The organism is Vibrio sp. DNB22_10_4 (assembly GCF_052879755.1).
Genome location: NZ_JBNNXW010000001.1, coordinates 807,403 through 865,073, shown reverse-complemented (window position 1 = coordinate 865,073; position 57,671 = coordinate 807,403). Strand labels below are relative to the sequence as shown.

Here is a 57,671-nt window from a genome sequence, read left to right as displayed (position 1 = left end):
TATTTCTATAAGAAGAATTTCCGCTTGGTATGATACTCTTAATAACCTCAAAAGATGATAACAATGCACTCAATGGGTTTCTCATTTCATGCGCAATGCCAGCACCAAAAGACCTTGCGACGGTAAACTTGGCTTCATGTTCAGTCTGGTTTCTAAAATAGAACAAATTGCCAAACAAATAAGTAAAGCCAAAAATCGGAAAATAGACTAAATGCTCAAAAACTTCGATCCCGTTTGGTAAGTTAAAATGTGCTAGAAGAGCTGCAAAAAGTACACATAAAAGCGCTTGCAACATCATAACACGAGTGTCATACACCAAAAGAATATGAAGGAAAATAGATGACATAAAGGATAATACCCAGACATCATTCCATCCGTTCATAAACATCATGTAAGAAAAGAAAAACGGCAAGCAAAAACCGATTGATATTAGATAGTAATAAGGAACCAACTTTTTAAGCCGACTGCTCATCACACCACGGAAAGCCAACACGAAGACCAACAGTGAGCAAACTAACCTCAACCACAAGTTTTCATACGGCTGCGGGTATAGCGTATCCCATACCCAGAAGTAAAAGGGGTAACCAAGCCCACCCATAACAACTACCAAAGTCGTATTCGGCTCAGCATAACTATAGATTTTTTGAATTCTGTTCATTTTAACCTAGCCCAACTATAAGAACAGTTTGCCACGACGTTTTATTCTAGCTTTGTGGTGCGCCTGAGGCCTAACTAGCTAATTTATTAGCAAATCCTTTAGATAATCAATAGTATGAACGAAAAGCAGTGACAAATACAATAACGCCCTCTTAATTTAGAGGGCGTTATTAGCATTTTATTTACATTCGAGAGATTTAGCGCAAACCATGCAAAAATTCATGGCGCGTTGCAGGGTTAGACTTGAAAATTCCACCCAAAGCGGTTGTTGTTGTCTCACTGGTCGCATCCATCACACCGCGTGACTTCACGCAGTAGTGAACGGCGTCCATAGTCACTGCGACATCGTCTGTTTCGAGCAGTGTCTGCAGAGCAACTAAAATTTGTTGTGTCATGCGCTCTTGCACTTGTGGGCGCTGAGCGAAAAATCTGACAATGCGGTTGATCTTCGATAGGCCGATGATTTTACCACGTGGAATATACGCCACTGCTGCTTTACCATCGATGGTCACTAAGTGATGTTCACAAGTGCTGGTCACCGTGATGTCTTTAACACGCACCATTTCACTGACATCCATTTTGTTTTCGATGACGGTGATTTTTGGGAAGTTCTGGTAATCAAGGCCAGAGAAGATTTCGTCCACATACATCTTTGCGATGCGGTGCGGCGTTTCCATCAAGCTGTCATCGGCGAGATCCAACTGAAGGAGAGTTAAGATCTCACGCATATGGTGTTCAATACGTTCTTTCTTTTCTTCTCTCGACACTTCATTTGGCAACATTGGTGTTTCCAAACCGCGCTCTGATAACGCTGCTTTCACCAATTTTGCTGATTCACTTAAACCTGACATCTTACATCCTCGCACTAACTCCCGTAAGGGCAGACAAGGATACTCGGATTTAATATTAATTACACCCACAAATTCCGTATTGCTTTGTAACTGCAATGATTTGTGGTTCAAATAGTCGCTTTTATCCAAAGGGATAAGCCATTCGCTGGCAAAAATGTGTTACAGTCGATAGGTTTTAAAGATTCAATTAGGATGACTTATCTTATGGGTTGCTGCGACGCACCGGGCTTGATGCCTATAGAAGAAGCATTGAATAAAATGCTCACACCAATCACGCCAATTATCGATACCATTACATTGCCACTCGCTGAAGCGCTAGGGTACGTATTGGCAGAAGACATTCTCTCTCCAATTAATGTTCCACCATTTGATAACTCAGCGATGGATGGTTATGCCATTCGCCTTAGTGATTTCGAGCAATCGACCAACATGAAAATGGTAGGAAAATCATTTGCTGGCGCGCCTTTTGAAGGCGAATGGCCAGCACAAACCACCATTCGTATTATGACTGGCGCTCAGATCCCATCAGGCTGTGACGCGGTGATTATGCAAGAAAATACCACCACTGACGGTGACCTCATCACCTTTGATCAGCCAAACATCAAAACCAACATGAACATCCGCCCTACTGGTGATGATATTCGTGCTAATGATGTGGTTTTGAACAAAGGTGCTCGCCTAACTGCGCGTGATATCCCAATGATTGCGACACTTGGCATCAGTCACATCAGCGTTTATCGTAAACCGAAGGTAGCATTTTTCTCCACGGGTGATGAACTCAAACCACTCGGTAGCGAGCTAGAGCCTGGTCAAATCTATGACAGCAACCGCTATGGTATTAAACCACTGATTGAAAACTTTGGCTGCGAAGCCATTGATCTAGGCATTATCCCTGACTGCCAAGAGACATTAAAAGCAACCTTTGAAAACGCACAACAAATGGCTGATGTGGTGATCACCTCAGGCGGCGTAAGCGTTGGTGAAGCAGACTACACCAAAGATATTCTCGAAGAGCTTGGACAAATAGGTTTTTGGAAGCTTGCGATAAAGCCAGGCAAACCTTTTGCGTTTGGCGAACTTGATACTGCATGGTTCTGTGGCCTTCCTGGTAATCCTGTATCAGCTGTACTTACCATGTATGTTTTGGTTCAGCCTCTGCTGGCTAAGTTGGGTGGTAACAGCGAATGGAAAGCGCCGGAATCTATCCCAGCTATCACTCGTAGCGCATTCAAGAAAGCGCCGGGGCGCACCGATTATCAGCGTGGTATCTATCGTATTGAAAATGGTCAGTTTGTTGTGGAAACGACCGGTAATCAAAGCTCTGGTGCATTCCGCTCAATGAGCTTAGCCAACTGCTTTGTCGTACTGGAACGTGAGCGCGGCTCAGTAGAAATTGGTGAGACTGTACAAATCCAATTATTCAATCCAACACTGTTCTAAGAGGTGATTTTGGATATTCTTTCTGATGAAGAGATGCTTCGCTACAACCGTCAAATCATTCTGAAAAACTTTGATTTTGACGGCCAAGAAGCGCTCAAGCAATCTTCTATCCTTATCATCGGTGCTGGCGGCCTCGGCTGTGCTGCCAGTCAATATCTTGCTGCTGCGGGCGTTGGCGCTTTGACCTTGGTAGATGATGATGTGGTCGAGCTATCAAACTTGCAGCGCCAAGTACTGCATCATGACGCAGGCATTGGACTGAAGAAAGTGGACTCAGCAAGGCAAGCATTGGAGCAGCTCAACCCTCATCTCATCGTTCACACCTTTGATAAGCGTTTGAGGGATGACGAGCTTGAAGCGCAAATCATCAAACATACGCTTGTGCTAGACGCGACGGACAACGTGGAAACACGCAACCAACTTAATCGTCTGTGTTATCGACATAAAATTCCTTTGGTGTGCGGCGCGGCAATTCGTATGGAAGGACAAATTTCTGTCTTTACCTATCAAGACAGCACTCAACCGTGCTATTGCTGCTTGAGCGCGTTGTTTGGAGAAACCAGCCTAAGCTGTGTTGAAGCAGGTGTGATGTCGCCTATTGTCGGGATCATTGGTGCAACCCAAGCACTGGAAGCCATCAAGGTCATTGCCAACTATGGGACACCGAAAGTCGCTAAGTTGATGCTATTTGATGGGCTCACATTAAGCTGGCGCGAAATGGGACTACCTAAATCTAAACAATGCCCTGTTTGTAGCTGATTCTATTCGACACCAACAAAGGAGTACATCGCATGAAACCATTCGCCATCGCGTTTATCCTTCTTCTTGCTGGCGTGAGCCTCTTGTTGGTGTTACTTAAGGTAACCAGCCCTGCTATCGACGGCACAGTCACTGCAACTGTACAAAACCATGTTCTTACTCAATCTCTTGATGGCAATCGTCACTATATGGTGGTCAAGCTCGCCGATGGCTCAACAACAAGATTGGTTACCAATCAAAACTCCTTATGCCCTATCGGCTCACAAGTCGAGCTCAACGTTACCTCTTCTTCTTTGGGTAAGACCAACACCTACCAACTTGAGCAGTGCTTGCCACGCTGACCATGTTCACACTTCAGTTTGTACCAAGAAAGCGGGTATAGACATCGCCGCGATTAGCCTGCATCCTAAAAACAAGGATTAAAACAATAATAAGGAAGTGGCTTATGACCAACACTCTCGTCTCTCCCCAATGGCTTCACTCACAACTTGTCGCCAACCCTAACACCATCATTCTTGATGCTAGTATTGAATTTCAAATTCCTCTAGAGCAGCAAAAAGACAAAAGCGGCGTGATACCAGGGGCACAGCGCTTTGACTATGATACGGTATTTTGCGACCCAGACGCCACGCTCCCACACATGATGCCAACGGCTGAGCGTTTTAATGCTCTTGCGTCTGATCTAGGCATACAGTCCTCTAGCACCATCGTCGTGTATGACAACTCTGGGACGTTTGCATCACCACGTGCTTGGTGGATGTTAAAGTCATTAGGTATTGAGAAGGTGTACGTTCTTTCTGGCGGCCTTCCGGCATGGAAAGAGTCTGGGTACGAAGTGGATAGTGACTATTCAAAACCACAGCCTGCTGAGCTGTATCAATCACTCGACAGCCACTATTTTTTATCGGCAGAGCAAGTATTAGACCACGCGCAAAAGCGCAATGCTCGCATCGTCGATGCTCGCTCTTTGGCTCGTTTTAAGGGAGAAACCCCCGAACCTAGAGAGGGCGTGCGCAGCGGCCACATTCCTAGTGCCGTCTGTTTGCCATTTGCCGAGCTTATGGAAGGCGGTACACTAAAGCCTCAGGAAGAGCTAGCACCTCTGTTTGCATCCATCAGTGGCAGCAAACGCGAGCATTTAGTGTTCAGTTGTGGCTCAGGCGTAACAGCATGCATTCTAGCTCTTGGGGCTTATGTTTGTGGCTACACCAACTTGTCCGTCTATGATGGTTCATGGACTGAATGGGGACAAAGAACCGACTTACCGTTGGAAGTATAATTGCCGTTCTTAGGAGCAATGATTGCTGCAGCGCCGCCCTTCATAGGCGGCGCTTTCCTTTACTACATACATCAAATGTTGATGCTCAATCAGCCAGTGTACGCACCACTAGAATAATGCAACTCATAACTGTGCGAATAGATTTCGAGGATATTGCCAAACGGGTCTTCCATATAGATCATTCGATAAGGCTTCTCTCCTGGATAGTAATAACGCGGCTCTTTCATTCTTCGTTTGCCTCCAGCTGCTACGATTTTGTCTGCTAGCCCTTCTACATCGGGATCCTGTACGCAGAAGTGGAAAACGCCTGTCTTCCAGTATTCAAAGTTATCCTCTGGATTTTCTTGATTATCAAATTGGAACAGTTCGACCCCAATGCGATCGCCCGTCGACATGTGTGCGATGCGAAAATGGTTCCACCCTTCGCCAAATACGTCGGTACACATAACGCCTATGGCGGAGTCGTCTTCGGTGACATCGGTTGGGGGCATAATTAAGTACCAGCCCAAAACTTCGGTATAAAACTTCACGGCAGCTTCCAAATCGGGAACCGATATTCCAATGTGACTAAAAGTACGTGGATAAGTGTGGTTGGTATTGGGTGACGTCATGATTGGTGTCCCTCTCTCGCTGAGAATAAGATACTTCTGATGGATTCGTCGTTATTTATCATATACTCTTCAAGTAATAAGGATTTGTTATCAAATGTAGAGTGTATGATTAACACAACTTGGCTTAACACATTTAAAACTCTAGTAGAGATTGGTCACTTTACCCAAACGGCTGAAAAGCTGTTTATGACTCAACCTGGTGTTAGCCAGCACATCAAAAAGCTTGAAACTAGCCTAAAAGCTGAGTTGATCACTCGGGAAGGAAAAACTTTTGAGCTGACCGAGCAAGGTAGGCTGGTGTACGACTATGCGTGTGAACTGGCCAAGCGAGAAGTTTCATTACTGGAAAAGCTCAAATACGATGATCCTGAATCTGGCAGCCTCAGTTTTTCGGCATCTGGCGCGATAAGCACGGCGCTTTATCCAAAACTTCTTCACCTTCAGACTCAATACCCAGGCTTAAGAGTGAACATCGAAGCCGCTCCTAATCGACGCGTCATAGAAAGTGTCGCCAATGGCAGCATAGACTCTGGCATTGTTACTGCTGTACCACAGCACCCGGATCTATCCGCAGAGCACTTAGGAAAACTGGAATTGTGTCTGATTGGCTCAAAGTCTTCAGTCTCGAAGTTCAGCCCACGAGAGGCATTAGAGCAGCTGGGTGTTATCGACCACCCAGATGCTCAGTACTATTTGCAAAAGTTAATTGATCAAAGTGGACTTGCAGAATTAGAAGGTGCCGAATGGCAAGATTATCGAAAAGTTAGCTATATCAATCAGCACAGTCAGATCTTGCAACCTGTCGCAATGGGAATTGGCGTCACCGTATTGCCCAAGGTCGCTATCGAGTATTCAGAGTATAACGATAAGGTGGATGTCTGGCAGACAGTGGAGCTCGTGAGTGAGCCCCTATACTTTGTGCAGAAGAAACGTAAACGGCTAGCCGCGCGATATTCATTTCTGCTTGATGTCATTAAAGAGACGGAGTTTTCCTAATCCTGTTGCGGGCTGTCTGGCAGGCTTAGCATCTGTTCATCAAGGTTAAGTACTGTCAGTGCGTTGCTTACGCTTGTTGCAACAACATCGACGACACCTGTGCGCAGCGCACCAAGCAGTGCCATTGGCTTACTGTTTTCAGACGCAATCGCAATCACTTCTGAAATCCGGCGAAACTCTTCAAGCCCTAATCCGATTACGCGGTCACTCATTACAGTGTTGGCCGCTCTTCCTTGAATATCGAAAAAATCATAGCCAGCGAAATCACCAACAACGCCCTGATTCAAACGAGACTGAACCACTTCGTCAGTCGTGAACCAACCTAAATCCACCATGTAACTATTTTCGCTCATGTCGCCGACACCAACCACAGCCACATCCGCTTTGCGAGCTAAGTCTAGCGTCTGCTTTACAGTAGCGTTCTGCATAAAGGCCATTTTCTGATCGCGGTTTTCGGCATAAGCGGGCGCATAAAGCGTCTCGGAACTACCGCCATACTTTTTTGCTAATTGACGGCAGATATGGTCTGCGTTGAAGCGCCCGCCTCTCGGGTGGATGCCACCGATACCACATACAAATTTACAATCGCGTGGTGCGATAACACCCATATGATGAGCAACCGCCGACACATTTCGGCCTTGCCCTACCGTGACAACCGTGCCGCCTCGAAGGGTTTGAGCCAAATAGTTAGAGACTAAGCCCCCCACTTGCATGCGCTGCGACTCTTCATCCGGTTGGTCGAGGGCAATCAGTGCGCGTTTAACACCAAAACGTTCAATGAGTCGCTGTTCAATCTTGGCACTGTAGACCGGGTGATACTTAACCGTGATTTCAACGATACCTTCATCCCTAGCCTGTTTAAGTAGACGGCCAATCTTTGCACGAGAAACACCAAACTTCTTCGATATCTCCTCTTGTGTCGCCCCGTCTTGATAGTAGGCCACCGCAATTTCGGTCAGTAAGTCATTGCTGGTTTCGTTGTTGTCATTCTTCATCGATGCATACACCACAAGGATTTTATAAAAATGAGCATTGGCTCATGGCTCAATCATATGCTCAGACATATTGACACCATATCATTCGCTCACCTTCATTACAATTTCTCAGCGGATTTTTTCGCCACTCACACTAAGCCAGAGCCCTTACGTTTATTATCTTTGCTCCACAAATTTGTGCGAACCTGCAAAAACCGAAAATAACGCTAGTAATAACAAATTTTGTACTAGTATTTGGTTGACTTTAATCGTGCATAGGGTAAATATGACTTCAACATTTACTCACGAGTGATGCAAATGTTCAGGCAATTGTAGACCCTCGTGACCAAGCAGTCTTTTAGCGGTGTTGGGGATTAAGTGAATCTTTGAACCGCTGTTTAACATTTGTATTTCGAGGCTAAGTCTCAAATTCTCTGCCCTCTAGAATAGGAACGAACCGATGAGCAATAAATTAGAGCAACTTCGCAAACTAACTACTGTTGTTGCAGACACTGGCGATATCGAAGCGATTCGCAAGTACCAACCACAAGACGCAACGACAAACCCTTCTCTGATTTTAAAAGCGGCGCAGATTGAAGAATACGCACCTCTTATCGACCAAGCTATCGAGTACGCGAAATCTCAAAGCGACAACAAAGCACAGCAAGTACAAGACACTTGCGACATGCTAGCGGTTAACATCGGTAAAGAAATTCTTAAAACTATCCCAGGTCGTATCTCAACGGAAGTTGATGCTCGTCTTTCTTACGATATGGAAGGCAGCGTAGCGAAAGCACGTCAGCTAATGAAAATGTACAACGATGCAGGTATCGCAAACGACCGCATCCTTATCAAGTTGGCTTCTACTTGGGAAGGCATCCGCGCTGCAGAGATCTTGGAAAAAGAAGGCATCAACTGTAACCTAACGCTTCTATTCTCATTTGCTCAAGCTCGTGCATGTGCTGAAGCTGGCGTTTTCCTTATCTCTCCTTTCGTTGGCCGCATCATGGACTGGTATAAAGCGAAAGAAGGTCGTGACTTCGAAGCATCAGAAGATCCAGGCGTGATCTCTGTAGCGGGTATCTACAACTACTACAAAGACCATGGCTACAACACTGTAGTAATGGGTGCGAGCTTCCGTAACACAGGTGAAATCCTAGAGCTTGCTGGTTGTGACCGTCTTACTATCAGCCCACAACTGCTTGCTGAGCTAGAAGAAGCACAAGGCGAAGTAGTAGAGAAGCTTGTCGACTCTAAAGGCTCAAAAGAGCGTCCTGCTGCAATGACTCACGCTGAGTTCCTATGGGAGCACAACCAAGACCCAATGGCGGTAGAGAAGCTAGCAGAAGGCATCCGTAACTTCGCTATCGACCAAGGAAAACTTGAGGCGATGATTGAAGCTAAGCTTTAATCCACATCATTTTCTAGAGGGGAACGTTTGCGTTCCCCTCTTCAATTTTCTCTCTTTATAATCAATTTTTTTCGGAATGTATTATGGATCGTAAACATCTCGCTAATGCTATCCGTGCTCTAAGCATGGACGGCGTTCAACAAGCTAACTCTGGTCACCCTGGCGCGCCTATGGGCATGGCTGACATCGCTGAAGTACTTTGGCGTTCACACCTAAACCATAACCCATCAAACCCAGAGTGGGCTGACCGCGACCGTTTCGTGCTTTCAAACGGCCATGGTTCTATGCTGATCTACTCGTTGCTTCATCTGACAGGCTATGCACTACCGATCGAAGAGCTAAAGAACTTCCGTCAGCTGCACTCGAAAACACCGGGTCACCCAGAATACGGTTACGCACCTGGTATCGAAACAACGACCGGCCCTCTTGGTCAAGGCATCACAAACGCTGTAGGTATGGCTCTGGCTGAGAAAACACTAGCGGCTCAGTTCAACAAAGACGGCCACGACATCGTCGACCACTATACCTATGCATTCATGGGTGATGGCTGTTTGATGGAAGGGATCTCTCACGAAGCATGTTCTCTTGCCGGTACACTAGGCCTTGGCAAGCTCATCGCGTTCTGGGATGACAACGGCATCTCTATCGATGGTGAAGTGGAAGGTTGGTTCTCAGACGATACACCTAAACGTTTTGAAGCATACGGCTGGCATGTTATTCCAGCAGTAGATGGTCACGATTCTGATGCTATCAATGCAGCGATTGAAGCTGCTAAAGCAGATCCACGCCCTACTCTTATCTGTACAAAAACCATCATCGGTTTTGGTTCACCAAACAAATCAGGTTCACACGACTGTCACGGTGCACCGCTGGGCGCTGACGAAATTGCAGCAACACGTAAAGAGCTTGGCTGGGAGTACGGTCCTTTTGAAATTCCAACGGACATCTATGCGCAGTGGGATGCGAAAGAAGCGGGCGCAACTAAAGAAGCTGCGTGGAACGAGAAATTTGCAGCGTATGAAGCAGCCTACCCAGAGTTGGCATCTGAATTCAAACGCCGTGTAAATGGCGAACTACCCGCTGAGTGGGACGAAAAAGCAACACAAATCATTGCTGACCTTCAAGCAAACCCTGCGAACATTGCATCTCGTAAAGCGTCTCAAAACGCACTAGAAGCGTTTGGCGCAATGCTGCCTGAGTTCCTTGGTGGCTCTGCTGACCTTGCTCCGTCTAACCTAACCATGTGGTCTGGTTCTAAGTCTCTCACTGCTGAAGACGCATCTGGTAACTACATCCACTACGGTGTTCGTGAGTTCGGTATGACGGCTATCATGAACGGTATTGCGTTGCACGGTGGCTTTGTACCTTACGGTGCAACCTTCCTAATGTTCATGGAATATGCGCGTAATGCAATGCGTATGGCTGCGCTAATGAAAGTGCAAAACATCCAGGTTTACACTCACGACTCTATCGGTCTGGGTGAAGATGGTCCAACGCACCAACCTGTTGAGCAAATCGCATCACTTCGCCTAACGCCAAACATGAGCACATGGCGTCCATGTGACCAAGTTGAGTCAGCAGTAGCATGGAAATTTGCAATTGAGCGTAAAGACGGTCCTACGTCGCTTATTTTCTCTCGCCAAAACCTAGCGCAACAAGAGCGTGACGCACAGCAAGTGGCTGACATCGCAAAAGGTGCTTACGTGCTGAAAGATTGTGAAGGGACGCCTGAACTAATTCTGATCGCAACAGGTTCTGAGGTTGAGCTAGCGGTTAACGCGGCAGCTGAGCTTTCTGCAGAAGGCAAGAAAGTACGCGTGGTCTCTATGCCAGCAACGGATTTGTTCGACAAGCAAGACGAAACATACCGCGAGTCTGTACTGCCTTCGAGCGTGACTGCACGTGTTGCAATTGAAGCGGGTATTGCCGATTTCTGGTACAAGTACGTTGGCTTTGGTGGCAAGATCGTTGGTATGACTACCTTTGGTGAGTCTGCGCCTGCAGGTGAGCTATTTAAGATGTTTGGCTTCACTACAGAAAATGTCGTGAGCACTGCGAAAACACTTCTAAAGTAATGTAGTCACTCCGCAAGACTGACTAGCCCCCAATGGTTGCATTGCAACCATTGGGGGCTTTTTTATTCATATCATCCACATTCACTGACTGCAGGTTTGTAATCTATCGACTTCTCATTTATTGGACACCAAATAACTTGATCGTTAACTCACCATTTCTAGACTAAAAGTAGGGTACGAAAAGGATTTTCAGTTATGTCTACACTTAAATGGAACACCGAACCATCCGTGCAGCGACCATGGCTTCTATTTTTATTGATCAACTTGCTGCTGATAGCCTCCCCTTCTACTAACGCTAGCGAATTAGCAGTTAAAAACGGTGGAGCAACCGTTATTAGCTTCTCAGAGAAAGAACTTTCTGAGTTACCACAAACAACAATCAACACCGAGCTTCCATGGCTTGAAGGTGAAAATGCTTTCACTGGCGTCACCTTTGAAGCTTTGTTTGCAGCCTCAAACACTCCATTGCCCAACGTTATTACCTTGATTGCTTACAACGACTACAAGGTCAGTATCAAACTTCAAGATATCCAAGATTATCAACCCATTGTTGCCAATCGAAAAAATGGAAAGCGAATGTCGGTGAGAGATAAGGGTCCATTTTGGGTAATATTCCCTCTCTCAGAACATTCTGAGATAGACAATATCGATTATCACGCGATGATGATTTGGCAATTGAAAGAAATCAGATACTAAAATGAAAGCTAGCGAGTGCTTTGAACGATTTCCAATCAGTGTGGTGAAAGCCATACTCGTTGTGCTCACAGCGGGTGTATTAGCGGTCAACGTGATGACCATCGATAGGATAAATCAATTGAACTCAGATCTATCCAACCGAAAAAACGAAGCCACTTGGTTCATATTGCAACTGGTCAAAGAGTATTCAAACTTCATTACTGAAACTCACCTAACCCCCATAAATAAACAGAATCTATGGCTCGCTTACGACCTCACATGGAGTCGTTTCGATATCATATTGAACAGCAAAGAATCGGCTTTATTTATTAAGCAAGCCAACTATAAAACGTTTTTCGAATCTCAGTTTGAAAACTTTCAAGGCTTGGAAAAATCGTTAACTTTAATGGAATCGCAACCTGATTTGCAGCCCGCTTTTCAAAAGCGTGTGGAGCTAAATTTTGAAGCGATGATTCACTTCATCAACGAAAAGTTTCAAATACAAAGTCCGATAACACAAAAAAACCAAACTGAAATTAAACGACTCCTCATTCTACAAAAAGCCAGTACTGTGGCACTGATTATCCTATTCGTCCTCACTGCTTCAATCTTCTGGGTGGACACCAAACTTCGCCTCACACTGCAACGAAAAGATCCGCTGACTTGCTCACTCAACAGAATCGCGTTGAGCCAAGATATTAAAATTTCGAGCATTGAAACTAAATACCATCTGCTGTCGATTCGGCTGCTCAACCTCCCGGAAGTCAATCATAAGTACGGAATTGATTACGGCGATCTCCTCATTAAAACGACAGCAGAGCGAATTAGCAGCGCTATAGGTGAACCCTTGTCACTCTATCGCTACACCGGCTCTCAATTCATCGTTTTAAGTCATTCTGAACAGGGAACAATAACTATAGACGTTGAGCATGATATTCAAAACGCCCTTGCTCAACCGATCAATCTTGCGGATATGACACTGCTACTAGATGTCACTATGAGCCGGGATTCCTATTTGCTTCGCAAGAACTTGGTTGAGAAATTAACTCAGTTATCGAAAAGAGTGGCATTTACATCAAGTTAATTTAATCTGTTTAGCGTTTTATCACGGTAAGATCTGACACTTTTGACTTCAGCTCTGAACCCAAATGCTGAGTATAGAACACACAAAAGTCTTCAAAAGTAAGAGGTTCACTAAACCAGTAACCTTGGAGGTAGTCGCACCCTATGTCGGTAAGATAGCGGCACTGATAAGCAGACTCTACTCCCTCCCCAACCACCCTCGCGTTGCAGCTATGCCCAAGTGAAATGATAGAGTTAAGCATTCTTTCTTTGTTGCCATCGCTCCCTATGTGGTCAACAAAACTCTTGTCCACTTTAAGTTCATCAACGGGATAGTTAAGTAATTGCTGAATTGCAGTATAGCCGGTACCAAAGTCATCCAAGGAAACTTTGAACCCCAGATCACGTAAGCATAGAATGATGGCAATAGTATCTTTGGTACTCTCTACATAGCTGGTCTCAGTGATCTCCAATATCACTCGATCATGGCTGATTCCATGTTGAGAGCACGCACCACATAATTGCTCGACAAATTGATTGTTGTATAGCTCTAGACCTGAGATATTGATAGAAATTGCACCAGTGTAACCCGTATGCTGCTTCAAATCATTGAGAGCAGCGAGGGCAGTTTGAATCACCCAAGCATCAATATCACCGATAAGGTTTGCGCGTTCGGCCGCAGGGATAAATTCTTCTGGCCCGATACCCATCACCTGTAATGCGGGACAACGCACCAATACTTCAATACTCGCAACGGTATAACTTTTCGCATCGATTAGTGGCATAAATAAAAGTTCAAAATCACCCTGCTTACTGCAAGTGAATAGTACTTGCTCAATTTCGTCTTTTCTTAGTAGCTCTGTCATCAACGTTTGATCAAACAATACCAAGCATCGTTGGTTTTTAATCCGTTTCGCTTTGTTCAGTGCTGCTTCCAAACCCTTTTGCCAAAGATAACTTTGTTCCTGATTGCACAAGGGAGAAATTGCCATCGCAAGGTGCAGATTAAAGCCCATATCTCCGAACGTAGATGCTAGATGAAGTCTCTGCTCAGCATGTTTCATAAAATCACACGCTTCATTGTCATCGCTCGCATTAATGAGCGCACAAAAAGTATTGCTCGCAAACCGACTGGTAGAGTAATCACTGAAGCTTGCGCCAACTTTTGATTGGTGACTACAAATTAACTGTCCGATTTCACTTGCTATTTTTTGTAGTAACTTGTCTCCAGAATCTTGCCCATGAAGATCATTGAGCCGCCTAAAGTCAACAATATCCCATGCGACGACATAGGTTTGCTCATTACAATGACTATCAACACGCTGCTCGATGAAGCGGATAAACGAACGACGATTCGCGAGTGTGGTGAGGCTATCAAACTCAGCTTCAAACTTTACTTTGCTTAGACTGTCTATGTAAGCGTTTTTCAACGTAGACACCTCATCATCACCTTTGGCGCGTTTAAAGTAACGAAGCTCTAGCCCCCCACGACGAATATCGTTGAGTAACGAATTAATAGGTCCAATGATATTACTTCGAACTACCCAGTGAATTAGAAACAACATAACAATTAGGATGACTAACATATAGAGCGTCAACTGAACTGCCAACTGCGACTCTATTGGAGCATAGTGTTCGTCGAGAATTGTTAACGACATCGACAGCCCAAGTCCCCTCACATTGATTAGCGTACCGTCAATGTACTCTCGTTCCATTATTTTAGTGGTGATTGGTTCTGCAGGGCTTAGCTCCGAACTGAGCTGATTGAACTCGATACTAATGGAGGGAAGTTTGTTTATTTCTGCAAGTAATAAGTTCAGTTGACTCAAAGGGCCATCAACCACAAGCAGAGCGCGGTCAGTTCTACTCATAGCTTGTTTGTCATCAGGCAATAATTTAGGGTGATGTGCACTAATGCTAAGGTAACGGATTTCACCGGCTATTGAGCGATAAGCGGAGCCTTGTTTGTAAAACAGATCCCCCGTCGATACATGGACATAAGCATCAAAAACGGGCTGATAAACATCATTAGGTAACACAAGAGGCCCAAATGGATCTGGCGACTCTGAGCTCGTTGTCAGTTCGAATGATGGATCAATCACATAAACTGCGACTCCGCCTAACTCAACCCCCCTCTCCTGACGAAGCACATAACGAATATGATTTTCCAAAAAGAGTCGTTGACTGGATTCTCCTAAGCTTTGCAGGTAGTTGATAAACTGAATACTTCCCGAAACTTCATACCCTAGTGCTTCAATACCACTTCGTTCAAAGTTAGCCGCATTCAAACTGTTGGTCAGTTTGGTACTCCATTTTTTTTGCTCAAGATTTTTAAATTCCGACAGCTGCCAAAAATAGAGCGCGGTTCCTGCGGTTACTGTTACCATGAGCAGGATCGGAACTAAAACAACATGCAACCTTTGAAGTAATCTCATCGTCACCTCAAATCTTCGACAATTCGCTGTCTCAGTAACTGCGCTCTATCACTCAACGGTCGATACAAATAACTGTTGCTGATTAATTCAAGATCCGGGTTTATTGCTTTATCATTTAGATACTGTTCCCCAAGCAAATATTCCACATTTCGGTTGGGAGTAGAAAACCATGCAGTTCTTGCGTTTAGCGCTGCAATTTCTGGTGCGGTGAGATACTTAATCACTTGCAATGTCTGATCGCTGAGGGGCTGACCTTCTGGTATCGCTAAACATTCAAGCCATATAATCGTTCCTTCTTTTGGGAGCACATACTGCCACTTAGGTTCGCTTTCATCTAGGGTACTATTTAATACATGGTGATCACCGGAAAAACCAAATGCGATCTCCAAAGAATTCAACGTTTTTTCATCACCAATGGCATCTAAAATATAGTCAGTAGAGCTGAGGTATGGACGCTGTTTTTCAAGCATTTTGTGAGCGACTTGTAGATCTTGTTCTCGTTCCGACAAAGGATCAAGCTCTGCTGCCAACAGTGCTGCGCCTATCAAGTCAACCGGATGAAAGTACATAGAAACCCGCCCTCGAAGCGCTTCGCTAGGTTCTAACAAATCTCTCCATGACGTCACCGCGATACCTTCATCACCACGAAAAACTATGCCGCTCGTACCCCACGCGTATGGGATACCATAGTCACCGCAAGCAGCTACCCATTTCGGGTCAAACCTATCGGCAAGTTCTTCACGCAACGCTTTGATTGGCTTTACTGCTCCCAACTTCCCAAGGCGTTGCAACCGAACGCTCTCTACCATGACGAGATCAATGGTCTTTCCGCGCTCACTGAGGAGCAACTCATCCCGCACAGCTTCATCTGAAAAATATATCTGTTTTAAGTCGGTTTGATGGGTATTTCTGAGTTTATCGATGACGACGGGAGACAGAAACGCCTCCCAGTTATAAAGGTAGATGCTATGTTGAGCCTGAACATAGTGTGAATATAGTGGCGCAGTAAGGCATGCTGCTGCAAGCAGCATTCTCCACGCATATCTAAATTTTGAGCTTAATTCCCTCATGCGCTCGCCTCTTATATTCCCTCATTCAATAGACTAGGCGATTAGGTAAAGCGATGCGACAGCTGGCTTATCTCAATTATGAGATATATCAGTTTTTTGAGTCAGTTTTATCTGTCGCGAGCGCTTTAGTTATCATTTCCATATCTCCTGTGACCATATCGAGACTGACGTGGTAAGCATTGTCAGGATCACCATAGTGTTTAAAGGTGAACTGATAACTGTGAGCGGGATAGAAGATAGGTACATCAACGACTTGTTCTAGATCGTAACCATCTTGAACAAACACTTCTTGAACTTCCACTCGCTGCCGTGCTGCTTCAAGCTCTAACTTACGATCGTAAACGGGAGCCAAAGAGGGATTGCTCGGATAACTGGTACCATCGTTGGCGAGTGTACGCAGCGAACCATCACTCCAAACATAGAAATCTCTCCAGCCATTGTGTTCGCGATTAGACAATAGCACTGGCGTTTCCGTTACTGTCATTCGATGAAGAACGCTGCCTTTGTCATCAAATAGATAAGCGGTACATCCACCAGAACCACAAAAATAAGGGTCTTGCATCAGTACAAACAGCTCATTGCGACCATCATTGTTCAAATCTGCCGCACCAGATTTATATCGATATTGTTTGTCTCTAGGATCCAACGTTTCTGGGATCAGAATATCTTCAACCACCAGTCTATCGATATTGTCGAGCGTAAAGACCTCTGGACGCGGTTCGCTGGTGTATTCATTGCAGCCTTGCAATAAAGCTGCAATTGAAAAAAGGACAATGACTTGTTTCACATCGTTCTCCAAAGAGTAGTCAGGCATTCTAAGTCTATGAAGGTAAACGGTGATTCTCAAGTTTTAATTGAATGATTACAAGGTCGTCACAACGCGAACTGCTAGTAGAATAAGCACCAATCCTGATAGTTGGTCAATCAACTTCGCCTTAGATTTAAGCTTGTTCAGTAAACGAGGTGATGACAGCATGAAAGTGATCAAGGTGTACCACAAACCATCAACGACCAAAGGGGTGAAAACGATGATCGCTTTGTCAGATAACTCACTACCTATGGCAACAAATTGGCTGAAAAGTGCAGTAAAGAACAGGGCGATTTTCGGGCTCAAAAGGGAAATGAGTAACCCTTCTTTTGCCGCAGTCATTACAGAGACTTGCTTGCCCGACTCCAACCGCTCGACAATCCCACCTTTAGAGCGCAGTGCGTTATAGCCTAACCATGCGAGATACAATGCACCTAATAGAGAAATCCCTTTAAACACCAAAGGGAACTGATGCAATAATACCGAGAGACCAAGAACGGTAACGAGCGCGTAAACGCCGATTCCAAACGCATGTGCCCATGCAGTGGCAAGACCATGTTGTCTGCCTCCGGCTAGGCTGTGTTTAGCGACAATAGCCAAGCTCGGGCCTGGTGACATGGCTCCTAACAGACAAATAGCCAAAAGTGATAACCAAATAGTGAAGCTCATAGATTGTATCCTCCGTTGAGCATCAATCTACCACTCACCGTTAATGATTTGAAATCACGATTTGTCATTATCATCATGATTTAAGATCATAATCCTCACTCTCGAACCGAATACATCGAGGTACGCATATGCGCTAGCACTTGTTCACGTAGCCAAGTGTGCGCCGGATCTTGGTCATACTTTGGGTGCCAAATTAGCCAGTAGAGGTGCTTAAGCGGAGTGAATGGCATTTCGAAGATTCGTAACCCAAGTTGCTTAGCTAGGTTAACGGCAATGTGTTCTGGCAACGTAAGCAGTCCGTCACTTTGTGAAAGCATGGCAAAGGCTGAGCTGAAAAATGGAGTCGAGACAAGAATTCTGCGTTCCAGGCCTTCCTCGTTCATCGCTGAATCAAGAAAGCTGTCTTTATCACCCCCCGCTGAAATACGAATGTGAGGATAGGCTTCCAAATCGGAAAAGCTCAGTGCCTTACGACTTTTCAGTGGATGATGCTGGCGAGTCACAATCACAGGTATGTCTTCACCAATTTTTCGGGAGCTCAAACCGCTTGGCGCTTCCGGCAGCATAGTTGAAGCTAGCTGAACGTCTGTATCTCCGAGGCGTTGCAGTAAATTAGGCTCCCAAAGACGATAAGAAAAGTCCATTAATGGCGCGCTTTCTCCAATGCGCCCAACCAATTCTGGGAAGATGTACTGAGCTACATAATCGGAGGATGAAAACGTCAGTGTTTGTTGGTAGTGCTTGGGATCAAACTCGTCATTTCCGAGCACCCGCTGTATATTATCGAGAAGAGGTTCAATCTCATTGCTGAGCTTTATGGCGCGTGGAGTGAGAACGTAGTGGCTACCATCACGCACAAGTAGTGGATCTTGGTAGATCTCACGAAGTTGGCTCAACTGACGGCTGACTGCCGACTGTGTTAGGTTCAATCGTAATGCAGCTCGGCTGACATGACGCTCTGAGAGTAGTACTTGCAATGTGTAGAGAAGATTGAGATTGGTTTTATTGTTCATCGGCCTGCATGCTGTGTTGTACACCCTCCCCCAACATAGTGAGCTACGGTCTCTCTCTAGAGTGGCCTAAGGTGATTATTTCGCCGACTGGATGATCTGATTACTTGATGGCAGATATTCGATGACGGCTTGGTTCTTGCCTTGTTTTTTAGCAGCATACATGAGTTTATCGGCTTCATACAGAGTCTCAAAGTCACTCGCATTTTGATAGATGACACAACCCACACTTACCGTCACCATGTGATAGTCAATTTCCTCAAGAGCGACCTCCCTCGCCGCGCGGCAAATGTTTTCTGCAAGCTGCTCGGAAGCACCTTTCGCCATTTTAACAAAAGCAACTGCAAACTCCTCCCCACCAATTCTGGCTACGGTTTGAGTTGAGGTCGTCAAGCCATTGAGTTTTTCCGCCACACTTTTAATCACCAGATCCCCCTTGATGTGCCCGTAGGTATCATTGATGGACTTGAAGTTGTCGATATCGACAATCATGACGGTCAAATTCCAGTTTGCCTGTCCGTAGAGCTTGAGCTTCTCTAGGAAGTACCGGCGATTCCAGAGTCCAGTTAGCGCATCTGTTTCTGATAGGTGTTTAAGCTTTTGATTGGTTCTCGCCAGTTCAGCTGTGCGCCGCTTTACTGCGAGGTTGAATACGACTAAGTAGAGGATGACTAACGCACCAACAACACCGATAAACAACTTAGGTAAATAGTCAGGATAGACCGTCGTAATGTGCATCCAACGACTTAATATTTGGGTGCGTTCCTGTGCGGTAACATTGTTGAAATCGGCAATCACACTGCCCAGAGCTTGAGCACGCGAAATTGACGTAGCGTAATAAAGCTCTCCTGAATAGAGGTGTTTAACGCCTATAAACTGCCCACTAGCGCGGGAGGTGGTGAGATAATAATTGGCGACTTGCTGATCAGCGACGAATGCTCGGATTCTATTGCCAAGTGCAGCTTCAATCATGAGTGCATTATTAGCAAAAAACGTCAGCGAAACCTTTGGGAAGTGAGTTTGTATATAGTCGGCTTCATAGCCGCCAGAAACCACTCCAACACTGTGTCTATGGTTGCCTTGCAAAAACGCATTCGCATCAAATGTTTGCAAGGATTGGTGGAAGTAAAGCTGAGTGTCTATTGCAAACAAAGTTCGTCCATACGCCAGATACTTCGCTCTCGACTCAGACCAAAGCAGCCCTGCATGAATGTCCGCTTGGTTGTGTTTTACCCGCTCAAGAGATTCTTGCCAATCCACTAATTGAAACTCGATTTCAACACCATTGGCTTCACCATAAGCTTCCCAAAAATCAACCAAAATGCCGGCAGGTTTTCCCGATTCATCAATAAATGAGTATGGTTTCCATGCTTTGGAGTTGGTGACAATTAAACGATTGGATGAGAACGGCTCACTCACTTCAGAAGCGACATCATAGACGTTAAGACTTTGGGGAGGCTCATTATCAAAAGCAAAAGAAGCATGACAGATCAGTACCAGTATAAAGGCTAACGGCCAAACTACCTTAAACCGGGACATAATCAACATGTCACATACTCGCAACTACTTAATAAGAGTCTTATTTATAGCCGCTTATTTTGTGACATGCCTTCCGTATTTTTGAGTTTCTCGACTTAGATCGCACTATGGTCGATCACTAAGGCGTTACTTATATAAAGACTGAGAGATGAATAGAATTTATAAATTATTGCTCATCATCAATAGCAAAGCTAACAGCAGCATCGCTATGAATTTGAGTTGTGTCGTACAGAGGGACAACAGTCTCCGTCTGTTGAATTAACATAGCAATTTCCGTGCAGCCAAGAATAATCGCTTGGGCACCGTTCGCCGCCAGATCGCTAACAATTTGTAGATACTTTTGCTTGGAGGCTTCACGCACCTCCCCTTTGACGAGCTCTTGATAAATCACATCGTGGACACACTTACGTTGCTCATTATTTGGAACCAAGACATCAATACCAAATTGCTGCTCTAAACGACCTTTATAAAAGTCCTGTTCCATGGTGAAGGCGGTGCCAAGTAAGCCGACTTTGGTTACGCCATCTTTGACTAGTTTTTTTGCAGTAGCGTCGGCAATATGAATAAGCGGAATTGACAATCTCTGCTCTATTTCTGGCGCCACTTTGTGCATCGTATTGGTACAAATCAGCAGTGCATCAGCACCTGCCGCCTGAACAGAAAGGGCAGCCTGACTCAAATACTCCGTCGCAGCGTGCCAATCGCCATTTCGCTGCATAGCTTCTATCTCTGCAAAATCAACACTGAAAAGCGCAATCTTTGCGGAGTGGAACCCGCCTTTCGCAGTCTTTACACCTTCATTGATTGCTTTGTAATAGTTTGCTGTCGATTCCCAGCTCATTCCACCAAGCAGGCCGATTGTTTTCATTTTGATTCCTTGTCGTCTTCCTAAGGTCTGACTATAACCAACTAAGTCAATCATAATCAATAAAGTTGGTAAGGGCTTTCCTACATTTATCACTAAACTTCAGATACTAAGCACAGCCCTTATTGAACAAAGACTCAAGAGTAATCTGACCAGTAAAATTAGTTGCTCAAAATGCTAAAGAATCCTCTCATAGTACCGATACCATATTTAGTTATACAAAACAGTGTTCTCAATAATAAACACATTTCATAACATCTTATATACAATCAACATCAGTCAACAAATAGATCAATAGTTTTAGCGAATCTAGGACGTAGTATGAAATTCAGCCACAAAATCGTGTCCGCCTCGGCGGCATTACTGCTTGTTACCGTCTCAACTTTGGGCATCACTCAGTTGGTTACCGTGCGTAGCGAGCTTCAAAATCACATTGATAGCAGCATACATGAGCTGACAACGGGCATTAAAAACACCATCACCTATGACTTAAACGCCAAGCGTGATATTGCGAGTTCAGTAACTGAATCTCTGGAAATTGATCCTAAGAACCGCCAGTTTGTAACCGAGGTAGTCACAACCCCAACTCTACGAAGCAGTTTTCAAGCTGTCGGTATTGGCTATGAAAACGATGGTTCATTGGTCAGCAACGATGGTTGGGTGCCTGATAGCAGCTATGACGCACGTACACGTCCTTGGTATCAAGAAGCAAAACAGTCCAATAGCACTATCATCACTGATCCATATGTAGATTCATCAACCAAAAATGTCATCATTTCGCTCGGCTCAGCACTTAACGACGACTCTGGTCGCTTTATTGGCAGTGTTGTTTTCGATGTGACTTTAACAACCTTGGCTGATCTCGTGAATCAAACCGATCTATTTGGAGCAGGCTATTTGTTTGTCGTGACTGACAAAGGTATGACCATTGCTCACCCAGATAGCACATTCAACGGCCAACCCGTGACTAAGTTTGTTCCCGGTATTCAGCTTCAATCTGGCGCTCAACAGCTTTCGATCAACGGCCAAGATTACCAAGTCAACTTAATGCAAGTGCCTGAGGAAAAATGGTACGTCGGTGCAATCATTGATAAAAGCATCGCATTTTCCGCGATTAGTAGCATGCGTAATCAATCCATTCTATTTACTGTTATTGGTCTGATCGTCAGTGTCATCGCTTTAACGGTACTTATTCGCTTTCTAATGCGCCCACTCAATGACCTAAATTCGGCAATTCAAGATGTGGCCAACGGCAACGGTGACCTAACTCATCGTCTTGATACCAATACCGATGAGGAGTTTGCCGAGCTTGCTAAAGGGTTTAATACCTTCACTGGCAATCTTCAGCAGCAGATAATTCAGTCGAAGCAAATCTCTACTAAGATCTTGGCATTAACGCAGCAAACAACTGAAGGCGCGAAACACTCTGCAATAGCGATGAACACTCAGCTTCAAGAGTTAGAGCAACTCGCGACCGCAATGAACGAGATGGCAAGCACATCTTCAGAAGTTGCGAACAATGCACAAGGAGCAGCAAGCGCGGCGCAAGCAGCGGATAGTGCAACTCAAGAAGGTTCAGAAGTCGTTTTAGATACCACAAGTGCCATCACTAATCTGTCAAACAGTATTCAAGAAGCTGTCATTGAAGTTCAGGGTTTGGAAACAGCCACTGACAACATCGAAACCATTCTTAAAGTCATCAACGACATCGCCGATCAAACTAACCTGCTAGCGCTAAACGCGGCAATTGAAGCTGCACGCGCCGGTGAATCTGGACGCGGTTTTGCCGTAGTAGCGGATGAAGTTAGAACGCTAGCGCAGCGCACTCAAGAGTCGACGACAGAGATTCGCAACATGATCGAGCAACTTCAATCTGGCGCACACTCGGTATCGGCAGCAATGGCACAAAGTAAAGACAGTGCAACGCTCGCTGTAGATCGTGCGCAGTCAGCAAACGATGCGTTAGAACGTATCCGCCAATCTATTGCGCAAATCTCTGACATGAACATGCAGATTGCTGCGGCTGCTGAAGAGCAAAGCCTAGTAGCGGAAGAGATCAACGCGAATACAGTTAAGATTAAAGACCTTAGCGAACAGGTTTCCGAGGCCGCTGATGGCGCGAATGCTGCGATGACAGATCAATTTGAGAATGTCCACCAGCAAGAAGCTATTCTAAGCCGCTTTAAAGTTTAATCGATGGGGCGCCTCTATTTAGGCATCTGAATAGAGGCGTTCCCTTTTCTCCGCTCCATCACCCTACTTGCATTTAAACGACTTCCTTTTCATCTTCTCCATTTCATCCAATAGATTAATTATCGGCATTTTCTGGAAATAACCAGAGTTATTAACTACCTTGTTACTATAAATTGAAACTTTGCATCAATTCCATGGAATGAATAATTTACAATTCAAATAACAATTAAATTCACCACAAAAATTGACTTTCAAAAACATACAAATTACCTACCAATTCTTCTCAGAACCCACGAGTAAACATACATTTTTTGCGTGTAATCGATGAAATGTTAGTCAAGCACTGGCAAATTATATTCACCTCGCAACTCTATGGCTTCGAATGTAGTCATGCTAAAAATCCAAATATCTCCAGAATCTTTGTCTATAATATGCAATGAAGTGACTAGCAAAAATCAGAAATTGGCACTGCCTGTCTAGGATTTTATAGAAAAACATACAACCAACGTTTAAATAATCAGCAGTTGACAACATTTTTCCTACAAAAGTCAGAAAAAAACACTTTTAAGGGTTCCAACTGCAACCATAAACTGGTTTACTTGTCACTGTTAGCGCGCCTCTACAACTTTTAGAAGGTGTATATAAAAAAATACACACAACGTTTCGGCGCCAAAGTTACGGACAAACACAACAGATTAATTGGAGTTATCGTGGCAACGAGCAACACAAACGCAGCACCCCGCGACAATTGGGGTTCGAAGCTTGGCTTCGTAATGGCCGCAGCAGGTTCTGCTGTAGGTCTTGGTAATATTTGGAAATTCCCATACACAGCAGGCGAAAATGGCGGTGGTGCATTCATCGTTATCTATCTTGCATTTGTTATTTTCATTGGTTTTAGCGTAATGCTGACTGAATTTGCTGTTGGTCGTAAGACTGGTCGCAGTGCAGTTGGTGCTTTTAAATCGACAGACGGTCGCTGGACATTTGTTGGGGTAATTGGCGTACTAAGTGGTCTACTTATCATGGGTTTCTACCCGGTAGTAGGTGGCTGGGCGCTGGCTTATGTTCAGAAAGTCGCAACAGGCCTGTTGAGCACACCTGAAGCCATCGGTGATAGCTTTGGTGGTTTCATCACAGACCCTGTACAGCCTCTTCTTTGGATGGGTGTCTACTTGCTAATGAACATCATCATCGTTAGCCGTGGTATTTCAGGTGGTATCGAAAAAGCAGGTAAGATCCTGATGCCGATCCTATTCCTTATCCTAATCATCGTATCGGTGAAAGGCCTTTCACTACCTGGCGCGATGGCAGGTGTTGAGTTCCTATTCAGCCCAGACTTCTCGAAAGTAGATAGCGGCGTTGTGCTCGCAGCACTTGGTCAAGCATTCTTCTCTCTAAGCCTAGGTATGGGTTGTATGATCACATACGGTAGCTACCTGAAGAAGAAAGAGAACCTAGTTCAAACGACAGGTATGGTTACGGCAATGGACACGGGTGTTGCTATCCTAGCGGGTATCGCAATGTTCCCGGCAATGTTTGCTCTGGGTATGGAGCCAGCAGCAGGTCCTGGTCTAGTATTCGTCGTTGTTCCTCAGCTATTTGCTGAAATGGGCGGCGTTGGTCTTATCTTCGCACTACTGTTCTTCGTTGGTCTAACGGTTGCAGCACTGACATCTTCAGTTTCTCTACTAGAGGTTGTTGTGTCTTACCTAATCGACGAGAAAGGCCTGAAACGTTCTACAGCCGTGCTTTCTGCAGCAGCAGTAATGGCAGTGCTATGTATCTTCGCTTCTCTATCGCTAGGCGGTGTAGGTCCTACTCTGTTTGATACAGGTGCATTCGATATCTTCGACCTAATGACTGATAAGATCTTCCTAGCAGTTGGCGGTATGTTGGTATGTATCTTCGCTGGTTGGAGACTAAGCCGCGAAGAGCTAGAGAAAGAAATCACTAACGATGGTGAGGTTAAATTCCCACTATTCGGTCTGTGGTACAACCTAGTTAAATTTGTTATCCCTGTAGCAGTAGCTATCGTAGCATTCGCTGGTATCTCTAGCGGCTTCGACAGCGGTAAGGGTCCTATCATGCTGATTGGTCTTGGTATCATCGCATTGACTGGTGTGCTTTCTAAGAAGCTGTAACCAAGCTCTAAAATCTATCAAGCCCTCACCTAATGGTGGGGGCTTTTTTTCTCTGTTACTCCCAGTGATGGGTAACGTTATAGCAAGATAGATATCGATACGTACAAAAAATCCCGACTCTAGGTCGGGATTTTGATTTATTACTTATTTGAACGCAGCAGTTCAATCAGCGCTATTTAGCTTCACCATAACGTTCTAAATATAAAATCGTCGCAGCCGTTCTTGATGGCACTTGCAGCTTTCTCAACAGGCTTTTCATGTGCACTTTGACTGTCGATTCAGAGATGAACAAACGGTCGGCGATTTGTTTATTCCTAAACCCTTTCGCTACCTCTTTAAGAATTTGCATCTCTCTTTCTGTTAGCGTGGTAAACACATCACTGATATTCGCGCGCTCACTCAAATACGTTTTGATCGCACCACTAAACGCTTTGCTGCCATCACTTAGACCGCGAAGGAGTTCGACTATCTCATCTGGCTCAGTGTCTTTTAGTAAGTACCCGTCGGCACCGGCTTTCACCAACGAATCGATATCGGCAGGAATGTCAGAGACCGTCAGGATGACAATAAAGCCCTGGAAGTCATCTTCACGAAGCGCTTTTAGCGTATCTAAACCCGACATGCCTTTCATATTGAGGTCGAGAAGCACCAAATCCGGTTCTATCTCTTTAGCCAAGGCTACAGCATCTGAGCCATTGCTGGCTTCTGCGACGACTTCAAAGTCATCCTCAAAGCTGAGCAACTGACCAATGCCGCGCCTCATTAATGGATGGTCATCGACTAACATGACTTTACATTCGCTCACTGAGTGGCTCCTTCGCTTTGTTATGTTTTTGCAGTACAGAAATCATTCTATGCTGCATCTGTTCGTTGAAACGTGAATCGCACTTCACACCCCTGCTCTTTCGCAGAATGTATCGAAAAATCTGCGTTTAAGCGCGCCGCACGCTCTTGCATGATACTCATTCCGTAGTGATCCAACTTCTCCATCGCTTGATCGAATCCTACGCCGTCATCGGTTATCTTAACCGTGACCACTGCATTTTCTTCTTCTAGGCAAGAGACCTGAATTTTTGAAGCTTTTGCATGTTTAATCGCGTTAAGCACTGCTTCTCGAATCAACTGCAGTATGTGCACTTGCTCATTGGCACCTAGCTCCAAAGATGACATTTGATTATCTAACGCTATATCGGCGGGGGTTTGGCTATCTAGTTGATTCAGCATCTCAGTTAACGCTTCACCAAATGTGCCTTCTTTAATCGACAATCTAAACGTAGTTAGTAGCTCTCTAAGCTGAATATAAGCATTATCCAGCCCTTCTCGTATATCATTGAGCACGACAGCAGATCGGCTGCCCTCAAGACTGCCAAACTCCTTGCTAATAGAGCGATTCAGCAGTGTAACCTGTATCTTTAGGTAAGACAGCGACTGAGCCAAAGAATCGTGAAGCTCACGCGCTATTGTAGCTCGTTCTTCCATCAATATAAGCTGTTCGGTCTGTCTCTGTGATTTATTATAGTAAACCGCACGCGCTAAAATTTGCGCAAAGTTGTCCACCAGCTGTTCATCAGGACACGGCAAGCCGATTTGATATCGCAGTTGCCCTAAGGTTTCACCATCGAGTTTCAGTGCTTTAATTCGTTCAGAATTACCATTGAATTGACCTTCACTTACTACCCATGGTGTGCCTTCTACTTCAGAAACTTGAAGCTCAACCGCCGTAATACCTTCAATACTGTAGATGTAACTAAGGATGGCTCTGAAGTTTTCATGAGATATACGCGTGGCAGTTAGTTCCTGCGACGATTGATAAAGCACTTCCAATGACTGATGAGCATGCTGCAACTTATGCGTTTTCTCATTCACGGCATCCTCTAGCCCCCGGTAAAGCTTCCCCAGGTCATTGGCCATGTTTTTAAAAGCGCGGCCTAAAATGCCAAGCTCATTATCAGAACGCAGATCGACCTTAACATCAAAGTAGCGATTTTGAATCTGCTCACTGGCTGAAATTAACTGACCTAACGGCCTTACAATCTGCTTGCGCACGAACAAGACCACATAGATAGCAACGATAAGGATTCCGCCTAAACCTATACCACCCGCCCATGCTAAACGAATCAGCTTGTTTTCAGAGTGCTCTTGAAGCTGTAACACAAAGTGGTCAATGCCATCCACAAAGTCTGCGACGAGGTGCAAATACTGCTGGCGGTCTTCGCTCACCAATATTTTCTTGAGTTCATGCCAACGTATGATGACTTGATAGTAGTCTTGAGTGATTGCTTCTGGTACATCCCAAGATTGCAGCGCTTTCATAGAGGGTGAGTAGAGGGAGCGCTCAAACTGCTCAACATGGGTATGATACTCAGGTGAGTCCATTTGAATATCGTTCGCCAATCTATAGCTTTGCATTCGCATAGACCCCGACACATTGACCGCTTCAGCATCATTCAAGCTCGACGCCAAGGTCAAAATCGCGAAATTGGTTGTGATTAACGAGAGCAATAAAATCAAAATCATCGCCTTCGCTATGGTTCCTGTGACGGATTTTGTCGGTTTTTTCATAATCCATTCATCTCATCAAATTATCGAATGCCCGCAAAGCCATCATCTCGAACGTGCTAAAACTAGAGCCAACACTATCCATCTATTGTCAGTAATTTATTGATCCAAAACAAGCTTAGCACTCAATTACCTCCTAGGAGGTATTTATACAAATGTGTCGAAAACTACAATTCATATGACTATTAATTAAAGATTGTTAACAGGTAAGGTGGGCTACACTTTTGTTATTACACATTTCATTGGTGCCATGAATGGTAGATATTGCAAAACGACGTTTGTTTAGACGCAAAGCCATCGATCCTACCCAAATCAGACTCCCTTGGGTCAACAATCTTGAACAGTTTACAGACTTATGTACCCGCTGTGGAAAATGCGAAGAAGTTTGTGAAACAGGAATTATCCATAAAGGCGACGGCGGCTACCCTGCTATCGACTTCGCAGTTGATGAATGTACCTTTTGCTACAAGTGTGCAGAAATCTGCCCAGAGCCTATATTTAATGGTATCAAGACACAACCATGGAACGCCAAAGCCGTCATTAATGACACTTGCTTAGCGCATAATAATGTTGAGTGCAGAAGCTGTGGTGATAGCTGCGAAACAATGGCGATTACGTTTAAGTTACGTGCAGGTGGTGTCGCGTTACCTCAATTGGAGTTAGCAGATTGTAATGGATGTGGAGCCTGTGTGTCTCCGTGCCCTACTTCTTCTATCTCAGTGAGCAATGTCTAGAAACAGAATTAAAAATAACAAAGAGAACACCGTTTAATGTCACTAAACGAAGTACATATCTCAAGTTTGGTAGTTAACTGCAAGGCAGAACACCTCGCACAAGTTAAGAGCGAAATCGAGAAATTCGATAACGCAGAGATCTATGGAGACAGTGAGGAAGGCAAGATCGTTGTCGTCCTAGAGACCGAAAACCAAGGTTTCGTCACTGACACTATTGACGCTATCAACAACTTACCTAACGTCCTAACCTGCGCCTTGGTGTTTCACCAAATTGAGTCCGGGCTAGACGACGATAAAAATAACACTGGAAGTAACCATTCCCAATTAGAGGGTGAAGTATGAAAATGACAAGACGTGCGTTCGTGAAAGCGAACGCAGCGGCATCAGCGGCGGCTGTAGCGGGTATTACCCTTCCTGCATCAGCAACCAACCTGATTGCTAGCTCCGACCAAACAAAAATTACCTGGGATAAAGCACCTTGTCGTTTCTGTGGTACAGGCTGTTCTGTACTAGTAGGGACGCAAAACGGTAAAGTTGTTGCGACCCAAGGTGACCCTGAAGCGCCAGTTAACAAGGGTTTGAACTGTATCAAAGGTTACTTCCTGTCTAAAGTAATGTACGGTAATGACCGCCTTACTCAACCTCTTCTTCGTATGAAAGATGGCAAGTTCGACAAAGACGGTGAGTTTGCACCTATCTCTTGGGACGAAGCGTTCGACATCATGGCTGAGAAATGGAAAGCGTCTCTCAAAGCCAAAGGCCCAACAAGCATCGGTATGTTTGGTTCTGGTCAGTGGACCGTTATGGAAGGTTACGCTGCAGCTAAAATGATGAAAGCAGGTTTCCGTTCAAACAACATCGACCCGAACGCTCGTCACTGTATGGCATCTGCGGTAGTGGGTTTCATGCGTGCCTTTGGTATTGATGAGCCTATGGGTTGTTACGATGATTTCGAGAACGCTGATGCATTCGTGCTTTGGGGTTCAAACATGGCAGAGATGCACCCGGTACTTTGGACGCGTATTACTGACCGTCGCCTAAGTCACCCTCATGTTCGCGTTAACGTACTGTCTACGTACTACCACCGTTCATTCGAGCTTGCAGATCACGGTTACATCTTTAATCCACAGTCTGACCTTGCGATCGCAAACTTCATCGCTAACTACATCATTCAAAACGATGCGGTTAACTGGGACTTCGTAAACAAACACACGAACTTCAAACAAGCTGATACCGATATCGGTTACGGTCTACGCGATGACGATCCACTGCAAAAAGCAGCAGCAAACCCTAACTCTGGCAACATGAGTGATATCTCATTCGAAGAGTACAAAAAATCTGTTGCTCCATACACAGTAGAAAAAGCATCAGAGATCTCAGGTGTTGAGCCAGAGAAATTGATTGAGCTTGCGAAACAATACGCCGATCCAAACACTAAAGTGATGTCACTTTGGACTATGGGTATGAACCAACATACTCGTGGTGTATGGATGAACGGTTTGGTTTATAACATCCACCTACTAACAGGTAAGATCGCTACTCCGGGTAACAGCCCATTCTCATTGACTGGCCAGCCATCAGCATGTGGTACTGCTCGTGAAGTTGGTACTTTTGCTCACCGTCTACCGGCTGATATGGTAGTTGCAAACCCTAAACACCGTGCGATTGCTGAGAAAGAATGGAAACTGCCAGAAGGCACGATCCCACCAAAACCTGGTTTCCACGCTGTACTGCAAGACCGTATGTTGAAAGACGGCGTTCTAAACTGCTACTGGGTTCAATGTAATAACAACATGCAAGCCGGTCCTAACATTAACGAAGAGCGTCTGCCCGGCTACCGCAACCCGGAAAACTTCATTGTTGTTTCTGACCCATACCCTACAGCGACAGCGCAAGCTGCTGACCTTGTTCTTCCAACCGCTATGTGGATTGAAAAAGAAGGGGCTTACGGTAACGCAGAACGTCGTACTCAAGCTTGGTATCAACAAGTTGAAACCGTGGGCGAAGCAAAATCTGACTTATGGCAAGTTATGGAGTTCTCTAAGCGCTTCAAGATGGAAGACGTTTGGCCAGAAGAGCTTCTAGCGAAAGCACCAGAATACCGTGGCAAAACAATGTACGACATGCTGTTTAAGAACGGTCAAGTCGACAAGTACCCTATCGAAGAAGCTCGTGAGTTGAACGATGACGCACACCACTTCGGTTACTACGTTCAAAAAGGTCTTTTCGAAGAGTATGCAGCGTTTGGTCGCGGTCACGGTCATGACTTAGCACCATACGATGTTTACCATCAAGTACGTGGTCTACGTTGGCCGGTTGTTGATGGTAAAGAAACACTTTGGCGCTACAAAGAAGGCTCAGATCCATATGCGAAAGCAGGTTCAGGTTGGGACTTCTACGGTAAGCCAGACGGCAAAGCTTTGATTATTTCAGCACCATACGAAGCGCCACCAGAAGTGCCAGACGAAGAGTTTGACTTGTGGCTATGTACCGGCCGTGTTCTAGAGCACTGGCACACAGGTACTATGACTCGTCGTGTTCCTGAGCTGTATAAAGCTGTCCCTGATGCGGTATGTTACATGCACCCAGAAGATGCTAAGGCTCGCGGTGTACGTCGCGGTGAAGAAATTCTCATGGCAAACAAACGCGGTGAAGTTCGCGTACGTGTAGAAACACGCGGTCGTAACCGTCCACCTCAAGGTTTGGTATTCGTACCATTCTTCGATGCTCGTATCCTAATCAACAAGTTGATTCTCGATGCGACTGATCCTCTGTCCAAACAGACAGACTTCAAGAAGTGCCCTGTTAAGATCACCAAATTGGCTTAACAGAGAACGAATGAGCAATACGGCTGCTCCAGTAGGAGTAGCCATCGAAGAATTAGCCTAAAGGCGGAGAAACAAAAATGAAAAAATTGATTGTTGCTATTCTCTCTGTTGGTGCACTTATCGCCGGCGTAGCACAAGCAGAATTGAATAACCCGGGTGGAACTGGTGGTCTAGATTCACTCCGTGGTAGTACAAACCTTGAAGACACTCGTCCTGCGGATGACTTCAAACACACACCTAAAGACCAACTGGTAGAGAGTTCATATGTGTATCAGCCTCCACTGATCCCTCACCAAATTCGTAACTATGAAGTATCGCTTAACGCGAACAAGTGCTTGGCATGCCATAGCTGGAAGAATGCGAAAGAAGCAGGTGCAACCAAAATCAGTGTGACTCACTACATGAACCGTGAAGATGCTGTGTTGGCTGATATGTCTCCTCGTCGCTACTTCTGTCTTCAGTGCCACGTACCTCAAGTTGACGCTCAACCTTTGGTTGGCAACGATTTCGAGCGCGTTGATTCATTGCGTACTGAATAGCCAATTGAAGTAGAGAGAGGCTATATATGAAATTTTTAAAAGCGTTTTGGAAACGTCTTAAGTCACCAAGTAAAGTCGCGGCAGGCGTTGTTCTGTTTCTCGGCTTCTCTGGCGGGCTTTTGTTTTGGGGTGCGTTTAACACGGGTATGGAAATGACCAACACCGAGGAGTTTTGCTCGGGATGTCATGCTCCTATCGTAGCGGAAATCCAGGAAACTATTCACTGGTCAAACCGCTCAGGTGTTCGTGCTATCTGTTCTGATTGTCACGTTCCACATAACTGGACAGATAAGATCATTCGTAAAGTTCAAGCATCGAAAGAACTGTTCGCTCACTATGTACTCGACACTATCGGTACAGAAGAGAAATTCCAAGCTCGTCGTGGGCACCTAGCAGAGCGCGAATGGGCACGACTAAAAGGTAACGACTCACTGGAATGTCGAAACTGTCATGAGTTCGATTTTATGGACTTTTCTGAACAGGGTCCACGAAGCGTTCAACAACACTCGACAGCGCTTGCGTCAGGTGAAAAGACTTGTGTAGATTGCCACAAAGGTATCGCACACCGTCTACCTGACATGGAAGGCGTTGAAGGCTGGCAATAAAGGAGCACTGAATGAGCACATTTGAATCGGTTATTTGGCACGTGCTTGGCTACGCCGCAATGCCGGTCATCATCTTGTCTGGATTTGTTGGGGTTGCAGCCGTATCACTTTGGTTGCTATCTCTTGGTAAAGACAAAGAGATATAAACACGTCTAATCAATCACTAAGCCTCGCATTCGCGAGGCTTTTTTTATTCGCAAACCAAAATGTCTACTATATTTAAATAAATCAATAAAATTAGATAAATAGAGTCAGGTTCCCTTCTAACAATGCAGGAATAACCTCGACCTTAATTAGGTTTCGCTTGTCCATGTCCAAAAAGTCCAGTGGGTTAAAAAAATTCTCCATTCGCCGCGCAGTAGCGCTGCTCTTTATCGTCGCGATCTCCGCCACAGCGATATTGTCTGCATCCGTAATTTATTCGCTAACCAAACAACGAGAAGTTGATACCGCGCTAGACACGCTCGAACTTGTCTCCTCCATCGTATCTGATCGACTAGAGCAGTTCGATAAAGTAGGAGAACAAACCACAAACCAGTTGACCTACTTACTAAATACAACACCCGGAAAAAAAACCACAGCAGAGCTTATCGAACTGTTTGGCGCCGCTTTCGTAGGCAATAACTTTTTGCACAGTATTTATATCGGTTTTGATGATGACCACTTTGTTCAATTGTTTAATGTTGAACCTGAATATATCCGCAGGCAGCTTGACCTAATGGAAGGCGAAACGTGGATGGTGGTTGAACACCAAACTAATAGCAATAGCCGAATTAAAACCACTCGCTACTTCTTCGACAATTTGGAACCTAGCAGAGAGGTTACCAATCTTAGCAATTACTACCCAACAGAACGTGGCTGGTATACGCGCGCAAAACCCGGTTCAGTAAGCAAATCTCAGCCGTATTTATTTCACAACATCAGAATCACTGGGCAGACCTTCTCCAAACGCCTACCAGATCGTAATGCTGTCGTTGGAGTCGATATCTCTCTAGCGGGACTTGATGGTCACTTTGAGCAATCCCTAGAAGATGTCGAGCTTCTTAAAGGAGCAGAAGTTTATGTGAGCAGTTTCGATGGTCGAATAATCGGAGGTAATCATTTTGATTCAAAAAGTATTGATCTCCCTTATGTCAGTACCATGCCCCTAAGCGATGATCAAATCACTACCGTGATAAACGCCCCTGTACTCACTGTCTCTAACCAACTCAATTGGGAACCTATCGATTTTGCTGTGAGTGGTGAGCCTTACGGATTGGCACCCGATCTATTTAGACTGATTTCCGATACTACGGGTTTACAGTTCCAATATGTCAATGGTTTGCATTGGAGCGAACTCGTTGAAGGTTTCCAAAAGCAAAATATTGATATTCTTCAGTCTATCGCCACGACTAACACCATTACCGAGTCACACCTCGAAGGCGATATACTCTACGAACTCGACTATGCAGTGCTCTCGCACCAAAACGTCTCCGCGATAAACTCACTATCAGATCTGTCCGGCAAAACCATCGGCATGATTGATGGCTGGTCAGTGACGCAAAGGCTTATCGATACATACCCTGACATAACCGTCTATCGATACGATACGTACAGTGACGCGATAAAAGATGCAAAGGATCAAAGAATAAGTGCGGTACTGGACAATCGAGCGATTCTCGTCAACAAACTAGCGCGGCATGATGATGGAGAGCTAACCCTTCGAACTATTGCCGATGACAGTATTTTACCGAAAGGCTTTACCTTCGTCGCAAGGGAAGAACTTCAGCCGTATGTCACCCTTGTCAACCAGTCTCTTCAATATTTAAAAGAAATTGGTGTACTAGAACAAATGAAAACTCGCTGGCTGGCTTCCCCGAAACAAACCTTAGGGCACATTAACAATGAGACGTTGTTATCACGTCTCGCCGACCCTGCAAGTTTTGGTGATATCACCGCCATTGATATCGACAATAAACCAAGTTACGTATTCGTCGATAAAGTAAACAACGTACCTGCGGAGTATCTAATCATATCGTTACCGGAAGAAAAAGTGCTGGGCCATGTCTATAACTACGTAATCTACAACGTACTGTGGACACTAGCAGCACTGGTAATCATGGTCCCCATTGTTTGGTATTTCAGTACCCCGCTTTCTAACCCTATCTATCGACTCGTTAAAGAAACAGACAAAGTTAAACGTCGTCAATATGACCAAGTCGAAAAGCACAGCAGTTCAATTCGTGAAGTCGATGAGCTTTCTACTGCCATCTTTGAAATGTCTCAATCCCTAAACCAATATCAGCAATCTCAGGAGGAGTTCATAGAATCGATAATCCAACTAATTGCGAAAACCATTGATAGCAAATCCCCATACACAGGAGGGCACTGCCTGCGCGTACCAGAGCTTGCGCTCATGTTGGTTGACGCCGCTGAACAGGAAAAAGATAACACGTTTGAGAATTTCCATTTTAAAAATGACGCGGAGCGCCGTGAGTTTAGGATAGCCGCTTGGCTGCATGATTGCGGCAAAATAACCACACCAGAATACGTCGTAGATAAAGGTACAAAGCTTGAAACCAATTACAATCGCATCAATGAAGTCAGAACTCGCTTTGAAGTGTTATGGCGTGATGCAGAAATTGAGGCGCTGAAATCTGAAATTGACGGGCCAGAGAATAAACAGCAAATCATCGAAGCGCTCCAAGCTCGCCAACAAACGCTTCGCGAACAATTTGACTTTGTTGCTAACGTCAATATCGGTGGCGAGTTTTTAAATGACCAAGACAAAGAGCGACTCATCGAGATAGCTAAACAGCCGTGGCAGCGCTATTTCGATAATCAATTAGGCTTATCACCGGTGGAAGAGAAACGCATGTCCAAACAAAGTAACTCACTCCCTGTCAGTGAATCGCTCCTCAGCGATAAAATCGAGCACGTTATCCATCATCACAGCGAGATTACTTACCCACCGGAGCTTGGCATAAAAGTGGATGTCCCTGAGCATCTCTATAACCTAGGGGAACTGCACAACCTCACCATATCACGAGGCACACTAACGGCCGAAGAGCGCTTTAAAATCAACGAACATATGATCACTGGCATCCAAATGCTGAGTAGCATTCCATTTCCCGAAGATCTGCAGAACGTTGAGCGCATCGCCACCACTCACCACGAAACAATGAAAGGGACAGGATATCCAAGGCGGTTAACTGGAGACGAGTTATCTATACCCGAGCGAATTCTGGCGGTTTCCGATATTTTTGAAGCACTCACAGCCTCAGATAGACCGTACAAAAAAGCGAAAACCATCAGTCAATCACTCGATATTCTGCACAATATGGCGCTGGATAATCATGTGGATATCGAAGTCTTTCGTTTGTTTGTTCGCAGCAAAGTGTATATGGATTACGCCAATCAGTTCTTAGAGCAAAGCCAAATTGATGTGGTAGATGAGAGTAAGTACCTCTCAGACAGTTAGAGCAGGCTAAATCAAAAAAGGGCACCACGAGGTGCCCTTACTTTAAATCAGCCACCGGTTAAGGTGCAGTGTCAATTTCAACCGGTTGATAGTGTTTCGCTTCAAGGTGCAGCCATTCTGGGATAACAGTGCCCATCGAAATCGACGACCATGTACCAGAAAAAATACCGATAAACATCGCCGTAGCAAATCCTTGCAGCGCGTCACCACCCAGCAGCCATAGCGCTCCTACGGTAATTAGCGTCGTACCAGAAGTCACCATGGTTCGAGCGAATGTGGCAATGACGGCTTGGTCACTCACGTCCGCCGTTTGCTCATTCGGCTTCAGTTTCAAGATTTCACGAATTCGGTCGGCGATGATAATAGAGTCATTCAACGAATAGCCCAACACGGCTAGAACCGCGGCAAATACCGTTAGGTTAAACTCCATTTGGGTTAATGCGAAGAAACCCAAAACTAAGATCACATCGTGCAACAGCGCAGCTAATGCACCACTTGCTAAACGCCACTCAAATCGGAAGCTCAAATATCCAAGGATACACAGCAAACAAACCAACAGAGCCAGGCCACCTTGGTCATATAGCTCTTGGCCAACCTGAGCACCGACTATGCTGTCGCTCACCACTTTCGAGTGCGGATACGCATTCGCTAGCACTTCTTTGAACGCTTGATGTTTTGCTGCATCTTGGTCAGCAGCGTAACGAATTGTCCAACGGCCTTCTTCGCCCGATTTGGTGACAGAAATCCCCTCGCCCAATAGTGGCGTCAAGGTGTCTCGAAGCTCACTTTGAGTCGTAGCACTGCCCAGTTGAACTTCCGATACCACGCCTCCAGTGAAATCTAGGCCAAGATTCAATCCACGGATACCCACCGCAGCGACAGACAACACCACTAAACCAATCGACAATATATTAGTGAAATAACGAACATTACGAATGTGCGATTTAAAGAACTGTTTCATGCTTAAACCCTTACCTCACGACGAGTGTCGCGACCCCAAACAAGATTGATGATAGCGCGGGAGGCAAAAATTCCCGTAAACATACTAGTGAGTAGACCTAACCCAAGCGTTAAAGCAAACCCTTGAATAGGACCGTTACCAATAGCGTATAAGATCACAGCAGTAATCATGGTCGTGATGTTGGCATCCAAAATAGTCGCCACAGCAGAGTTAAAGCCCTGATCAATCGCTTGAGCAAAACTGCGCCCTTCTGCCAGTTTGTCTCGAATACGTTCAAAGATAAGTACGTTGGTATCCACCGCCATACCTACAGTAAGCACTAGGCCAGCGATACCCGGAAGTGTTAGCACTGCCCCTGGAACTAAGGCAATCAAACCAAGCAAACAAGACATGTTCAGAATCAGTGCCACATTGGCAACCCAACCCAAACGACGATACCAGAGCGCCATAAAGGTCAAGGTCAGTCCCATACCCAATGCCAACGCCGCAAATCCATTCTGAATATTCTCTGCACCTAGTGATGCACCAATAGTACGTTCTTCTACAATGGTGACCGGTGCTGTAAGCGAACCTGCTCGCAGCAGAAGTGCAAGCTGCTGAGCTTCCTCTAGGTTACCTGAACCGGTAATACGGAATTGACTGCCAAGCTGAGATTGAATCGTTGCCACACTGATTACTTTCTCACTGCGCTCCGTCTCACCACGGGCATTCACACCATACTCGCGATACACAGTTGCCATTGGTTTGCCAATATGTGTAGACGAGAAGTCGCTCATCTTCTTGCCACCAGCGTGATCAAGGGAGATATCAACTTCCGGACGCTTCATCTGATCGAAGCCCACTCGCGCATTCACGATGTGCTCACCCGTCAACACTGGCTTTTTCACCAGCGTAACAAACTGACCTTGCTCATCTTTAATACGTAAAGTCGATATTGGATTCGATGACGTACTGACTTCATGAAATGCGAGGCTAGCGGTTGCACCAATCACTCTCTTTGCCAATGAAGGGTCTTGGACACCCGGGAGCTCGATTCGGATACCTGTGCTGCCCTGGCGCTGAACCATGGCTTCTGTGATACCCAACTCTTCAATACGCTGACGCATGATCTTAAGGTTTTGCTGCATTGTGAGCGTTTCAAACTCAGTGTAAGGCTGCGCTTTCATCGCAATCGACAACGCATTGCCTTCCCCTTTCGCTTGCCACTCAGGGTAAGTCGCATTAACAAACTTACGAACCGCGATTTCCCCTTGCTTGTCTTTGGCAGTAACGCGAATTGCCGTGTGTGACTCTGGTCTTACTGACACACCAAATACACGTTCATCTCGAAGTTGCTGTTTGATTTCATCAATCACGGCATCTCGCTGCTCTGAGACGGCTTGGTCAACGTCAACATTGAGTAAGAACTGAACACCACCACGCAAATCAAGGCCTAATTTAATCGGCGTAAAACCCATAGTTTGAAGCCATTGCGGTGCAACTGATGTGTAAGAGTAAGACATGGTGTCTTCTTTACCGACCCATTTCCCCAGCACATTGCGAGCATCCGTTTGCTCGGCTTCGTTATCAAATACCAGCTGAGCAACATGATTCTCAACGGTGATCGACGTCGTTTCAACACCTTGCCCTGTCAACAATGAATTGATTTTAAACGGCGTATCTAAATGCGTGTTCTGCTGGCTTAACTTAATCTCAATCGCGGGTTTCTCGCCAAACCATGAGGGCATCGCGCTAAGAGCTAAAATGACGCAAGTGACGACCAAGACAAGGTATTTCCAAGTGGAATAATGATTCAACACTGCTCTGGGTTGTTTTTTTGTACGCATAGTTTTCCCTCAGCCAAAAGGCTGAATATATAAAAAATGAAATGCACTAGATCGCCTGTGCGAAATTGAGCACAAGTCTAGTAATTAAGAAATAGCAAAGGGGAACTAAGCGTAGAGCGAGCTCAAATAGACGTATAAGGTGTTGCCATCTTTCCAACCACTCAAACGGTGCTCAGAAGCAGCATGACGAAAATAGAAAGGAGTGAGCAGTCTTGAATCTACTGAGCAAACAAACTGTTCAAAGTAGCAAGAAGCACCTAAATCAGCGATTTGAGTGTAATCTGGCGCTTCTTGTTCACGTGATTCTTGACCGCTGTTGAACCATCGCAACGAAGACAAAATGCCTTGCGCGTCATGCTCACCAAATGAATTAGACGTTGGTCGATTAGGTTTGCGTGGATGGGTTGGGCGCTGATTTAGTTTTGAAGAAAGTCTGTTCGATAACTCACGCGGTGTGCCCACCGACTTATGGGAAGCGTCATAGGAGCTTTGGGAGTGCGTCCATACAGCGATGCTTGTATTATCAACTCGGTCACCTTCAAAAGTATCAGATGCAGCAAACCCCATTGGCGCGAAAAACGCGACAACAAAAGCAAGCAAAAATGACACACTGAACCGACTCAAAGACATAACCTCTATACTAATAGGCTCGCATTATGTGCCTAACCTAGTTAGAAGACAAATAAAAAAAGCTAAACCATTAAGACAAAGAGTTTGAAGCCCTTTAATGTCCGTCATCTTGAGGTAATACAGCTCAGCAACTATATTCAAAATGGTAGTGGTGAAAAGGATAAGACAATGGAACTGTCACAGAATGAAAGACTTACACTCGTCAAATACGCGCTAGGTGTGCTCGATGGTTGGGGTGCATCCAATCATCAAACCGAGGCCATTCTTGAACTTTCACAAGAACAGCACGCTCGCCTTAAAGTGACTCCAGCGACCGTACCAGTAGGTCCATCGACCTTTGAACGAGTGCATCTTATTGTCGAAATAGATGGCTTGCTCCGCACCGCCTTTGAAAGCTCTCATTTTATTAACAACTTCATCAACGTGCGCAATAACTCCAAAGCATTCAATGGCTACGCCCCCATCGAACATATTGAGCACGGTGACCTCACGTCAATAAAACGACTCAAACAATGCGCACAAGAAATGGCGCGTACTGCAGACAAAGAACGAGACAAATCTCCTTGGTAATCGCTTTGCAGACGTTAAAATATCTTTCCGCTGGCAACATTCAAGTAAATTTTATGTTCGGCTTCAATACCACCACAGTAAGTAAAGTAGACGCTATCTTTGTGATTAATTGATTTAATCCAACCGCCGACTTCTTCAAAGTCAGCAAGGCGACATTGTTTGCCTTTGATAAGCTGAGTACTGGCGTCGAGAAAGGCTTCTTGAAAGCTCATATAATGATCGCTGTTCTCGATGTACTCTTGTAGTACATCAAACCAATCGCTCCCAGATAATTTTACCGGCTCTACAGACAAGTGAGCACTATCGACCCACTGCGACACTTCATCAGCTCCCTCTTCCAGCTGATAAATTGGCGCAATTCGAATCCAATCACCACGCCTCTCCATCACATTTAGCTGCTCGCCATAGTAAGCTATACCGTCCGGTATCGAGGTGGTTTCTGGTTGCAAGTACACGGTCTCTGCGGCTCGAGAAACGTAATATTGATTAGGAAGTGGTTTTGGTTCCGGAGTCGGCTCCTCGATTTTTGAAGGCTCGACGAGGGCTTGAGGAACCTGAGCTTTGCGATCTGCGCTGGTTTGAGGTGGTTCGGACTCATCGAAATAGCCAAGATAATAAGCCCCCCCGCCACCAGCGCCCAAAAGCACGGCACCTATGCCAAGGCTCAATAAAATTTTTTTCACTACTCTCTTACCCTGCCTTCCACATATATTGATACACACTGTATCGGCACATACGAAATCAAGTTTAATTAATAATTGGGCTGAGTATCAAATCCTGAGCTAAATCAGCCAATTATTTTTAGCAACACAAGCATTCACAGAACAAATGATTATGTTAACATTCCGATTCATAACAGATAGTTCCGTTACCAAAATTCATTCACTTGATAGACGCTGACTAAAAAATCGTGAGCATCATTCCATAAGTGATGCCACTAATGTTGCTGGTCAGCCTATTTTGTTCGAATGTCGAGAGCTATCACCTAGTATATCTGTATCGTTATTTATAAGGCTTGTTGTAATGCGTGTAAGTTCTATCTCTAGCCCCATGTTAGCCCGTACACTGCGTCTAAAGAGCGTCGTGTTGAGAGGACTAGGGCTTATTGCTTTAGGGCTTTGTACAACAAGCTATAGTGTGACAAGTTTTGCGTCAGATACAGCAATCGAAGTATCACCAGTACCAGTCGAACAAAATAAGACTTTTACCATTGGCGTTTTAAGTAACAAAGCTCGAAAGCACATTGGGTTTACCTCGCCTATAGCCAAATACCTAGGACATCAACTTGCTCCCTATGGCTATACAGAGGGGCGTGTAAAAGTCACCAATTCCATCATCGAATTAGGCCAATGGCTAGATAGAGGTGAGATTGACATGGTGTCTGAAACTTTGTTTGCGGCCTTAAAACTGCAGGAAGAACACAAAGCTGATATTCGTTTGCACCGCTGGAAAAAAGGTCAAGCCGACTACCAAACCGTGTTCTTTGCCCGAAAGGATAGCGGTATTCATACCCTTAACGATCTCGTCGGTAAAACGCTTGTTCTCGAAGACAGAAGCTCCACCTCAGGCTTTTATATGCCTATACAAACATTAATAAGCCAACAATTAGCGATGGCTTCTCAGCCTGGTTCGAGTCGAATCACCAATCAAGAGAACATTAACATCGTCGTTGCTGGCGACATTCTTCGCAGAGCTGATGAAATTTCGCTATCTACATGGGTTGCACATGGTCAAGCAGATGTCGGAGCCTTTGCCAATACCAACTGGGAGGATTCTGGTGATATGCCTCCGCACATAAAACCGGAAATGGAAATCATCTATCGCACTAAGTTCATCCCACGCAGTGTCATTTTGCTGCGTAGAGATCTACCTTTTAAAGTAAAACAGGCTATCGAGACAAGTCTGGTCAATGCCCATCAATCAACAGAAGGAAAAGCCGCACTGTATAAGTTTCAGAAAACCACAAAGTTTGAGTCATTCTCCCCCGAACGATTGCAATCTTTCGCCGATTACAATCAATATCGCATGCAAATCGAAAGCATGTGGTTTCAGTAGGTAGACGGATAATGAAGCTGAAATTACGACTACAAGGGCAGTACATGCTGGTGACATTCGCACTAGCAGTAGTGATGACGCTAACTAGCGCCGCGGTGCACTTGTGGTTGGCATCCAATCACTCACAGCGGCTACTCCACGAACTCACTGTACAAAATAGTAAAACCTTTCGAACCGAGCTCAGTAAACGCGCAGAGCAAATGTCTAGTTATCTGTCAAAATCAATGTTCGATCCACTCTATATGTACAACTTAGAGGAAGCGGGGTATTTGCTCGAACCACTGCTACAAATGGATGAACTTAAAAGTCTCGTCGTATTTGATAGCAAGGGACATGTTTTTCATGACGGCGACCCCTCACTTGAGATGCTTGGAAGAAATCTGCCATTTCCCTATGATGTCAGCGCAGTCTTAAGCCAAGGTCAACGAATTCATGAGTTTTCTGATGAGCGTTTAGTCATCATTCGTCCAATTCAAGTGGCAGACGAAATCATTGGTGGGATTTTTATTGAATTTTCATTAGATAAAGTCGATCGCGATATCGCAAACATGGCGACACTCATTGAATCGACCAATGATCGTTCTCAAAAAGCCTTATATCTAGGTGTCTTAGGCGCCGCAGTACTATTGCTGTCCTGTTCAGCAATAATGGCTGCCATCATTTCTCGCCACTGGAGCCGGCCATTGGTTAAACTCACTGAGCAGGCAGAGTCCATTGGACGCGGAGATTTCAAACTAGCGCAAGCTATGAGCACAGTGAAACGGCAAGATGAGATCGGCAATTTGACCGTCGCTGTTCAGTCTATGGCGTCAAAGCTTGAACAGCGCACTCAAAAAATTTCGCACCTAGCTTACCATGATGCGTTAACCGACCTCCCGAATCGAACCCGCTTCATTCAACACTTACAAGGTACGATTAAATCCTACCCTGCAACATCGTTTAGCGTGTTATTTATTGACCTTGACGAGTTTAAGGTTATCAATGACAACTATGGTCATGATAGTGGCGACTTTTTGCTAATGCGACTAGCGGAAAAACTCTCCACATGTGCACGCGAAATCACCAACGATCATCCACTGACTATGATTTCTAGGATCGGCGGCGACGAGTTTTTAATGTTGATCCCACATCTTAAAACGACGGAAGATGTAGATGGCTTAGTGAAAAAGATCTTCCTAGCAGTTCGCTCTCCTATTCTGATGGAAAATGAAGAACTCGTGGTGGGAGGAAGTATAGGTATCGCTCGTTATCCACAAAATGGTAAAACGGCCGAAGATCTGATCAAGAATGCCGATATTGCAATGTATCGAGCAAAGGCTGATGGTAAAAACACACACAAAGTGTTTACGCCCAAAATGCTCAAGTCGGTCACGCACCGAGCGAATATCGAGCGCGAACTTCGACGTTCACTCGCTGATTTGCAACAGTTTGAGCTATGGTTCCAGCCTTTGGTTTGCCTAAAGACTGGCCGGATTATGGGCGCGGAATCATTGGTTCGCTGGCGCCACCCCGTCTTGGGCATAATTCCGCCTGCCGACTTTATCCCAATCGCCGAAGAAACGGCGATGATTCTGCCACTTGGTCAGTGGCTCATAGAACGCTTGTGCTTCCAGATTCAGCAGTGGATGCCTTACTTTGCGCACGATTTTCATGTTTCTATTAACATTTCGTCCAAACAGCTTTATCGACAAAACCTAGTGGAAATGTTCGCGTTCTACATGGAGAAATATCATGTCCCCGCACGCACTATCCGCATGGAAATTACTGAAAGCTTGCTACTGCAAGATGAAGATGAGGCTGAACGTACGCTAAAAGAAATCCGCGCAAGTGGCATTGAAGTTTGGCTCGATGATTTTGGTACCGGTTATTCGTCATTGAGTTACCTTCGCCGATTCACGGTAGATGGCATTAAAATTGACCAATCGTTCGTCCGAGACATTATTACCGATTCCAAAGATCAGCAGCTCGTTCAGGCTATGGTCGCTATGGCCAATAACCTCGATTTATTGGTGGTTGCTGAAGGCATCGAAACCGAAGAGCAAGCCAATACACTGTCTAGAATTGGCTGTGAAATCGGTCAGGGTTATTACTTTGACAAACCGATGCCAGTCGATGACTTTGTTAAGAAGCTAATCAATGAAAGTGAGTCCAACGTCATTGAGTTCAAACTTTGAAGCTGGTAGTCGGTATTAACCGAATACCAGCTTCAATGTCACTTGCTCGATTATCTATTGAGCATCTGATCAACCTCGACAGCCAGCGCTACTGAAGCGCCAACCATTGGGTTATTGCCCATTCCAATAAAACCCATCATTGCAACGTGTGCTGGAACTGACGAACTTCCAGCAAATTGCGCATCAGCGTGCATTCTGCCCATCGTATCTGTCATACCATAACTTGCAGGACCTGCTGCCACATTATCAGGATGCAACGTTCTGCCTGTGCCACCTCCCGATGCCACTGAGAAGTATGATTTACCTTGCGCTAAGCGCTCTGATTTGTAGATCCCAGCAACCGGATGTTGAAAACGTGTTGGGTTGGTCGAGTTACCTGTGATACTCACATCAACATCAGCAGCATGCATGATTGCGACGCCCTCTCGAACTTCATCAGCGCCATAGCAAAGGATTTCACCACGCTCCCCTTGGCTAAAGCGCTTGCGGCTGACCTCATTCAATACGCCATTTTGATAATCAAACTGTGTCTTAACATAAGTAAAGCCATTAATGCGAGATATCAGATAAGCAGCATCTTTACCCAAACCGTTGAGAATCACTTTCAGAGGCGTTTTTCTCGATTTATTAGCATTCAGCGCTATTTTGATCGCCCCTTCTGCTGCCGCAAACGACTCATGGCCAGCCAAAAATGCGAAACATTGTGTCTCTTCACTTAATAGTCTTGCCGCCAAGGCACCATGCCCTAGGCCAACCTGTCGCTGAGCCGCCACACTACCAGGTTTGCAAAATGCCTGAAGGCCTTCACCGATGGTTAGTGCCGCGTGCTGTGCAGTAGATACTTTTCGATGTAACGCTAAAGCGCTACCAAGCGTATAAGCATCGCATGCATTATCAAAAGCAATAGGCTGTGTTTCAATCACCAGCTGTTTTGGGTCAATGTTATGTTTAAGGCAAAATTGATAGGCTTGCTCTAGTGTTTCTAAGCCCATTTCATTCAGTAGCGTTTGTGTTGTGATAGTCATAATTGGCTCCTCAATTAGTCTTGACGTGGGTTAACGAAAGTTACGGCTTCATCAAATCGACCATAGCTGCCTTTTGCCAGCGACATGGCCTCATCCGCAGGAACGCCTTTGTTGACTTCCGCCATCATTTTTCCAAGATTGAGGTATTCATAGCCGATAATTTCGTTATCGGCATCTAACGCAAGTCGAGTGACATAACCTTCAGCGACCTCCATGTACCTTGGCCCTTTAGATCGCGTACCGTAACTCGTTCCCACTTGACTTCGTTGAGTTTTACCTAAGTCCTCTAACGCAGCACCAATTTCTAGTCCGCCTTCCGAGAACGCTGATTGCGTACGGCCATAGGCAAACTGCAAAAAAATTTCGCGCATCGCGACGTTAATAGCATCACAAACGAGGTCGGTATTCATTGCTTCAAGAATGGTCTTACCGGTGAGAATTTCACAAGCCATCGCAGCGGAGTGCGTCATACCCGAGCAACCAATTGTTTCAATCAGTACTTCTTCAACCACACCGTCTTTAACATTGAGTGTCAGTTTAGCTGCACCTTGTTGAGGCGCACACGCACCGACACCGTGGCTAAGGCCAGAAATAGCGATGACATCTTTTGGATTAACCCAACGACCTTCGACAGGAATAGGCGCAGATGGATGTAGTGCCCCTTGTTGGATCGGACACATAGATTGAATTTCGTGGGCGTATTGCATGATGTTTTCCTCTAACGGGAAAACAGGTGTAGGAATCGGCTTAGATCTACAGTTACCGTATGATATAGGCATCACACGAACAAGTTACACCTGTTTTCAGAAACTGTAGGAGTCATCAGCCAGTTGGCGGTTAATTAGGTGGAACCCCATCACCTTGGCGACAATAGTAGATCCAAATCACACTTTTTAGCAATGGGCAGCACTAGAACCATTCGTCATAACAATTTATCGCTTTATACCTATCCAGTTGTAAGTATAGAATTATCAATCGTTACAAAAACAACATATTAAGCTAACTTATAGGAAGGTATCCTCCTGTCAGTACGACGTCAATTCTTGTGGAAATACACTTGTATTTCAGGGACAAACTATTGATGCATCAATTTTAGCTAACTAGAATTTACCCCTTTTATCTTAATGAATGTTTTAACATGGCGCTCGCAAGCTATTTTACTTGCAGCAACAGTGGAGAAAAAAAGTGTCAACAACGCAAACCGGTGATCAAACCCAGAGCTGGAAGTTTATTCTGGTACTCGCCATTCTCGCGGTGGTGTTTAGTGGTCTATTCGATCACGATGTCTGGACGCCAGACGAACCTCGCGTAGCTGCGATTATTCATAGCATGTACCTCACTGGGGACTTTATCATTCCTCAATTTGCGGGCATATCATTCGTTGAAAAGCCCCCTGTTTTCTTCGTCATATCGACGCTTTTGATGCATGCCACGGGTCTCGACGCCATCATGGCAGGTCGCCTAGCGCTTTCCCTACTTTGTCTTGGCTCGTTGGCCGCGACCTATCGCATCGCTTACCTATTCAAAGGTGAGAACTATGCGTGGATGGCACTCGCTGTTCTGGGCACCCTAGAAGGCTTCGTACTTAACTTCCACTGGCTTCGTGTTGATGCTGCGTTGATGTTTACTACTGTTGCCGCAACATGGGCTTTCAGCGAAGCGTACTTACGTCAAAAGCTTGGCTACTTAATCATCGCAGGTGCTTTCACTGGTCTTGCATTCTTAAGCAAAGGCCCGGTTGCTATCGTGCTATGTATCGGATTAGCTTGGGTGCCACTTGTACTGCGTGCGCTGCATTTACGTAAACGGTTCCCAGAGCAAGCTTCGCCAATGGGTCAGTTCATCGCTATGCACCTTATTGGTATTGCTACCATGTGTTTGGTTGCGGCGAGTTGGATATACCCATTCTACAAAAACGCCTCTCCAGAACTTTGGAAGGCTTGGTTCTGGGATAACCAAGTTGGCCGTCTGACTGGTTCGGCAACGAATACATTGGGTCACAACCACGCTGGCAAACCTTTCTACTACGTAAAAGGTATACTTGAATACAGTGCTCCGTGGACACCACTGCTCGTGCTTTGGCTTGGTCACTTTGTTTATAAATTACGCCAACCAAAACAGCTATCTTGGACTGACAGCTTTCTAGCATTCTGGTTTGCACTTGCGATTTTCGTCTTGTCCTACTCAGTGACAAAACGCTCAATGTATCTAGCCCCACTAATGCCACTATTTGCATTGATTATTGCAGATGCCGCCATGACATTAGCAGGCAAATGGTTTGACTGGTATCGCCGCGCATGGCTAGCTCTGATGTCATTTGTGCTGGTCGCCTTTGCCGTAGTTCCTCTATGGTCTGGCTTACTTCCTGAGCACAAAATTCCACCAGCACTAATGGAATGGTTAAGCACGTGGCACTTAGTTGCTTTGATCCCACTAGCCGCTATCGCTCTGATGGTCATTGTTGAGCGCAAAGGTTGGCCACAGTGGAGTAAGATGGCAATTATGACGGCACTGTTTTTCTCAAGTGCATTCACGTATTTGTTCCCTGCTATCGACATTGCCAAGGATATGAAGCCAGACCTGGCTACGTTTGTTGAACAGGTGCCTGAAGAAAAGCGCGATCGTATCGCTAGCATTCGTTTCTCAGAAACGATGACGTCGATCTTCTTCCTGTATCACGATTGGTCTGTACCACGAGTCGATAAAGAACGTGCGCAAGCGATCCTTGATGGCGTCGATCCAGAGTACGACTACCTACTTTTAGATAGAAGTAATTCAACGCAGGAAGTCATTTCGTTTATGGGCCTCAGAGCTGGTACTGAGTATGAAATTCTCGCTAAGGGTACGCCGCGAAGTGATAAGGTGAATGATGCCGTATTCTGGCTCGCAGGTAAGTAAAAGCTAAATTCTCCTACCAAGCCCCTTATGTTAAGGGGCTTTTTCATCTCTCGTCAGCGCGACCTTGCAAGTATTATTTCGAGTAAGATCACACAAATACGTGCACACCTTGCAACAGCACACACGGCGTTAACAACAGGTTACAAACTTTTTTACTAATACTAATTGAGTATCAAACAGTTAATGAGGTGAGTCTCAATTCGGATATGCACCACCTATAAGATCCGTCGTTTCATTGCCAGTTCGCATTGGAATCAGTTAGCATAAACCCCTATCATATGCGCCCGGTCGAGAGACTATGCCGCTCAAACCACAACCTGTTGCAATAAAAACCAAACAATTGTCACAATAAGAGGGTAAGATAGCGGCGCAATACAAATAATAAACAACGTCACAGGCTCAATATCATGTTCGAACAAAAACAATTTGAATTGATGAAAAACACACTTCAGGGAAAAGTAAAAAACATTGATGTTATCCCAAGCTGTAGCAAGGAATCACTGCTAGATGCGATTAAAGGCGCTACGTCCGTCAACGATCTTATTGGCATTAATAAAGCGATTTTGCGATTAGTTAGCAAAGCCGCCTAGACAAAGCAGCCCAAGAAGAGCAACCATCGCGTTGCTCTTCTTTGTCATTCCATTGGCAAGCTCTCATTCCCCCAATCAATCTACCAAGCCAAATTCAGTCGTTTTGAAAATCATTTCCACTTGATCTTTCTCAATAAAACGTTAACGTAGTCGCTCTTAACTTTGGGTTTCTGCCCTACTCTCAAAAATAGAGAAAGATTTTTTGCAAACCTTCAGGCACACCATTTTTCGCGTTTTGCTATTGCTTACTGCCCTTCTGGTAGTGGCTCTGTGCGCACTGAAAACTAATGTCGCCTATCACAGCAAGTTACAAACTGCTCCAGTCGCATCAACAAGCACGTTGAACTTAGCAGAGTTACTTGATAGTGAGTCTCTAGACAAAATCGTTCACGACTCGGCGTCAGGGACAGAACCGTGCTTTGTTACTAAGAAGCTGCTTACTCAATCTCTTCCTAGCATCGAAGACCTAACACCTTTTCTGTTTCTTATTGCGCTCATTGCGATAGCTTCTACTCGCCTTTCGCAGCATAAGCACTTCAAACGCTCGGATGAGACGCCAACAAAGTACCGGCTTCATCTGACGCTCTGCACATTTAGGGAATAAAAAAGTATTCACCAAGGTCTATTAATTACTTTTTGGAGAATACTGTGTCGAATACATACACTGAAACTAAATGTGCCCCTGTTAAGGCACTTACTATTTTGCCGTCAATAAGTCGGCTGCTAAGCATTGCTTTGATGCTTATCATAACGAATGTCGCCGCGCTCTACAGCGTGAACGCTTTTGCTCAATCCACAGGTTGGATAACTGATCCTATGCACCCGCCTGTTAAAGTGAGAGCACTGTCCACCGGGCATATCGACCCTACCACCCGTCGAATGGAAATGGTAATGGATGTCGAGCTCGACGGTGATTGGAAAACCTATTGGCGCAGCCCCGGTGAAGGGGGTGTTGCGCCCGAGTTTGACTGGAGCGATTCAACCAACATCGAGAAAGTCGATTGGCACTGGCCAGTACCCGCGTACTATGAGCAGTTGGGTGTACTCACTTTAGGCTATAAACACGAAGTGAGTTTTCCGCTTATCGTAACGGTTAGTGACCCGACAAAACCGATTGAGCTCAAAGCAAACCTGCGTTTGCCAAGTTGCACCAATATCTGTGTGATTACTGACTATCCGATCGAACTCACCATAGACCCAGACTCACTAAAACTGGACTCCGACGCAGCCTATTTGTTTGGGCAAGGAATGAGCCTTACGCCTAAAACCAGCGAGCAGGTTGAAGTTACTGATAACTACTGGGATCAAGAAGCACAAACTTTAACGCTTAAGCTTGATTCCAAGACTGCTTGGTCAAAACCGTTCGTTCTTGTTGATGGGAAAGATGTGGCAGATGAGTTCTTCTCTCAACCTAAGCTGACTATCGATGGACAATCACTCTACGCCAAATTCGACGTTAGCAACTGGCTAGGCGAAGCCAATATTGCCGATAAACGCATTCAGGTTACCGTGTCAGATGAACTGATTCTGGCCGAAACGTCGACCATCGTGACCACAAGCCTGATGGCAGTACCCAATCAAGGTGGATTGTTGTGGATGCTTGGCTTTGCTCTATTGGGTGGCCTTATTCTAAACATCATGCCATGTGTACTTCCGGTACTAGGGATGAAGCTCAATTCAATTATCTCCGGGGCCAGCCAATCGAGAAGCCAGGTTCGCTTTTCATTTTTAGCATCTTCAGCCGGTATCATCACCTCATTTATTCTGTTGGCAGGCACTCTTAGTGCATTAAAGATGGCTGGCCACATGATTGGCTGGGGGATTCAGTTCCAAAGCAGCGGATTCATTATTCTTATGGCCGTTGTTACCTTGCTGTTTTCCGCCAATCTACTTGGATTATTCAACATTCAACTGCCAAGTTCGATGAGTACTTGGCTCGCCACAAAAGGTGACCATAGCTACAGCGGGCATTTCATACAAGGCATGTTTGCGACCTTGTTAGCAACGCCCTGCAGCGCACCATTTCTTGGAACGGCCGTCGCTTACGCCCTGGGCGCGAGCTACGGTGAACTGTGGTTAATTTTCGCCTTTTTAGGCATTGGTATGAGCATTCCTTGGCTACTGTTTACCGCTTTTCCTGGACTAGTAAAGGCGTTCCCTAAGCCAGGGGCTTGGATGAATAAGCTTAAGCTGGTGTTTGGATCAATGATGCTACTGACTAGCCTCTGGTTGACCTCATTACTTTCTGCATTTTTTGGTACAGCCGCAACCGCGGTGATTATCGGCGTTATTGTAATAGCCTCGTTCATCCTAGTCGGAAAAGTCTATGGCCGAAAAGCATTCATCTTGATCTCCGGGCTCTCGGTATTTGCATTGGGCGGCAGTTTGATCGTTGGCAGCGTCACTGCAGATAGTTGGTCAACTCCAATTGTCGATGATCTCAACTGGCAACGACTGGATGCCCAATCTATTCCTTCGCTCGTAGCAGAAGGTAAAACGGTATTCGTCGATGTCACCGCAGACTGGTGTATAACCTGTAAAGCCAACAAAATTGGTGTCGTTCTTCAAGACCCAGTTTACAGTCACCTGCAACAAGCGAACGTAGTCACTATGCGAGGTGACTGGACCACACCAAGTGACAGCGTCACAGGTTACCTACAAAGCTATGGCCGATTTGGGGTACCGTTCAATATTGTCTATGGTCCTAAACACCCAGAGGGAATAGCACTACCTGTCATATTGACATCAGAAAGCGTCACACAAGCGCTGAATGCTGCAAATGGAACACCCAATGACTAAACCTACTGGATGGAAACACACACTCATAAAGTGGAGTAAAGAGCTTGTCAGTATCTTCATCCTGATAACGCTTGTGTCACTTGCCATCGATTGGTATCGAAGCCTGAACATGCCGCAAGGAGATGCTCCTGCTATCCAGGCAATGACTTTGGATAGCGTACCGGTCGACATTATCACCCAAAGTCACGAAGAGCCTGTCGTCCTCTATTTTTGGGCAACTTGGTGCGGGGCATGCAAACTGGTAAGCCCTACAGTGGATTGGTTTTCCAACCACTATCAAGTGGTATCCGTAGCACTTTCTTCAGGATCCGATGAGCGTGTCCATCGATATATGCAGGCGAAGGACTATGAGTTTCCTGTCATCAACGATTCAAATGGCTTAATAAGTCGCCAGTGGAATATCAGCGTCACACCAACTATTGCTGTCATCTACAAAGGCAAAATTGAAAACATCTCGATAGGCGTGACAACGCCAATGGGATTATGGCTAAGAATTTTCTCTGCTCAGTAACGGACTGAGCCAAGGACAAAACATGAAAAAAACAATTCTCTCTATCGCTATGACAGTGGCAGTTTTACTGCCGACACTTTCTCATGCAGAACTGACGAATGAACAACAGCAGCAACTCGAAGGGATTTATAAACTACTCAACGAAAACCCTGAAATCATTACTGATCTGCATGCTAATTTGCAGCAATATGTCGAGAGCCAGAAACTCCTTACGCAAGCCAAGCAACAGAGCGAAAGCTGGTTAAACGACACGACAATCCATAGCGTAACCGGCAACATGAATGGCAAAACGGTGATCATTAATTTCACCGACTACAACTGCCCCTACTGTAAACGCTTAGATAGTGCTCTGACGAAATTGGCAGGCAAGGATTCCGACGTAAAAGTCATCAATATCTATGTTCCATTAAAACAGCAAGTTATTGATGGTCTTGAAACCAACTCCGCCGCATTCGCTATTAAGGTATGGCAAAACGCCCCAGAAAAGTTTGCTGAAGTGAACCGTCTGCTTGTGGCCAAGCCTGGGTTACATGACAAAGCATCACTAGAAGCGATTGCGAAGAAAACAAGAACGGAAGCCTACCTCTCTGGCGATACAGCTATCAATGAATCGCTCGTTAAAAACTACAAGACATTTGTAGCGTTAGGACTTCGCGGTACACCAGCCATGTTTATTGACGATGAACTGATCCCAGGATTCATTCCCTTTGAACAGCTAGAAGCTGCAGTGAAGAAACACCAATCGCAACAAAAAGCTAGTCTCTAATCGGTCCCCAACCATGTCGCTCAGAAAGCTGCTGAAGCTTTCTGAGCTCTTCGACTGTTTCCTGTTTCAGCCAATCCACCAGCTCTTCTACGATGGGGGACTGGGTACGTTGATGGCAAAAGTATCGCCAACCGCTTGAATGTATTCGAGCGTTCTCAGGACAGACTAAGTACTCTCGCTCAAGTTCAGGCAATGCGAGCAGAAGATCGGTAACTGCGACACCATGGCCCGATAGACAAGCACTAAGTGTAAGATCAAGCGTGAAAAAGGTGGAGTTTCGGGGCACGCTTCTGTCTGTGTGATGGATCTTATTAAGCCAAGATCGCCAATCAAGATGATCCAGGGTTGGATGCAGCCTTGGTAGCGTTAGCAGATGCGCAATATCACGTCTATCCCCTATCAACTGTTGGGTACACACGGGCGCCATGTATTCCTCGCGCATGAAGAATATCTCAGGGTCATTCTCGTAGTTTGCACTGTTGCGCGTAGTGAATACAAACAGATCATAGTCCCCTTTCCCTAAGCTCTCCTCCTCATCAATCACCGGAATGACGGCGATTTCATAGCTGGGAAAACGTTCATTCAACTGCTGTATTTTTGGTAGCAAAGCACGTGTTGCGAAACTCAGTGCGGCTCGTATAACGATTTTACTAGCGTCCGGTTCCTTCCAAGAGTCTAGCAATGACTGCAATGCCGCATAGTTTCTGCCCAGCACTTCATACAACGCCTGCCCTTTTAACGTGAGTTGTATTGAACGGTGACCACGAATAACCAAAGATGCATTGAGCTCATCCTCAAGCTGCTTAACTTGCCGGCTCACAGCGCTCTGCGTGACATGCAGTTCTTTCGCTGCCATCGTAAAGCTCATAAGCCTCGCAACAGCTTCAAACACTTTTAGAGCATTATGTGAGTAAGGAATATTCGAATATGGGTTCATAATTAATCACATGATCTGTAGGAATGCCAGCGTGACATAAATGTTAATTGAACACCATAAGTATGCATCTAAAATATGCATGTCATCACCAGGAATTATTCATGAAGCGCATTCTGTCACTCGCAACACCACTTATCATTTCACAGCTCATTGCTATGGCGCTGGTACTTACTGACGTCTGGATGATGGCACAACTGAGCGTTAGTGACCTTGCTGGCGGTGGTCTTGGCGCATCTGTCTATACCTTTGTTTTCCTTGTTGCAGGCAGCACCGTTGGTTGTGTCGCTAACTTAATTGCTATTGCTTACGGCCAAAGTGTTGCAAGACCTGAACATGGTAAAAAACAAGTGCGACTCGCGGTTAAAGGCGCCGTGATGCTGTCGCTACTTCTAACCATTGTTCTGACTTCAGCGTTTGTTTTTGCCCCAGATTTCCTACGAATGGCCAAGCAGTCTGAAGAAGTGATTGTCGTGGCAATGACCTACCTCGACACGCTCAAGTGGGCCATGTTACCTACTTTGCTGCTCCTTATTCTACGGGGCTTGACCAGCAATTACGGCGACGCTAAATCCGTGATGATCATGTCACTTGCAACCGTCTCCTTGAACGTACCGTTTAGTTACTTCCTCGCATTCAATTTAGGTTGGGGTATTGCCGGACTAGGGCTTGGCACAGCACTAGCCGCCACATTGGTATTGATTGGCTATGGTTACTGGGTATTCAAGCGCCCTACATATTACCGATTTGCTCCTTGGCTTCACTTAGAAGAATACGAATGGCGACTCATGTTGCCACTGCTGTCGATGGGTATTCCAATTGCCATTGCCGCTGCGCTCGAAATGGGGTTGATTTACGGCGGAACCCTTATGGCCGGTTTTATTGGTGTAACCGCACTCGCGCTACATCAGATCTTACTGCAATGTTTAAGCTTTACGTGGAACATCAACTTCGGCTTCTCGCAAGCTGCCGCTATTTTAGTGGGTAAAGAGTTCGGTAATGACAATCTAGATGGCGTTAAAGCGGTCTCAAAGCGCAGTTTTGCCCTCGTTACTATTTTAAGCGCAGTGCTGGCGGTTGTTTTTATTGTATGGCCAGAAGCCATAGCGAACCTTTTCCAGCTTGATGGAGAAGGCGAACACATGCTCACGGATATGCTTTCTTCGTTGATATGGGTCGTGGCACTTTGTTTTGTTGTCGATGCTTGGCAACTACTGGCAATTAACCTTCTACGTGGAATGAAAATTGTGGTTTTGCCGACCATCATGACCGCCATCGGTTACTGGATATTTGGCCTTCCCGCGGCTTGGTTATTGATGTCTCACTATGAGCTTGCTGGGATCTGGGGCGGTATACTGGTCGGCCTTGCTGCGACTGGAGTGCTTTTGCTCGCTCAATTGGTTTATGAGCTCAAGGCGGCTTCTCGACCAAACCTAGTTCACAATAGTGTATATAGTAATACACATTAAACCGTCATCCTCCCGCACGTGAGGATCTTTGTCAGCGAGTATTGCACCCAATTTATGCGAGTCACTCGCCGTGAAAGATCCCCTTTTTCAAGGGGATGACGATATGTTAGATGACAACACGTTTATTATGTAAACGTTCTTAACTCACTAATCTGTTTAAGCTTCAGAATCTGCTACTTTGCGGTGACCTTCTTGAAGGTGAACAAAGTCGACAAGATCATCGCCAGACACTTGATAAGCTTGGCCAAAGCCTTTAACAAACAGACCATGCTCCGCTTTCAAATTGAATAAAACGAAGTCTTCGAGCTGACTTAATCCATCAATGATTTCGCCAAAGCGTTCTTTCATTTGGCTAACAACTAACTTCCATTGTTCTGTATCACGCGCCACAACTGAGGCAACGGCGTCAAAGGTCAGACGCTTTCTTGCAAACAGCTGCTTACTCTCCGTTTCATCTTCAATCATCATTAAAGATACATTCGGGTTTTGCTCTAAGTTACGCGCATGACGTGCGATTTGAGAAATCAAAACAAAATAGCCATCTTGATTTTGTACAAACGGTGCGTAGCTGACATTTGGGCGACCTTCTTGGTCAACCGTGGCTAGTTGTATGGTTTTACGCTCTTGACGAAATTCTTTAATTTCCGGGCCTAGACGTCCTTGTAGGCGCTCTTGCTTAACTTGTTGATCCATGTTGAAACCTCACTTTCTCTAATAATTATTATGTTTTAAATCTATTGCTTAACCTGGCCACTTACTAGCCACGCAATTTTTGTTGCAGTGCCTTAAAGTTGTCTACCTGTTCTGGTAATAGTACGCGCTTTTTATCTCTACCTAGGTAAATCTTGAATACGTTGTTTCCTGCTTCATCAAAGAAACCAAAATAGTGGCTCTCATTACCCATGAAAGGTTTACTAACCAAAGCTACTGTTTTAATCAGATCTAGCTTCAAGTGGCCATGTAGCTCGCCCTCTTTACCCATCAGGTTGTAGTAGCCACGCGCTACTTTGCCCTTCGGGAATGGAGCTTTAACTTCAAAGATAGAGCCAAACGAATGCACAATCGTAGTCACTGGTCCCCACGTAGTAATTGATTCTAGAATGTCTTGTGCAACATTCCCGTTTTCGAATGCCACCATTTCTTCAGGCATTGCACAAACTACATCACGCTCACTCACTCCCAGTTGTTCTGCGATAGCAGCTGGCAATAGTGATGGTTCAGTTTCCAAGATATTTGCAACATTTTGCTTCAATTCAGTTGTCATTGTATTTCCTATGCAGCGTTTGTTTTTGCTTTGTGATGTTTTTGAGCCTGCATGGCATGTGGATGACCCATACCTTTTGGCATCTGTGGTTTATCTTTAATCATTGTGTTGATTGCAGCGATAGCACCTTGTGCCAAGGTTACAGACCAAAAAGCGCCAGCAACGGTAAGAACAAGGTAGTCCTGATGCAATTCAACGAGCCCATTTTGTTCCCAAATTTCAAACAGCGGTGTGAGTAGATCAAAGGTATTCTCACCTTCAAAGTTCACCAACATGCTTCTGCGCACAACGCCGCTATCGAAACCGGCTTTAAGGCTTGCCAACACAGGCTCATAGTGACTTTGCTTGCTCATCATTGCTACGGTTGTTTTACCTGAGCGCATCGCGTCCATATAAGCTTCTAGCGTTCGATGGTGCATCATTCCATAGCCGCCTATGTTGCCACCTGCTCCTGCCCCTAAAGGCAATACTTCGGCAAATGTTTTTGCAACGCTGTTATATTGACTGCGCTCTCGATTATCTCTTGCCCAGTGATTCACGCTTAACTGCTTCACGAATTGCTTATTCATGAAGTCGACGCCAAGGTTGTACATAGCGGCTTTTTCAGCGGATGTTGCTGGTGCTTCAGAGCGCCCTTTTTCAACTAATCCAATCATTGGCGCCGATCCACCCACCACCAATTGGTATAAGTCGACACCGTGAGCGCCTGTTTCCATGTAATCCTTGAGATCTTGTTTAAATACTTCAAGTGTTTGATAAGGAAGTCCATAGAGCAGATCTATAACGATTGGCGCCTCATCGCGTACCGCTAGTTGAGAGAGTCGCTCCATAACGACTTCTCGATCATCAAGACGTTTAGCACTTCTTCTCACTTTAGTATCAAAGCTCTGAACACCAAACGAAAAGCGATTGAAGCCACCTTCAAGTGCGTTATCAAACATCTCTTCACTGAAA

General features: G+C 45.3%; 51 protein-coding genes and 1 riboswitch (2 of these 52 only partly in view). Of the genes, 28 read left to right on the top strand and 23 right to left on the bottom strand.

All coding sequences use genetic code 11. The features are described from left to right. Positions 1–658: the 5' end (the start) of a response regulator gene (locus ACVA6Q_RS03705; RefSeq protein ID WP_446646566.1), read on the bottom strand. 1,391 nt of this gene lie to the left of the window's left edge; 658 of the gene's 2,049 nt are visible here — the first part of the coding sequence; its start codon is at positions 656–658; its stop codon lies beyond the left edge, outside the window. A gap of 196 nt (positions 659–854) precedes the next feature. Continuing rightward, positions 855–1,508 carry a GTP cyclohydrolase I FolE gene (folE, locus tag ACVA6Q_RS03700; protein ID WP_353499505.1) on the bottom strand — a complete coding sequence of 218 codons (654 nt, stop codon included), beginning with the start codon at positions 1,506–1,508 and terminating at the stop codon, positions 855–857. 204 nt (positions 1,509–1,712) lie between these two features. On the opposite strand from folE, the gene moeA reads away from it, so the two are divergent. The 4 genes from moeA to ACVA6Q_RS03680 all read left to right on the top strand — a co-directional run bounded on the left by moeA (position 1,713) and on the right by ACVA6Q_RS03680 (position 4,986). Further along, the gene (gene moeA, locus ACVA6Q_RS03695) at positions 1,713–2,948 is read left to right on the top strand and encodes a molybdopterin molybdotransferase MoeA (protein WP_446647174.1); all 1,236 of its coding nucleotides are present in this window, start codon (positions 1,713–1,715) and stop codon (positions 2,946–2,948) included. 9 nt (positions 2,949–2,957) lie between these two features. After that, the gene (moeB, locus tag ACVA6Q_RS03690; RefSeq protein WP_446646565.1) at positions 2,958–3,707 is read left to right on the top strand and encodes a molybdopterin-synthase adenylyltransferase MoeB; all 750 of its coding nucleotides are present in this window, start codon (positions 2,958–2,960) and stop codon (positions 3,705–3,707) included. A 32-nt stretch (positions 3,708–3,739) separates the two neighbouring features. Next, positions 3,740–4,048, top strand: coding sequence for a hypothetical protein (locus tag ACVA6Q_RS03685; RefSeq protein ID WP_446646564.1), 309 nt, complete (start codon positions 3,740–3,742; stop codon positions 4,046–4,048). A 104-nt stretch (positions 4,049–4,152) separates the two neighbouring features. Next, positions 4,153–4,986 carry a sulfurtransferase gene (locus ACVA6Q_RS03680; RefSeq protein ID WP_446646563.1) on the top strand — a complete coding sequence of 278 codons (834 nt, stop codon included), beginning with the start codon at positions 4,153–4,155 and terminating at the stop codon, positions 4,984–4,986. Between the two features lie 89 nt (positions 4,987–5,075). On the opposite strand, the gene ACVA6Q_RS03675 is transcribed toward ACVA6Q_RS03680, so the two are convergent. Next, positions 5,076–5,597, bottom strand: a complete 522-nt coding sequence (locus ACVA6Q_RS03675; protein ID WP_446646562.1) for a lactoylglutathione lyase family protein — start codon at positions 5,595–5,597, stop codon at positions 5,076–5,078. 105 nt (positions 5,598–5,702) lie between these two features. On the opposite strand from ACVA6Q_RS03675, the gene ACVA6Q_RS03670 reads away from it, so the two are divergent. Beyond that, entirely contained in the window at positions 5,703–6,593 is an 891-nt protein-coding gene (locus ACVA6Q_RS03670) for a LysR family transcriptional regulator (protein WP_446646561.1), read from the top strand. Here the strand turns inward: ACVA6Q_RS03670 and ACVA6Q_RS03665 are convergent. Further along, complete coding sequence (locus ACVA6Q_RS03665) at positions 6,590–7,588, bottom strand: sugar-binding transcriptional regulator (protein WP_353499511.1); 999 nt, start codon at positions 7,586–7,588, stop codon at positions 6,590–6,592. The genes ACVA6Q_RS03670 and ACVA6Q_RS03665 overlap by 4 nt on opposite strands. Before the next feature lie 439 nt (positions 7,589–8,027). On the opposite strand from ACVA6Q_RS03665, the gene tal reads away from it, so the two are divergent. The 4 genes from tal to ACVA6Q_RS03645 all read left to right on the top strand — a co-directional run bounded on the left by tal (position 8,028) and on the right by ACVA6Q_RS03645 (position 12,812). Continuing rightward, entirely contained in the window at positions 8,028–8,978 is a 951-nt protein-coding gene (gene tal / locus ACVA6Q_RS03660; protein ID WP_353499512.1) for a transaldolase, read from the top strand. An 83-nt stretch (positions 8,979–9,061) separates the two neighbouring features. Continuing rightward, complete coding sequence (tkt, locus tag ACVA6Q_RS03655) at positions 9,062–11,053, top strand: transketolase (RefSeq protein WP_446646560.1); 1,992 nt, start codon at positions 9,062–9,064, stop codon at positions 11,051–11,053. 195 nt (positions 11,054–11,248) lie between these two features. Beyond that, the gene (locus ACVA6Q_RS03650) at positions 11,249–11,749 is read left to right on the top strand and encodes a hypothetical protein (protein WP_446646559.1); all 501 of its coding nucleotides are present in this window, start codon (positions 11,249–11,251) and stop codon (positions 11,747–11,749) included. A 118-nt stretch (positions 11,750–11,867) separates the two neighbouring features. Further along, the gene (locus ACVA6Q_RS03645) at positions 11,868–12,812 is read left to right on the top strand and encodes a diguanylate cyclase domain-containing protein (RefSeq protein ID WP_446646558.1); all 945 of its coding nucleotides are present in this window, start codon (positions 11,868–11,870) and stop codon (positions 12,810–12,812) included. A 10-nt stretch (positions 12,813–12,822) separates the two neighbouring features. Here ACVA6Q_RS03645 and ACVA6Q_RS03640 read toward each other — a convergent pair whose 3' ends face one another. The 7 genes from ACVA6Q_RS03640 to ACVA6Q_RS03610 all read right to left on the bottom strand — a co-directional run bounded on the left by ACVA6Q_RS03640 (position 12,823) and on the right by ACVA6Q_RS03610 (position 21,189). Beyond that, positions 12,823–15,225, bottom strand: coding sequence for an EAL domain-containing protein (locus ACVA6Q_RS03640; RefSeq protein WP_446646557.1), 2,403 nt, complete (start codon positions 15,223–15,225; stop codon positions 12,823–12,825). 2 nt (positions 15,226–15,227) lie between these two features. Next, a complete protein-coding gene (locus ACVA6Q_RS03635) occupies positions 15,228–16,295 on the bottom strand; it encodes an ABC transporter substrate-binding protein (RefSeq protein ID WP_446646556.1) in 1,068 nt (355 codons plus the stop codon). Between the two features lie 88 nt (positions 16,296–16,383). After that, positions 16,384–17,109, bottom strand: coding sequence for a hypothetical protein (locus ACVA6Q_RS03630; protein WP_446646555.1), 726 nt, complete (start codon positions 17,107–17,109; stop codon positions 16,384–16,386). Positions 17,110–17,157: 48 nt separating this feature from the next. Next, a complete protein-coding gene (locus tag ACVA6Q_RS03625) occupies positions 17,158–17,772 on the bottom strand; it encodes a LysE family translocator (RefSeq protein ID WP_446646554.1) in 615 nt (204 codons plus the stop codon). Between the two features lie 95 nt (positions 17,773–17,867). After that, on the bottom strand, positions 17,868–18,785 hold the full coding sequence (locus tag ACVA6Q_RS03620; protein ID WP_446646553.1) for a LysR family transcriptional regulator: 918 nt from the start codon (positions 18,783–18,785) through the stop codon (positions 17,868–17,870). 75 nt (positions 18,786–18,860) lie between these two features. Next, entirely contained in the window at positions 18,861–20,330 is a 1,470-nt protein-coding gene (locus ACVA6Q_RS03615) for a transporter substrate-binding domain-containing diguanylate cyclase (protein ID WP_446646552.1), read from the bottom strand. Between the two features lie 157 nt (positions 20,331–20,487). Then, the gene (locus ACVA6Q_RS03610) at positions 20,488–21,189 is read right to left on the bottom strand and encodes an aspartate/glutamate racemase family protein (RefSeq protein ID WP_446646551.1); all 702 of its coding nucleotides are present in this window, start codon (positions 21,187–21,189) and stop codon (positions 20,488–20,490) included. Between the two features lie 318 nt (positions 21,190–21,507). Between ACVA6Q_RS03610 and ACVA6Q_RS03605 the strand changes: the two genes are divergently transcribed. Further along, complete coding sequence (locus ACVA6Q_RS03605) at positions 21,508–23,379, top strand: methyl-accepting chemotaxis protein (protein ID WP_446646550.1); 1,872 nt, start codon at positions 21,508–21,510, stop codon at positions 23,377–23,379. Between the two features lie 710 nt (positions 23,380–24,089). After that, on the top strand, positions 24,090–25,520 hold the full coding sequence (locus tag ACVA6Q_RS03600; RefSeq protein ID WP_353499524.1) for a sodium-dependent transporter: 1,431 nt from the start codon (positions 24,090–24,092) through the stop codon (positions 25,518–25,520). A 172-nt stretch (positions 25,521–25,692) separates the two neighbouring features. On the opposite strand, the gene ACVA6Q_RS03595 is transcribed toward ACVA6Q_RS03600, so the two are convergent. Then, positions 25,693–26,325 (bottom strand): response regulator, encoded by a 633-nt coding sequence (locus ACVA6Q_RS03595; RefSeq protein WP_353499525.1) that lies wholly within the window; start codon positions 26,323–26,325, stop codon positions 25,693–25,695. Positions 26,326–26,372: 47 nt separating this feature from the next. Next, the gene (narQ, locus tag ACVA6Q_RS03590) at positions 26,373–28,085 is read right to left on the bottom strand and encodes a nitrate/nitrite two-component system sensor histidine kinase NarQ (protein WP_446647173.1); all 1,713 of its coding nucleotides are present in this window, start codon (positions 28,083–28,085) and stop codon (positions 26,373–26,375) included. A gap of 248 nt (positions 28,086–28,333) precedes the next feature. Between narQ and napF the strand changes: the two genes are divergently transcribed. From napF to ACVA6Q_RS03555, 7 genes are all read left to right on the top strand, one after another. Beyond that, positions 28,334–28,813 (top strand): ferredoxin-type protein NapF, encoded by a 480-nt coding sequence (gene napF / locus ACVA6Q_RS03585; RefSeq protein ID WP_446646549.1) that lies wholly within the window; start codon positions 28,334–28,336, stop codon positions 28,811–28,813. Positions 28,814–28,849: 36 nt separating this feature from the next. Next, positions 28,850–29,155: a chaperone NapD gene (locus ACVA6Q_RS03580; protein WP_446646548.1), complete on the top strand. Its 306-nt coding sequence runs from the start codon at positions 28,850–28,852 to the stop codon at positions 29,153–29,155. Next, the gene (gene napA, locus ACVA6Q_RS03575; RefSeq protein WP_446646547.1) at positions 29,152–31,641 is read left to right on the top strand and encodes a periplasmic nitrate reductase subunit alpha; all 2,490 of its coding nucleotides are present in this window, start codon (positions 29,152–29,154) and stop codon (positions 31,639–31,641) included. Before ACVA6Q_RS03580 ends, napA begins: the two co-directional genes overlap by 4 nt. A 77-nt stretch (positions 31,642–31,718) precedes the next feature. Beyond that, positions 31,719–32,180 (top strand): nitrate reductase cytochrome c-type subunit, encoded by a 462-nt coding sequence (locus ACVA6Q_RS03570; RefSeq protein WP_042495465.1) that lies wholly within the window; start codon positions 31,719–31,721, stop codon positions 32,178–32,180. Positions 32,181–32,206: 26 nt separating this feature from the next. Continuing rightward, a complete protein-coding gene (locus ACVA6Q_RS03565; protein ID WP_353499529.1) occupies positions 32,207–32,785 on the top strand; it encodes a NapC/NirT family cytochrome c in 579 nt (192 codons plus the stop codon). Between the two features lie 11 nt (positions 32,786–32,796). Further along, entirely contained in the window at positions 32,797–32,931 is a 135-nt protein-coding gene (locus ACVA6Q_RS03560) for a TIGR02808 family protein (protein ID WP_353499530.1), read from the top strand. A 164-nt stretch (positions 32,932–33,095) separates the two neighbouring features. Further along, positions 33,096–36,245 carry an HD domain-containing phosphohydrolase gene (locus tag ACVA6Q_RS03555; RefSeq protein WP_446646546.1) on the top strand — a complete coding sequence of 1,050 codons (3,150 nt, stop codon included), beginning with the start codon at positions 33,096–33,098 and terminating at the stop codon, positions 36,243–36,245. A 58-nt stretch (positions 36,246–36,303) separates the two neighbouring features. Here the strand turns inward: ACVA6Q_RS03555 and secF are convergent, their stop codons facing one another. From secF to ACVA6Q_RS03540, 3 genes are all read right to left on the bottom strand, one after another. After that, complete coding sequence (gene secF, locus ACVA6Q_RS03550) at positions 36,304–37,206, bottom strand: protein translocase subunit SecF (RefSeq protein ID WP_353499532.1); 903 nt, start codon at positions 37,204–37,206, stop codon at positions 36,304–36,306. A 2-nt stretch (positions 37,207–37,208) separates the two neighbouring features. After that, positions 37,209–39,032, bottom strand: coding sequence for a protein translocase subunit SecD (secD, locus tag ACVA6Q_RS03545; protein WP_446646545.1), 1,824 nt, complete (start codon positions 39,030–39,032; stop codon positions 37,209–37,211). Between the two features lie 105 nt (positions 39,033–39,137). Beyond that, positions 39,138–39,656 (bottom strand): hypothetical protein, encoded by a 519-nt coding sequence (locus ACVA6Q_RS03540; RefSeq protein WP_446646544.1) that lies wholly within the window; start codon positions 39,654–39,656, stop codon positions 39,138–39,140. A 174-nt stretch (positions 39,657–39,830) separates the two neighbouring features. Between ACVA6Q_RS03540 and ACVA6Q_RS03535 the strand changes: the two genes are divergently transcribed. Continuing rightward, the gene (locus ACVA6Q_RS03535) at positions 39,831–40,232 is read left to right on the top strand and encodes a hypothetical protein (RefSeq protein WP_446646543.1); all 402 of its coding nucleotides are present in this window, start codon (positions 39,831–39,833) and stop codon (positions 40,230–40,232) included. 14 nt (positions 40,233–40,246) lie between these two features. On the opposite strand, the gene ACVA6Q_RS03530 is transcribed toward ACVA6Q_RS03535, so the two are convergent. Then, positions 40,247–40,915 carry a hypothetical protein gene (locus ACVA6Q_RS03530; RefSeq protein ID WP_446646542.1) on the bottom strand — a complete coding sequence of 223 codons (669 nt, stop codon included), beginning with the start codon at positions 40,913–40,915 and terminating at the stop codon, positions 40,247–40,249. A gap of 340 nt (positions 40,916–41,255) precedes the next feature. On the opposite strand from ACVA6Q_RS03530, the gene ACVA6Q_RS03525 reads away from it, so the two are divergent. Both ACVA6Q_RS03525 and ACVA6Q_RS03520 read left to right on the top strand, forming a co-directional pair. After that, a complete protein-coding gene (locus tag ACVA6Q_RS03525) occupies positions 41,256–42,287 on the top strand; it encodes a phosphate/phosphite/phosphonate ABC transporter substrate-binding protein (RefSeq protein WP_446646541.1) in 1,032 nt (343 codons plus the stop codon). An 11-nt stretch (positions 42,288–42,298) separates the two neighbouring features. Then, positions 42,299–44,461: a putative bifunctional diguanylate cyclase/phosphodiesterase gene (locus ACVA6Q_RS03520; RefSeq protein WP_446646540.1), complete on the top strand. Its 2,163-nt coding sequence runs from the start codon at positions 42,299–42,301 to the stop codon at positions 44,459–44,461. A gap of 50 nt (positions 44,462–44,511) precedes the next feature. Here the strand turns inward: ACVA6Q_RS03520 and ACVA6Q_RS03515 are convergent, their stop codons facing one another. Together ACVA6Q_RS03515 and ACVA6Q_RS03510 are read right to left on the bottom strand one after the other, a co-directional pair. Continuing rightward, positions 44,512–45,486: a GGGtGRT protein gene (locus ACVA6Q_RS03515; RefSeq protein WP_446646539.1), complete on the bottom strand. Its 975-nt coding sequence runs from the start codon at positions 45,484–45,486 to the stop codon at positions 44,512–44,514. A 14-nt stretch (positions 45,487–45,500) separates the two neighbouring features. Further along, the gene (locus ACVA6Q_RS03510; RefSeq protein ID WP_446646538.1) at positions 45,501–46,193 is read right to left on the bottom strand and encodes an iron-sulfur cluster assembly scaffold protein; all 693 of its coding nucleotides are present in this window, start codon (positions 46,191–46,193) and stop codon (positions 45,501–45,503) included. A gap of 99 nt (positions 46,194–46,292) precedes the next feature. Continuing rightward, positions 46,293–46,356: riboswitch (Fluoride riboswitch) on the bottom strand. Positions 46,357–46,671: 315 nt separating this feature from the next. Here ACVA6Q_RS03510 and ACVA6Q_RS03505 point away from each other — a divergent pair. From ACVA6Q_RS03505 to ACVA6Q_RS03480, 6 genes are all read left to right on the top strand, one after another. Beyond that, positions 46,672–48,384 carry an ArnT family glycosyltransferase gene (locus ACVA6Q_RS03505; RefSeq protein ID WP_446646537.1) on the top strand — a complete coding sequence of 571 codons (1,713 nt, stop codon included), beginning with the start codon at positions 46,672–46,674 and terminating at the stop codon, positions 48,382–48,384. A gap of 407 nt (positions 48,385–48,791) precedes the next feature. Beyond that, positions 48,792–48,974, top strand: coding sequence for a hypothetical protein (locus tag ACVA6Q_RS03500; protein WP_112462494.1), 183 nt, complete (start codon positions 48,792–48,794; stop codon positions 48,972–48,974). Between the two features lie 202 nt (positions 48,975–49,176). Next, on the top strand, positions 49,177–49,578 hold the full coding sequence (locus ACVA6Q_RS03495; RefSeq protein WP_446646536.1) for a hypothetical protein: 402 nt from the start codon (positions 49,177–49,179) through the stop codon (positions 49,576–49,578). A 134-nt stretch (positions 49,579–49,712) separates the two neighbouring features. Continuing rightward, entirely contained in the window at positions 49,713–51,773 is a 2,061-nt protein-coding gene (locus ACVA6Q_RS03490; protein ID WP_446646535.1) for a protein-disulfide reductase DsbD family protein, read from the top strand. Next, positions 51,766–52,284, top strand: coding sequence for a protein disulfide oxidoreductase (locus ACVA6Q_RS03485; protein ID WP_446646534.1), 519 nt, complete (start codon positions 51,766–51,768; stop codon positions 52,282–52,284). The genes ACVA6Q_RS03490 and ACVA6Q_RS03485 overlap by 8 nt, the downstream gene beginning before the upstream one ends. A 22-nt stretch (positions 52,285–52,306) precedes the next feature. Beyond that, positions 52,307–53,050 (top strand): DsbA family protein, encoded by a 744-nt coding sequence (locus ACVA6Q_RS03480; protein WP_446646533.1) that lies wholly within the window; start codon positions 52,307–52,309, stop codon positions 53,048–53,050. Here the strand turns inward: ACVA6Q_RS03480 and ACVA6Q_RS03475 are convergent. Then, positions 53,040–53,987, bottom strand: a complete 948-nt coding sequence (locus ACVA6Q_RS03475; RefSeq protein ID WP_446646532.1) for a LysR family transcriptional regulator — start codon at positions 53,985–53,987, stop codon at positions 53,040–53,042. The genes ACVA6Q_RS03480 and ACVA6Q_RS03475 overlap by 11 nt on opposite strands. Before the next feature lie 101 nt (positions 53,988–54,088). On the opposite strand from ACVA6Q_RS03475, the gene ACVA6Q_RS03470 reads away from it, so the two are divergent. Continuing rightward, positions 54,089–55,453, top strand: a complete 1,365-nt coding sequence (locus tag ACVA6Q_RS03470) for an MATE family efflux transporter (protein ID WP_446646531.1) — start codon at positions 54,089–54,091, stop codon at positions 55,451–55,453. 156 nt (positions 55,454–55,609) lie between these two features. Here the strand turns inward: ACVA6Q_RS03470 and hutZ are convergent, their stop codons facing one another. The 3 genes from hutZ to hutW form a co-directional block, all read right to left on the bottom strand. Continuing rightward, positions 55,610–56,146, bottom strand: a complete 537-nt coding sequence (gene hutZ / locus ACVA6Q_RS03465; RefSeq protein ID WP_042495440.1) for a heme utilization protein HutZ — start codon at positions 56,144–56,146, stop codon at positions 55,610–55,612. Between the two features lie 64 nt (positions 56,147–56,210). Next, entirely contained in the window at positions 56,211–56,717 is a 507-nt protein-coding gene (gene hutX / locus ACVA6Q_RS03460; RefSeq protein WP_446646530.1) for a heme utilization cystosolic carrier protein HutX, read from the bottom strand. 8 nt (positions 56,718–56,725) lie between these two features. Beyond that, positions 56,726–57,671, bottom strand: the 3' portion of a protein-coding gene (gene hutW, locus ACVA6Q_RS03455; RefSeq protein WP_446646529.1) for a heme anaerobic degradation radical SAM methyltransferase ChuW/HutW. It continues 482 nt past the right edge of the window; only the last 946 of its 1,428 coding nucleotides appear in the window; the start codon falls outside the window, past its right edge; it ends in the stop codon at positions 56,726–56,728.

Excerpts from the sequence above, each read along its gene's own strand:
- folE (WP_353499505.1), bottom strand. The coding sequence starts at position 1,508 with ATGTCAGGTTTAAGTGAATCAGCAAAATTGGTGAAAGCAGCGTTATCA.
- moeA (WP_446647174.1), top strand. The coding sequence starts at position 1,713 with ATGGGTTGCTGCGACGCACCGGGCTTGATGCCTATAGAAGAAGCATTG.
- ACVA6Q_RS03685 (WP_446646564.1), top strand. The coding sequence starts at position 3,740 with ATGAAACCATTCGCCATCGCGTTTATCCTTCTTCTTGCTGGCGTGAGC.
- ACVA6Q_RS03680 (WP_446646563.1), top strand. The coding sequence starts at position 4,153 with ATGACCAACACTCTCGTCTCTCCCCAATGGCTTCACTCACAACTTGTC.
- ACVA6Q_RS03675 (WP_446646562.1), bottom strand. The coding sequence starts at position 5,597 with ATGACGTCACCCAATACCAACCACACTTATCCACGTACTTTTAGTCAC.
- ACVA6Q_RS03670 (WP_446646561.1), top strand. The coding sequence starts at position 5,703 with ATGATTAACACAACTTGGCTTAACACATTTAAAACTCTAGTAGAGATT.
- ACVA6Q_RS03665 (WP_353499511.1), bottom strand. The coding sequence starts at position 7,588 with ATGAAGAATGACAACAACGAAACCAGCAATGACTTACTGACCGAAATT.
- tal (WP_353499512.1), top strand. The coding sequence starts at position 8,028 with ATGAGCAATAAATTAGAGCAACTTCGCAAACTAACTACTGTTGTTGCA.
- tkt (WP_446646560.1), top strand. The coding sequence starts at position 9,062 with ATGGATCGTAAACATCTCGCTAATGCTATCCGTGCTCTAAGCATGGAC.
- ACVA6Q_RS03650 (WP_446646559.1), top strand. The coding sequence starts at position 11,249 with ATGTCTACACTTAAATGGAACACCGAACCATCCGTGCAGCGACCATGG.
- ACVA6Q_RS03640 (WP_446646557.1), bottom strand. The coding sequence starts at position 15,225 with ATGAGATTACTTCAAAGGTTGCATGTTGTTTTAGTTCCGATCCTGCTC.
- ACVA6Q_RS03635 (WP_446646556.1), bottom strand. The coding sequence starts at position 16,295 with ATGAGGGAATTAAGCTCAAAATTTAGATATGCGTGGAGAATGCTGCTT.
- ACVA6Q_RS03630 (WP_446646555.1), bottom strand. The coding sequence starts at position 17,109 with ATGCCTGACTACTCTTTGGAGAACGATGTGAAACAAGTCATTGTCCTT.
- ACVA6Q_RS03625 (WP_446646554.1), bottom strand. The coding sequence starts at position 17,772 with ATGAGCTTCACTATTTGGTTATCACTTTTGGCTATTTGTCTGTTAGGA.
- ACVA6Q_RS03620 (WP_446646553.1), bottom strand. The coding sequence starts at position 18,785 with ATGAACAATAAAACCAATCTCAATCTTCTCTACACATTGCAAGTACTA.
- ACVA6Q_RS03615 (WP_446646552.1), bottom strand. The coding sequence starts at position 20,330 with ATGTTGATTATGTCCCGGTTTAAGGTAGTTTGGCCGTTAGCCTTTATA.
- ACVA6Q_RS03610 (WP_446646551.1), bottom strand. The coding sequence starts at position 21,189 with ATGAAAACAATCGGCCTGCTTGGTGGAATGAGCTGGGAATCGACAGCA.
- ACVA6Q_RS03605 (WP_446646550.1), top strand. The coding sequence starts at position 21,508 with ATGAAATTCAGCCACAAAATCGTGTCCGCCTCGGCGGCATTACTGCTT.
- napF (WP_446646549.1), top strand. The coding sequence starts at position 28,334 with ATGGTAGATATTGCAAAACGACGTTTGTTTAGACGCAAAGCCATCGAT.
- ACVA6Q_RS03580 (WP_446646548.1), top strand. The coding sequence starts at position 28,850 with ATGTCACTAAACGAAGTACATATCTCAAGTTTGGTAGTTAACTGCAAG.
- napA (WP_446646547.1), top strand. The coding sequence starts at position 29,152 with ATGAAAATGACAAGACGTGCGTTCGTGAAAGCGAACGCAGCGGCATCA.
- ACVA6Q_RS03570 (WP_042495465.1), top strand. The coding sequence starts at position 31,719 with ATGAAAAAATTGATTGTTGCTATTCTCTCTGTTGGTGCACTTATCGCC.
- ACVA6Q_RS03565 (WP_353499529.1), top strand. The coding sequence starts at position 32,207 with ATGAAATTTTTAAAAGCGTTTTGGAAACGTCTTAAGTCACCAAGTAAA.
- ACVA6Q_RS03560 (WP_353499530.1), top strand. The coding sequence starts at position 32,797 with ATGAGCACATTTGAATCGGTTATTTGGCACGTGCTTGGCTACGCCGCA.
- ACVA6Q_RS03555 (WP_446646546.1), top strand. The coding sequence starts at position 33,096 with ATGTCCAAAAAGTCCAGTGGGTTAAAAAAATTCTCCATTCGCCGCGCA.
- secF (WP_353499532.1), bottom strand. The coding sequence starts at position 37,206 with ATGAAACAGTTCTTTAAATCGCACATTCGTAATGTTCGTTATTTCACT.
- secD (WP_446646545.1), bottom strand. The coding sequence starts at position 39,032 with ATGCGTACAAAAAAACAACCCAGAGCAGTGTTGAATCATTATTCCACT.
- ACVA6Q_RS03535 (WP_446646543.1), top strand. The coding sequence starts at position 39,831 with ATGGAACTGTCACAGAATGAAAGACTTACACTCGTCAAATACGCGCTA.
- ACVA6Q_RS03525 (WP_446646541.1), top strand. The coding sequence starts at position 41,256 with ATGCGTGTAAGTTCTATCTCTAGCCCCATGTTAGCCCGTACACTGCGT.
- ACVA6Q_RS03520 (WP_446646540.1), top strand. The coding sequence starts at position 42,299 with ATGAAGCTGAAATTACGACTACAAGGGCAGTACATGCTGGTGACATTC.
- ACVA6Q_RS03515 (WP_446646539.1), bottom strand. The coding sequence starts at position 45,486 with ATGACTATCACAACACAAACGCTACTGAATGAAATGGGCTTAGAAACA.
- ACVA6Q_RS03510 (WP_446646538.1), bottom strand. The coding sequence starts at position 46,193 with ATGCAATACGCCCACGAAATTCAATCTATGTGTCCGATCCAACAAGGG.
- ACVA6Q_RS03500 (WP_112462494.1), top strand. The coding sequence starts at position 48,792 with ATGTTCGAACAAAAACAATTTGAATTGATGAAAAACACACTTCAGGGA.
- ACVA6Q_RS03490 (WP_446646535.1), top strand. The coding sequence starts at position 49,713 with ATGCTTATCATAACGAATGTCGCCGCGCTCTACAGCGTGAACGCTTTT.
- ACVA6Q_RS03485 (WP_446646534.1), top strand. The coding sequence starts at position 51,766 with ATGACTAAACCTACTGGATGGAAACACACACTCATAAAGTGGAGTAAA.
- ACVA6Q_RS03480 (WP_446646533.1), top strand. The coding sequence starts at position 52,307 with ATGAAAAAAACAATTCTCTCTATCGCTATGACAGTGGCAGTTTTACTG.
- ACVA6Q_RS03475 (WP_446646532.1), bottom strand. The coding sequence starts at position 53,987 with ATGAACCCATATTCGAATATTCCTTACTCACATAATGCTCTAAAAGTG.
- ACVA6Q_RS03470 (WP_446646531.1), top strand. The coding sequence starts at position 54,089 with ATGAAGCGCATTCTGTCACTCGCAACACCACTTATCATTTCACAGCTC.
- hutZ (WP_042495440.1), bottom strand. The coding sequence starts at position 56,146 with ATGGATCAACAAGTTAAGCAAGAGCGCCTACAAGGACGTCTAGGCCCG.
- hutX (WP_446646530.1), bottom strand. The coding sequence starts at position 56,717 with ATGACAACTGAATTGAAGCAAAATGTTGCAAATATCTTGGAAACTGAA.